We start from the raw sequence: 51,850 nt of genomic DNA, 5'->3' as shown, positions 1-51,850 counted from the left end.
CACCCCCCCCCCCACCCCCCCCCCCCCCCCCCCCCCCCCCCCCCCCCCGGGGGGGGGGGGGGCGCCCCGCCCCCCCCGCCCCCCCCGGCCGTTCGCGTGTCTCCGGCCCGTCCCACCGTGCTTCTCCCGCCGCACCCCGTCCCACCAAAGGCCCGCAGGGGCGGTTCCCCGCCCCGGCGGCAGCCCGGGGCCCGCAAGGGGCAGATGACAGTCCCTGCCGCTTCTGAGAAATACTGGGGAGAGCGGCACCAGCCGCCGCCGGGGAGAACCCCGAAGAGGACAGCCGGAGAGGGTGCTGACGTGCACAACACTGGGGCCGGCGGCCCCGAGGAGACTGCCGGAGCCGACCGCACGGACGGCGGGGACCAGGCCTTTCTCGCGCTGGAACGGGAGTTGGCGGTCTTCCTGCGCCGCGCCCGGGCCTCCTCCGGCGAGATGGCCCGCGCGGTGCACCCCGACCTCGAACCGGCCGCCTACGGCCTGCTCGTCCGGCTGGAGGACGCCGGAGCGCAGCGGGCCACCGATCTCGCGGGCTACTTCGGCGTCGGCAAGGCGACGATGAGCCGTCAGCTGCGGGCCCTGGAGGAGCTCGGACTGGTCGTCCGGGAGCCGGACCCCGCCGACGGCCGGGCCTCCCTCGTGGCGCTCACCGACGAGGGCCGCACCCGCTTCTCCGCCGTCCGCAAGGCCCGCCGTGCGCGGTACGTCCGGAAACTCGCCACCTGGGACAGCGGCGAGATCGCGGAACTGGCCCGGTTGCTCAACCGTCTGAACGTGGAAAGCGAAACCGACGAGTAACCACCGACGGGCAACTACCGGGGAGCGCCCCCGCAGTTCCGAAAGGGAGCTCACCATGACGACGGAGACCTCCGCCGAGCGCGAGGCCCTGCCCCAGCCCTTCGACACCGCGTGCCTGAAGGACCCCTACCCCCTGTACGCGCGCCTCCGCGCCGAGCACCCCGTGCACCGCATCGCCCTCCCCGACGGGTCGCCGGTCTGGCTCGTCACCCGCGAGGCGGACGTCCGGGCCGGTCTCGCCGACCCCAGGCTGTCGGTGAACAAGGACGATTCCGGGGAGGGGTACAAGGGCTTCTCGCTGCCCCCGGCGCTGGACGCCAATCTCCTCAACATCGACCCCGACCACCACCTCCGCCTGCGCCGGCTGATCTCCAAGGGCTTCACACCCCGGTCCGTCGAGGCCCTGCGCGAGCGCGTCCGGGCCACCGCCGACCGGCTCGCCGACGGCCTGGCGCAGCGCATCGAGAAGGACGGCTCGGCCGACATCGTCGCCGACTACTCCCTGCCGTTGCCACTGGCCGTCATCGGCGACCTCCTCGGCGTGCCCGAGGCGGACCGTCGGCCGTTCGCGGACCGCACCGCCGAGATGTTCACCCCGGAGCACCCCCGCCAGATCCCCGAGGCGGTCGACTTCCTCCACCGCTATCTGATCGATCTCGTCGCGCTGCGCCGCGCCGAGCCCGACGGCAATCTGCTCTCCGAGCTGATCGCCGTCCGTGACGACGGCGACCGGCTGAGCGAGGACGAACTCGTCTCCCTGGCTTTCCTGATCCTCCTGGGGGGCAGCGAGAACGCGCAGCACCTCATCAGCGCCGGCTTGCTGACCCTCTTCGAGCACCCCGAGCAACTCGAAGCCCTCCGCGCCGACCCCGGCCTGCTGCCCGGGGCGGTGGAGGAGATCCACCGCTTCGCCATGCCGCAGCAGATGGCCATCCGGCGCTTCCCGCTGGAGACGATGGACGTCGGCGGCGTGGACATTCCGTCCGGCGACACGGTGCTGCTGTGCCTGGCCTCCGCCAACCGCGACCCCGACCGCTACCCGGATCCGGACCGTTTCGACATCCGGCGCGAGGACACCGGTCACCTCTCCCTCGGGCACGGCATCCACTACTGCCTCGGGGCGCCCCTGGCCCGCATGGAGATCGGCATCGCCCTCGACACCCTGCTGCGCCGCTTCCCGGACCTGGCGTTGGCGGGCCCGGCGGACGAACTGCCGTGGCGGACCTCGTTCCGGTCCCGCGCGCTCGTCTCCCTGCCGGTCAAGGCCTGACGCCCCCTTCGCACACACCGCACGGAGGCCCGGCAGCCCTCTAGCAGGGCCGCCGGGCCTCCGGCCTGCCCAGCGCAGCCCGGCCGGCCATCGCAACCTCCGGCCTGCCGTCAGACCCCACGGCTTGCCGTCAGAGCTCCGCGAACACCACTGACGCGTCGTCCCGTGCCTTCCCCCGCGGGTACGCCTCGCCCTCCGGGTCGGCGGCCTCCGCCTCCCGTACCGCGGTGACCAGCGCCCGGGTTCCCGCCCCGCGCAGCACCGAGAGGCACGCCGCCCAGTCGCCCCTGCGGAAGACCTCGGTCCAGCGGGCCGCGCCGTCCGTCAGCGCGGCGACGGACCGCACGTCCGCCCGCGGCGTGCTGCCGGTCACGGCCAGCCGGGCCACCTCCGGGTCGGCGGCGGCGGTGAAGAACCCGCCCGTGGCGTTGCGCAGGGACTCGACGGCGCGGCCGTACTCGGCACGCGCCGCCGCCCGTTCCGCCGAACCGCGCGGCAGGGAGCGCGCGGTGGCCCCCAGCTCCCGGACGGAGTCCGGGAGCCGGTGGAGGCGGTCGTCGAGGACCGGCGTGACGGTGCCGTCCGCCGCCTCGAGCAACAGCACGGAGTCCGACAGCACCAGATGCTCCACGACGGCGTCGTCCCAGCGCACAGCCACGACGGTGGCCTGCGGCGTGCGGACGTGAGAAAGGTCACACACCCCGGAGTGAGCGTCCGCGGCGCGCCTGATGGCGTCCGCGAGGCAGGACGTCAGCGTCATATCCCGCCGCGAACCGGACAGTTCGAGCAGGGCGCCGCCGAGGCGGGCGGTGAACCACGGAACACCGTGCGTGCATCCGGCCTCGTCCGCCGGTGGGGTCACCCCGTCCAGCAGGACGAGCGCACCGCCTCGGCCCGACGCTGGTAGGGCCACCGATGCGTAGTCCTCGTTGGGGTGTTGGGGATCCCCGGGTTCGGTGGTGACGTCGATGCGCATGCGGCCAGTCTGCCGGACGTCCGAATGCTTTCGGCCAAACGGCTCTGACCTGCGCGGGAACCGCCCCGGCCGGTGTCCCGGCTGCCGGGATTCCACCGGATTCGACGGGCTCCGGCGCGCTGCGGGCGGGCATCTTGCCAGGCCCCCGCGGTCTTTTCCAACCGGCGCGCGCGGAACGCGTTAGACAGGGTGTCGAGGGAGTTGTTCCTCAACTCAGTCGTGATGTTCACTCGTTCGGGTGGCCAGCCGGGCGATGAATGCCTCGCCCACACCGGTACTGGAATGGTCGATTTCGTACCTGGGGGTGGGGGTGGACGCCCGTCGCGCTCCGCGCGCAGCAGGTCAGCCAGTGAACTGTCGTCACCTCGGCCATGGGCGGACGAGTACAGATTGCGAGCACCGGTGCAGAAGATGTGGCCTCGGGGCAGAGATCGTGGACCGAAGGGCACGGAGGGCGGCGGGGCGAACCCCACGCCGCAGCGCACCGCGCGGGTCCGTAACCGCCTGGTCGCGTCGGTGGCCGTCGTGGGCGTCGCCGTCATTGCGGCGGCCGCCCCCGGTGTCGCCGGCCCGTCACACGACCTGACGGAGTCCCAGCGGCTCGTCACCCTGTCGGAACTGAACGGGCAGGCCGTCGCGCTCGCCCATTCCCTGGCCGACGAGCGGGACGTGATGACGGAGTTCGTCGCGGCCCGCCGCAGCAACGCCTCCGGCGCCGCGGCCGTCTCCGAGACCCGCCGCGCCCGGGTCGACCGGCAGGTGGCGGAGATCCGTCCCGACGCCCCGGCCGACCTGCGGCGCGTCCTGGACGCCCTGCCCGAGCTGCGCCAGGAGGCGCTCTCCGGCCGGGGCGACGCGCTGCACACCTTCACCGCGTACAGCGAGACCGTCCAGGCGCTGCACGGGGTCTCCACCGATCTGGCCCGCCGGACACCGCCGCGCGCCACCGACGGCTCCACCGAGGCGCTGCCCGCCCTCGGCCGCGCCGTCGAACAGGCCTCGGCCACCCGCGCGCTGCTCCTCGGCGCGCTCTCCGGCGGCGGCAGCCAGCCGCAGCTCACCGCCGCCGGCCAGCGCGCCCGGGTGCAGGAGCAGGCGGCGCTCGCCGAGTTCGACCAGACGGCCCCCGAGGCCGCGGCCGACCGCTACACCAGCACCGTCAACGGCACCGAGGTCGGCACCGCCGAGGCCTACCTGGCCCGGCTCACCGACCAGCCGCGGCTCTCCGCGCAGGACGTCCGGCTCAACCGCAACCGGGTCGACGCCGCCCTGTCCGCCCGGGTCGACCGGATGCGGGCCGCGGAGTCCGCGCTCACCTCCACCGGGACCACCCAGCTCGCCCAGCTGCGCGACGACGACGTCTCCGCGCTGGAGATGCGGATCGCGCTGGGCGTGGTCTGCCTGCTGCTCGCGGTCGGCATCAGCATGTCGGCGGCCCGCTCCATGACCCGGCCGCTGTCCGCGCTGCGGCGCGGCGCCCGCCGGGTCGCGGCCGACCCGCTCGCGGAGGAGCCGGTGCGCTACACCGGCCGCAACGACGAGTTCGCCGAGGTCGTCGCGGCCGTCAACGAGCTGCGGGAGGCCGCGGCCCGGCAGCACGCCCGGTCCGAGCAGCTCGGCGACGACCGCACCCGGCTGGTCGCCGAACGGCAGCGCCTCGCCGACCAGCGGGAGGAACTGCTCGGCAAGCAGAAGGAGCTCACCGAGCTGCTCGCCGGCGTCCAGGACCGGATCCACGGCAGCCACGTCAACCTCGCGCTGCGCACCCTCGGCCTGGTCGAGCGGCAGCTCGGAGTGATCGAGGGGCTGGAGGACCGGGAGCAGGAGCCGGAGCGGCTGGACACCCTCTTCAAGCTCGACCACCTGGCCACCCGGATGCGGCGCTACAGCGAGAACCTGCTGGTCCTCGCCGGCTCCGAGTACGGCAACGGGCACAGCGGACCGGTGCCGCTGCTGGACGTGCTGCGGGCCGCCATCAGCGAGATCGAGCGCTACGAGCGGGTGCAGATCCAGTCCCTCCCGCCGCACGCCCGGATCGCGGGCTTCGCCGCCGACGCCGTCAGCCACCTCGTCGCGGAACTGCTGGAGAACGCCACGGCGTTCTCCCCGCCGGACGCCGACGTCCAGCTCTCCGGCTGGCTGCTGGAGAGCGGTGAGGTCATGCTCTCCGTCCAGGACGAGGGCATCGGGATGACCGAGGAGCGGCTGGCTGAGCTGAACGCCCGGCTCGCCGACCCGCATCCGCACGACGCCGCCGGTGTCACCGGCGAGGACCACGCGCTCGGGCTGGGGCTCTACGTGGTGGCCCGGCTCGCGGCCCGGCACGGCGCCCGGGTGGAGCTGCGCGACCAGAAGCAGGGCGGGGTGGCGGCCGTGGTCGTCCTCCCCAAGTCGATACTCCCGACCCGTCCCGCGCCGACCGCCGCCGGCGGTTCCGCGTCCGGGAAGCCGGGCGCTACCCCCGCGGTGAGCCTGCCGGGCTCGGTCGCGGAGGCCAACTCCAACGCGCTGCCGCACCGTACGGCCGTCCTGCCCGCGGCGCGGTCCGCGGCGGACGCCGGGCCGCAGGAGCCCGCGGCCCCGGCGGCGCCCGGCGGCACCGTTCCGGAGTCGGCCGCGGAAGCCCCGTCCGGCCCGGACCCGGACGGCGCCCCGACGGGCGAGACCCCGCTGCCGGACCCGCTCATCGTGTCCCCGGCGACGCCGCAGCCGTCGGAGACCGAGCGGCCGGCGCAGGAGGACGCCCGGGAGCCCGGTGTCCCGTCGCTGGCCCTGACCTCCGAAGACCCGCTGGTGGCGGCGGCCGAACGGGCCGTCGCGGAGGCGCAGTCGGTGCCGGAGCCGGAGCCGGCCGACGGGACCGCCCCGTACGCCGCCGGGTCCGAGGAGCACGCCCGCACCGCGGACGAGGGGACGACCGGACGGCTCGACCAGCCGACCCAGCCGCTCCGGGTGCCGCAGCAGGCCGACCCGGCGAGCGCCGCACAGCCGGCGGACACACCGGCGGCCGGCGACGCGAGCGGTGACTCCGGCCCGCGGGCGGCCCAGTGGGAGCGGGTCGACGGCCCGGCCGGGGCGACCCCGGCCGCGGAGCCGGCACAGGACGCCGCGGAGCCTGCGCAGCAGCCGTCCGCGGAGGGGGAAGAGCCCGGTCAGCGGGCACCGAAGTGGGAACGCGTCACGGACAAGGGGCTGCCCAAGCGGACGCCCCGGACCGTGGCGCCCACGGGACCCAAGCGGGAGCGCAAGGGTTCCGTCGACGCCGATGCCCTGCGCCGCAGGCTCGGCGGGTTCCAGCAGGGCAGTCGCGACGGCCGACGCGACGCCGAGGCCGAGACCGTGGAACGAACCGGACAGCACCAGACGGGGGCACAGGACGACGGTGGCACAGTCGAGGAGGCACGCGGTTGAACGCGTATACCAAGGCCGGCCCGGAGCACCGGGCGCCGGGTCACGGCGGGAGCAACGAGGCCCGTAACCTGCACTGGCTGCTGAGCAACCTGGTCGACGAGGTGCCCGGCGTCCACGCGGTCGCGGTCGTCTCGTCCGACGGTCTGCTGCTGCTCGCCTCCGACCCGGGGCTCGCGGCGCAGCGGACGGGCGAGCAGCAGGAAGGCCCCCGGGGATCGAGTGCCGACCTCGCCACCATCGTGTCCGGGCTCGGCGCCCTCACCACCGGCGCCGCCCGGCTGATGGACGCCGGCAACGTGAAGCAGACCATGGTCGCGATGGACGAGGGCAGCCTCTTCGTCATGTCGATCAGCGACGGTTCGCTGCTCGGTGTGCACGCCACCCCGGACTGCGACATGAGCGTCGTCGCCTACCACATGGCCCTGTTCGTCGGCCGTGCCGGCCACGTGCTCACCCCCGAACTCCGCAGCGAACTGCGCAAGTCCATGGAGAGGGACCAGTGACCTCCTCACCCAAGCTGCCCACCCGAAGCGGGGACCGCAAACCCGCCCGCGTACGCCCCTACTCGCTGACCGGTGGCCGCACCCGGTTCGGCCACGTGCTGCTCGTCGAGACCTTCGTGGCGGCCCTCGACGCCCCCGAGGAGCGGCGGGAACTCACCTCCGGCGGGTGGGCCGACCGCGTCATGCCGGAAATGCGGATGATCGTCGAGCTGTGCCGCCGCATGCGGTCGGTCGCCGAGATCTCCGCGCTGCTGAGCATGCCGCTGGGCGTGGTCCGCGTACTGCTCAGCGACTTGGCCGACCAGGGAAAGATCCGCGTCTACGGCTCCGGGAACGACACCGGCCGGCCCGACCGCGCGCTGCTCGAAAGGGTGCTCAGTGGACTTCGAAGGCTCTGACGCCACCACCATGACCACGGGCGGGGCCACCGAAGAAGGCCTGCAGAGCTGGCAGACGGACCACACCCGGGCCCCCATCGCCACCAAGATCGTGGTGGCCGGCGGCTTCGGCGTCGGCAAGACGACCTTCGTCGGCTCGGTCTCGGAGATCACTCCGCTCACCACCGAGGCGGTGATGACGCAGGCCAGTGAGGACATCGACGACCTCGCCGCGACCCCGGACAAGGGCACGACGACGGTCGCCATGGACTTCGGCCGCATCACGCTCGACCAGGACCTGGTGCTCTATCTCTTCGGCACCCCCGGCCAGCAGCGCTTCTGGTTCATGTGGGACGACCTGGTGCGCGGCGCGATCGGTGCCGTCGTGCTGGCCGACACCCGCAGGCTGGACGACTCCTTCCCGGCCCTCGACTACTTCGAGAGCTGTGGGTTCCCGTACGTCGTCGCGGTCAACCACTTCGAGGGCACGCCCGAGTACGAAGTGGCGGATGTGCGCGAGGCGTTGTCCGTTCCGGCGCACGTGCCGGTGGTGATCATGGACGCGCGGAAGCGGATCACCGTCGTCGAATCGCTGTTGCAGCTGGTGGGCCACGCGCTTGACGTCACTGCTCAGTGACGTAGCCTCGGCCCCGCTGTTCCGGAACGCAGCGTTCCTTTTATGTGTTGAGAGAGAGTCCAGCCATGCGGAAGATACTCGTCGTGGGGGCCGGCCAGTCCGGTCTCCAACTCGCCTTGGGCCTGCAGTCGCAGGGGTACGAGGTCACCCTGATGTCGAACCGCACGGCGGACGAGATACGCACCGGTCGCGTGATGTCCACCCAGTGCATGTTCCACACCGCGCTCCAGCACGAGCGCGACCTCCAGATCAACTTCTGGGAGAGCCAGGCCCCGCGGATCGAGGGGCTCGGCGTCTCCGTGGCCAACCCCGAGCCGCCGGCCGCGGGCGAGAGCCGCGGGCGGATCATCGACTGGCTGGGTTCGCTCGACGGCTACGCGCAGTCCGTCGACCAGCGGGTGAAGATGGCCGGCTGGATGGAGACCTTCGCGCAGCGCGGCGGCCAGCTGGTCATCCACGGCGCCGCCGTCTCCGACCTCGACTTCTTCTCCCGCCGCTACGACCTGGTGCTGGTCACCGCCGGCAAGGGCGAGCTGGTCTCGATGTTCGGCCGCGACGCCGCCCGTTCCCCGTACGACACCCCGCAGCGCGCGCTGGCCGTCTCCTACGTGCACGGTCTGGGCCCGCGCCCGGAGCACCCGGAGACCGACGCCGTCCGCTGCAACCTGGTGCCGGGCGTCGGTGAGCTGTTCATCATGCCCACCTACACCACCTCCGGCCGGGCCGACATCCTCTTCTGGGAGGGCATCCCCGGCGGGCCGCTCGACGCGTTCCAGGGCGTCAAGGACCCCAACGAGCACCTGGCGCTGACCCTGGAGCTGATGGAGAAGTTCACTCCCTGGGAGTACGCCCGCGCCACCAAGGCCGAGCTGACGGACGCCAACGGCACGCTCGCGGGACGGTACGCCCCCACCGTGCGCAACCCGGTCGGCCGGCTGCCCGGCGGCGGGCTCGCGCTGGGCGTGGCCGACGTGGTCGTCGCCAACGACCCGATCACCGGCCAGGGTTCCAACTCGGCGTCGAAGTGCGCCGCCGCCTACCTGGCGAGCATCGTCGAGCACGGCGACAAGCCGTTCGACGAGGAGTGGATGCAGGCCACCTTCGACCGCTACTGGGCCACCGCCCAGCACGTCACCAAGTGGACCAACGCGATGCTGGCCCCGCCGCCGGAGCACATCCTGAACCTGATCGGCGCCGCCGGCCAGCTCCAGCCGGTCGCCGACCGCTTCGCCAACGGCTTCAACAACCCGGCCGACTTCGAGAACTTCTTCTACGAGCCGGAGAAGACGGCGGCGTACCTGGGGTCGGTCGCGGGAGCCTGACGGCCCCGGCCGGCGGGCCGGCGACGGGCCGGTACCGCCGCCTTCGGACGGCCCGCCACCGGGCGTCCCGTGTCCCCCTCACGGTGACGCGGGGCGCCCGGTGGCCCGTCCGGGCGGGGATCCGGACCGGGCTCCCGACCGGCAGCGCGCGGCACGCACGGAGCACCCGGAACCGTCCGGGACGGCCCGCCGCGGATCACACCGCCCGTTGCCCCGGGGCCCCGGAGTATCCCGTGTCGTCCCCGTCCGCCGCGCCCTCGGGGAGCTCCGGCGGGACGTAGCGCGCCAGCGACGGCTCGTGGTCGTCCGGCCGGACCACCCCCAGCAGGGGGTTGGCCGCCAGCGGCGAGACCTTCACGTCCGTGCCCGGCCGCGGGGCGTGCACCACCATGCCCTCGCCGACGTACAGGGCCACATGCGTCGCCTCCGGGAAGTACACCACCAGGTCACCGGGCCGGACGTCCCGCAGCGGCACCCGCCGCAGCCGCTGCCACTGCTCCTGGCTGGTCCGCGGGATGGACCGGCCCGCCCGGGTCCACGCCTGCTGGGTGAGCCCGGAGCAGTCGAAGGAGTCCGGCCCCACCGCGCCCCAGGCGTACGGCCGGCCGATCTGTTCGACCGCGTAGCGCACGGCCCGGTCGCCCGCCCGGGACGGCGCTCGCTCCGTGTCCAGCGCGCCCGACCCCATCAGGGCCCGCTGGGCGGTGCCGGTGTCCTCCTGCTCCAGCCGGCCCAGCTCCGCCAGCTGCTCCGCGGACAGCGAGGCGAGCATCCGCTCCACCTCGTCGAGCCGGCGCTGCGCCGTGTCCCGCTGCTCCACCCTGCGCCGCGCCAGCGTCTGCTGCCGCTCCAGCGCGGTCCGGGCCTCGCGCGCCAGGCCGGCGAGCCGGCGCTCTCCCCGGGCCAGCCGGACCAGTGCTTCGGCGCGTTCGTCCGCGGCCCGCTGGAGGAGGTGGCTCTCGTCGAGGAAGGTCTGCGGCCGGCGGCTCAGCAGCAGCCGGAGATAGGGGGAGAGCTCGGCGGTGGCCCCCTGGTACTGGTCCCTGACCAGGCGGTTCGCGTTGCCCTGCCCCTTGGTCAGCTCGGTCCGGGCGATGGCCAGCCGGCCGTTGAGCCGGATGACCTCGGCCCGCTGCTTCCGGAACCGTTCCGCGGTGGCGTTGTACGCCTCGCCGGCCTCCTCGGCCTTCCGGTAGTAGGTCTGAAGCTGCGTCAGCAGCTCCCGGACGGGCGGGTCGGCGGGAGCGGCGCCTGCGAGCGGCGGCGGAGCCGACACCGCGAGCGCGGTTCCGGCGACCACCGCCGCCGTACGGACCGACCGTGCGAACCGTCCTGACACGGACTCACCTCCGGTGCATCAGAGAGCTGGGCAGGTTGCCCGGTCTTCTGACACTATTTCAGAGATGGTCGTATTGTCGGGATCTATGGTCGGGGCCGGGCCAAGCGGCCACGCATGGACCACCCCGCGACCCCCGGTGCGCCCCCGGCGTCCGGTCCCGGCGGTTCCGTGCCGGCCGGTCCGCGACCGCGGCCGGTGTCACCGGCCGGGCTTCGACCACGGCCACTTCGGGCCGCCCGCCGGCCGGCCCTCCGGCGCGTACGCGTACTTCCACCCGCGCTGGATCCCCAGCCTGGAGTGCCCGGCCGGGACCCGCAGATAGACATGGACCGTCGGCTCGCCGCCCTCCGGACCGGGCACCGGAACCTCGTACACCTTGGGCGGATGGCCGGTGATCCCCAGGAGCACCGGCAGGACCCTGCCGTCCAGCGGGCCGCCGACAAAGAGTGTGTCCTCGCTTCTCACCGCACCATCTTCACCCGGTGCGCCGGGCGGCGCCCGCCCGGGCCCGCCGTCAGCCGGCGTGCCCGGTACCGCCCGCCGGGGGGCCGCCGTCCAGCAGGTGGGCGGCCTCGCGCACCAGGGGTACGACCCGCCGGGCCAGGGACCCCGCCGGTCCGTCGGCCCGCTCCAGCGCCAGCGCGGCCACCGTCACCCGCGCGGTCTGCGGGTCGCCGGCCGCGGTGGCGGTGAGCAGCGCGACGAAGTGGTCGACCAGCCAGTCGCGCAGCTCGCCGGCGGTCGGCCGGCGGCCCCGGGGCGCCCCGGCGGTCTCGTCCAGCCAGATCAGGGAGGCCGCCTCCACCGCGGTGATCCAGGTGCGGACCATCATCCGCAGCCGCGGCCCGGGGTCCGGCGCGCCCATGTGCAGCAGGATCTGCTCGGCCGCCGCCCGCCGGACCTCGTCGACGATCGCGCCGGTGCGGGAGGTCTCGGCGACGCTGCCGCCCTGCAGCAGAGCCGTGAAGCCCGCGTCGTGCTCGTCGACGAAGGCCAGATAGCGGTCGAGGGCGCGGCACATCCGGACGGTCAGCGGGCCGGTCTGCGGCTCGGCGAAGCACTGCTCCAGCTCGTCGGCCGCACTGCGCAGCGCGGCCTCGTACAACTGCTGCTTGCCGCCCGGGAAGTACCGGTAGACCAGCGGCCGGGAGACCTCCGCGGCGTGGGCGACGTCGTCCAGCGAGACGTCCTCCGGGGCGTGGCGGGCGAAGAGTTCCAGCGCCGCGGTGAGCAGCTGGGCGCGGCGCTGCTCGACGCTCATCCTGCGGTACGCGACGTCGTGCCCTCCGCCGCGGGAGCGGGTCGGCCGTGCCGTGGGGGCGGTTCCGCTGCCTGTCATGTCCCGCAGGGTAACCGCCGTGCCACCGGGGGAGCAGGGTGCGTGGACGGCGCGGAGGCGGCGGTGCGCCGGCCCGGTCCCTGCGGAACGGGCGGCGGGCCCGGCGCGATCCATGGGCCAATACACCGACAGGCCCTACGCCAGCAGCCCGGAGCTGCGCCACAGCCGGCGGCCCACGCCCTGCAGCACGCCGATGTCGTCGAGGAAGTCGGTCAGCCGCCGGGCCCCGGTCCGCATCACCTCGCGGCGATGGCCGCTGGCCTTCACCTGCGCCACGGCCTCCCGCCGGTCCAGCCCGGCATCGGTGTAGACCTGCGGATTGACGAAGGCGAGCGAGAACACCCGGGCGGCCTCGCCCGAGCTGATCCGGGTCAGCTCGGCCTCCCACCGCGGGCAGGACGCCATCTGGCGGCGCAGCTCCTCGCGCGCGTAGCGGACGTGCCGGGCCTCCTCCACCACGTGGATGCGGGTGACGCCGCGGATCAGCGGCTGGATCCGCTCGTCCGGGAAGGTCAGCCGCTGCATGTAGTCGAGAATCTCCTCGCCGAGCAGGGTGGCGGCGAACGAACCGGGCGTCGTGGAGACCGTCTTGAGGATCCGGGCGAGGTTGTGGTGCAGCCGGGACACGGGGTAGACGGGCGTGCCGCCCTTGCGGATCAGCCGCGCGAACATCATCGAGTGCCGGCACTCGTCGGCGATCTCGGTGAGCGCGTAGCGCACGTGGGCGCTGGTGACGGGCTTGTCGTAGATGTGCCGGACGAGCAGCTGCATCAGGATGATCTCGAACCAGATGCCGAGCGAGGCGAGCGACGCGGCCTCGTGCCGGGCCAGCTCCCTGCGCTGCTCCTCGGACATCCGGCGCCACAGCGGGGTGTCGTAGAGCGAGACGAGCTCCGGCGGCCAGAACCACTTGTCGTCCTCGAACGGGGCGTCCCAGTCGAGTTCGGTGTCCGGGTCGAAGGAGTGCTTCGCGGAGGAGTCGAGCAGCCGCTGGGCGACCTGCTCCCGGTCGCGGAGCGGTCCGAGCGCGTCCCGGAGGGCGGAGGGCCGGGCCGCGGCGCTGTCCGGTGTCGTCATCATCGCTGGAACACCTCGCTGATCGGCGCTTCGGGCCCGGGGAAGGGCCACGGGCACGCCCGGAGCTCGGTCACCAAATCCCCTGTGGCATCAGAGAGTTGATCGCTACGGGCGTGGCGGAACGAGCTTCCGGAGTGATGCCCTCCGAAAGCTTCCCCCTTATGAGACTGCTTGTCAGCAAGACCGTCAATCCCTTGCGCCCGACTTGTTGACCGTTGGGTAACCGGCGTGTGAGCCTGCCAACCATCCGCCCCTGTACGGGTGTCGTGAAGGCAAGGAGGCGTCCATGACGACGCATGAGCTCTACGCGCAGAATCCCGGGGATGGTCAATGGCAGGTGCCCGCGTCCGGCGCGGCCCGCTTCAACTGGGACTACGACGACGGCCGCGACCGGCTCCTGGCCCTCTACCAGAAGGGCAAGGACAAACAGTGGGACGGCGCCAAACGGATCGACTGGGACCTGGAGGTCGACCCGTACGATCCGCTCGGCACCCCCGACGAGGCCATGGCCCTGTACGGCACCCGCTACTGGGACCGGATGACCGAGCGCGACCGCAGCGAGCTGCGACGGCACTACGCCTCCTGGCAGTTCAGCCAGTTCCTCCACGGTGAACAGGGCGCGATGATCTGCGCGGCGCGGATCGTGGAGTCCGTCCCCGACCTCGACGCGAAGTTCTACTCCGCGACCCAGACCATGGACGAGGCCCGGCACGCCGAGATCTACGGCCGCTTCCTGCACGAGAAGGTCGGGATGCTCTACCCGATCAACGACAACCTCCAGGCCCTGCTCGGCGACACCCTCCGGGACTCCCGCTGGGACATGCCGTACCTGGGCATGCAGGTGCTCATCGAGGGCCTCGCCCTGGCCGCCTTCGGCATGATCCGGGACACCACCGACAAGCCGCTGCCGCAGCAGATCCTCGCCTACGTCATGCAGGACGAGGCCCGCCACGTGGCCTTCGGACGGATGGCGCTGCGCGACCACTACCGGCAGCTCAGCGACGCCGAACTCCGGGAACGCGAGGAGTTCGTGATCGAGGGCTGCTATCTGATGCGCGACCGGCTGCGCGGCACGGAGGTGCTGGAGAACTTCGGCGTCCCGCCGCAGGAGGCCGCCGAGTTCACCGAGCAGTCCGAATTCCTGCACCTCTTCCGGAAGCTGCTCTTCAGCCGGATCGTGCCCTGCGTCAAGGACATCGGCCTGTGGGGCGAACGGCTCCAGCGGGCCTACCTCGACATGGGCGTGTTCGACCTGGGCGACTCCAGCCTCGATCTGCTGATGGCCCAGGACGAGGAGCTGGCCGACCGGCTCGACGCGGAGCGGTTCGCCGCGGAGGAGGAGGCCCGCGCGAAGGAGGTGACGGACGCCATCGCCGCGGGGGCCACCGCGGCGGACGGCTGATCCAGGGGCCGAGGAGGGGGGGGCCGGTCCCCGGGAGCCGACGGGTGCCCGCCGCGGCCGGTGGCTCAGTCCAGCGCGGCCCGCATCACCTCCCGGGCGATCGGGGCCGCGCTGCCGCCGCCGCTGATGTCCGCCCGGTCCGCCTCCGCGTCCTCGATGACGACCGCCACGGCGACCGCCGGTTTCGCCGCGCCCTCGGCGCGGGCCCAGGAGATGAACCACGCATAGGGCGTACCGGAGTTGTCGACCCCGTGCTGTGCGGTGCCCGTCTTGCCGCCGACCTCGGCGCCGTCGATGGCGGCGCGGGTGCCGGTTCCGTCGGTGACCACCGCGACCATCAGCTCCCGGAGCCGGTCCGCGGTGTCCCGGCTCATCGCCCGACGGTAGGTCTGGGGGCGGTGCGTGGAGACCGTCCGGCCGTTCGCGGCGGTCACCTTCCGGACCAGCGCCGGGCGCCGGATCACCCCGCGGTTGGCCACCGCCGCCGCGACCATGGCCATCTCCAGCGGTGTCGCCCGGGTGTCGAACTGCCCGATCGAGGAGAGCGCGAGCTGGGCCCGGTCCATCGAGGTGTCGAAGGTGCTCTCCGCCACCCGCACCGGGATCCGCAGACCACTGTCGTTGAAGCCGAAGCTCTCCGCGGCGTCCACCATGCCGCGCAGCCCCACGTCCACCCCGAGGCGCGCGAACACGGTGTTGCAGGACACCTCGAAGGCGTGCAGCAGGGTGGCGTTCTCGCAGCCGGAGGCCTCGTTGGTGAGCCGGGTGGAGGAGTTCGGCAGCCGGTACGGGTCCGCGGTGTCCGTGGGGTCCCCCACCTCGTCGACCACGCCCGCATCCAGCGCCGCCGCCGCGGTCACCACCTTGAACGTGGAACCCGGCGGATAGGTCTGCCGCAGGGCCCGGTTGAGCATGGGTCGGCTCGGGCTCGTGTTCAGCCGCTGCCAGGCCGCGGTCGCGGACGCGCCGGTGCCCGCCAGCGCCCCCGGGTCGTACGACGGCGAGCTGACCAGGGCGAGGATCCGGCCGGTGGCCGGCTCCAGCGCGACCACCGCGCCCCGCCGGCCGCTCAGCCCCTGGTGGGCGGCGCGCTGCACGCCGGCTTCGAGGGTGGTGTGCACATCGCCGCCGGGCTGCCGCTTCCGGATGAGGTCGTTCCACAGTGGCACCCGGGCCAGCCGGGAGTCGGTGCCGGAGAGGAGGTCGTCCTCGGTGCCCTCCAGCAGCGAGGTGCCGTACGTCTGCGAGGCGTAGCCGGTGACCGGGGCGTAGAGCGGGCCGTCGGAGTACCGGCGCTCGTAGCGCAGGCGTTCATGGGTGTCCACCGAGCCGGTGACGGGGGTGCCGCCGACGAGGATGTCGCCCCGCGGCCGGTCGTACCGCGCGATGGCGAGACGGCGGTTGGCCTCGTTGTGGTCGTAGTCGTCCGCCTCCAGGACCTGCACCCGGGAGGCGTTGAGGAGCAGCGCGACCAGGAGCAGCAGGCTGAAGGCGGCGACATGCCGGGTGCAGCGGATCACGGCCGGCCCTCCCCGGGGTTCTCCGGGGCGTCGGGCGCCACGGAGGCGATGACACCGGTGTCGGCGGTCGTCGGGCGGGGCCGCCGGGCGGCGTTGCTGAGCACGATGAGCAGCGCCACGATGATCCAGTTGGTGACGACGGACGAGCCGCCCTGCGCGAGGAACGGCATCGCCATGCCGGTGAGCGGGATCAGCCCGGTCACCCCGCCCGCGATGACGAACACCTGGAGCGCGACGATCGCGGCGAGGCCGACCGCGAGCAGCCGTCCGAACGGATCGCGCAGCGCGAGCGCCGCCCGGTAGCCGCGGGCCACCAGGAGGGCGTAGAGCAGAAAGACCGCGGTGAGTCCCCAGAGCCCCAGCTCCTCGCCCACGGTGGCGAGGATGAAGTCGGACTTGGCGGCGAAGCTGATGAGTATCGAGTGCCCCTGCCCGAGGCCGGTGCCCAGCATCCCGCCCGCGGCGAAGGCGAACAGCGACTCGGCGAGCTGACCGGTGCCGCGGCCGGCCTCGATGCTGGCGAAGGGGTCCAGCCAGGCCTCGACGCGGCTGTGCACATGCGGTTCCAGGGAGCCGACGACGAACGCGCCCACCGCCGCCAACAGCAGTCCCACGGCGATCCAGCCGGTCCGGCCGGTGGCCACGTACAGCATGATCACGAACAGTCCGAAGAACAGCAATGAGGTGCCCAGGTCGCGTTCGAGGACCAGGACGCAGACGCTGACCAGCCAGATCGCCACGACCGGCCCCAGCACCCGGCCGGTGGGCAGCTGGAGTTTCCGGATGCGGCGGCCGGTGTACGCCAGGGCGTGCCGGTTCGCGGCGAGATAGGTGGCGAAGAAGACCGCGAGCAGGATCTTGGCGAACTCGCCGGGCTGGAACGACAGGCCCCCGATCCGGACCCAGATCTTGGCGCCGTTGGTGTCGGGGAAGAAGATCGGCACGGTCATCAGGACCAGCGCCGTGGCCACGCTCAGATAGGCGTAGCGCTGGAGTACCCGGTAGTCCCGCAGCAGCAGGACGACGGCGATGAAGAAGCCGACGCCGAGTGCGGACCAGACGAGCTGGGTGGGGGCGGCGTGGTTCTCCGGGGTCTCCAGGTCGAGCCGGTAGATGAAGACCAGGCCGAGGCCGTTGAGCAGAATGCCGATCGGCAGCAACAGCGGGTCGGCGAAGGGAGCCCGTAACCGGACGGTCAGATGGGCGACCAGGGCGAGAAGGCCCAGCCCCGCGCCGTAACCGGCCGCGCCCCGCGGCACGGAGTCGTGCCGGGCCAGTCCGACCTCGATGTAGCCGAGGACGGGGATGAGCACGGCGCCGACCAGCAGGGCGAGTTCGACCCCCCGCCGCTGGGGGAGGCGCAGGGCCGGCGGGGGCGCGTCCGCTCTCGTTGCGGTCATGCCAGGAAACGTACCAAGCGGTAACGCCCAAGTCCGGCATGCCTGCCTTGTGTGGCTGTGCGGATGAGGGGAGTCCGGTTGCTCAGGGGATGCCGGCGGGGCCTCGTCGGGCGGTTCGCCGCAATGCGGTGCCCTCCCGGCGCGGAGACGCCGGGAGGCCGCGGTCGGCGCTCCGGTGGCGGGACGTCAGCACCAGGCCGGGGCGGGGCCGATGTTCTCGATGTAGCGCGCGGAGGCCCAGGCCCACTTGCCGTTCTCCAGCAGGTACCAGCGGGGGTTGCCGGCCACGTGGTCGCTGTTGGCCTTGCAGCTGATCCGGACGACCGTGCCGTGGGGGAGCTGTCCGACGATCCGGGCGTGGAGGCTCGGGGCGTCCCGCAGGATCAGGCCGGACCGGGCGGTGACCCGGCCCCGGTGGGGGGCGCGGTGGTCCCGGCCGTCGGAGCGCTGGTCGCCGTCGTCGAAGCGGCTGTCGGAACGGCTGTCGGAGCGGGGGTCGCCGCTGGGGTCGCCGCCGTCCGGGCGGAAGCCTTCGCTGTCGGAGCGCGGGTCCGTGCCGTCGGGGGAGTCGGCCACGGCGGGGCCGATGGCGGTGAGGGTGGCGAGGGTGCCGGTGGCGGCGGCGACGGCGAGCCTGCGGAGCTTCGACTGCGGCATCGTGGTCCTCCTCGGCGAGGGGTGTCCGGCGTGGCGGTTCCGGCAGGGGCGGTGTCCGGCAGGGAATCAGGAGGGGCGCCGGGCGCCGGGTGCCGGCGCGACGGGCCGGGCGTGCGCCCGGGACGGGCCTCACCCCGGTCTCTCCGGCGGAGACCCGGACCGGGGGTGAAGGGCGAAGAGCGGCCAACCCGCAGGTACAACGCTAAATCGGACACCTGTTGTGCGCAACTTGTCACGATGGGTGATTATTGCTGGTGGGGAGCGCTTCGGAAGTGCTTCGGGAGTGCTTCAGGGGGGCGGTTCAGGGATGCGGGCAGGCCGGCGTCCGTCAGGGGGTGGAATTCTCCAGGAGGCCGGCTTTGCGCTGGAGTGAGCCGAGCACGCTCGCCGGGTCGCCGTTCCGTTCCACGGTGCTCCCGATCGACGTTTTGAGTGCGCGCACCGTCGCTCCCCACGACCTCTTGCCGACCGGATAGAACTTCGCTCCGGGCAACTGGTCCAGGAACGGGCGGACTTTCCGCTGGGCGGGGTCCGAACGCATGGTGTCGGAGGCGGAGTTGGTCACCGGCAGCAGGTCGTACTGGCCGGTGAACTTCAGCACGTTCTTCTCCTCGTAGACGAAGTCGAGGAATTCTCCGATTTCCTTGCGGTGGCCGTTCCGCTGGAAAGCCATGATCCAGTCGGCGACCCCTGTCGTCGCCTTGGACGGGCCCTTCTTTCCCGGCAGCGGAGCCGTGCCGTACCGGATGCCGTTCTCCTGGGCGAGCTGCATCAGCGTCGGATGGCCGTTGACCATGGCGACGTCGCCCCGGGTGAAGGCGTCGAACGCGGCCCGCCGGTCCGTGCGGGACGGGGACTTGTTGGTGAGTCCGGCGCCGACGAGTTCGTCCCGCAGCCAGGTGAACGTCTCGATGTTCTCCGGGGAGTCGATGGTGTAGCTGCCGACCCCGTCGGTGTAGCCGCCCCCGCCGCTGAGCATCCAGTTCAACGTCTCCGCCTGCGCTTCCTCCGTGCCCAGCGGCAGCGCGTACGGCACCTGCACGCCGGCCCGCCGCAGCGCGGCGGCGTCCGACCGAAGCTCCTCCCAGGTCTCCGGCGGGTCCTGGATTCCCGCCTTCGCCAGCAGGTCCTTGTTGTAGAAGAGCACCCGGGTGCTGGCGACGAACGGCATTCCGTACTGGATCCGGCGCACCTGTCCCGCTTCGGCGAGAGCGGGGAGGAATGCGGCCTGAGTGGGAATGGAGAGCAGCTGGTCCGCCGGGTAGAGCTTGCCCTGGGCCGCGTAGTCGGCGTACGAGCCGGTCTGTGCGATGTCGGGGGCCTTGCCCGCTTTCACCAGGGCGTCGACCTTCTGGTCGATCGTGTTCCAGTCGTACACGTCGACGTCCACGGTGATGCCGGGGTGCTGGAACTCGAATTCCCCGGCCAGCTGGTCCCAGTAGCGCTTCGAACTGTTGCCGGGACGGTCCCCGTAGTCGGCCGCCACCAGTTTGAGCGTCACGTCGCCGGATCCGACGGAACTTCCGCCGCATGCCGTCAGCGTGCACAGCAGGGACGTCGCGACCCCTGCCGCGACAAAACCTGAGAATCGCCGCCGCACTGCCTTTACCGCCCTCTGTTGTGCATGCCCGCTCTGCAGCGCCGAATTGACCGTCGGAAAGGCCCGGCGCGAAAGCCGAGTCTCTCCCGCGGTCACCGGGAGGTCCACCGTCCACCGGTCTCGCTTCGGTATCGACGGCGGCCCCGCGCCCCGCGTGATGGCGCCATGTCCGGACTCCTCCCGCGCACTCCTCCCGCGCACTCCGCCCGCCGCGGACCGGTGCCGCGGCGGGCGCCGTGTGCCGGCTGCCGCGGCCTCCCGGCGAAGGGGCGCGGCCCCGCAGGAACAGGCGCCCGACAGACCGGCTTTCGCACGGATGTCCATTCTCGCGACAACCCTCCGAATTGCCCCTGAGCGGTGGTAATCATGTGTCGAGGGGGAGGAGCGGGGGATGTCCGATGAATTCCCGGTGGGAAGCCTGCTGGCCGGGCTCGGCTTGGAGGAGCGGGGGGAGCTGCTGACGCTCGGCACCGGCCGCCAGTACGGCGCGGGCAGCGTACTGATGCGCCAGGAGGAGACCGCCCACGACGTGTACATCGTCCTGGACGGCTATGTGAAGGTGACCGCGATCACCGCGGAGGAACAGCTGGCACTGCTCGCCGTCCGGTCCCGGGGAGACCTGGTCGGCGAGATCGGTGTCATCGACGGCAGCCCCCGCACGGCGACCGCCACGGCCGCCGGCGCCGTGGTCTGCCGCTGCATCGGGGGTGAGGCGTTCCGCGCCTTCCTGGCCCGGCACCCGGCGGTGTACGACGCCGTGACGCGCAGCGTCACCGCCAAGTTCCGCTCGGCCATACGGCGGCGGCTGGAGTACGTCGACGGCTCGGTCCGCGCCCGGCTGGCCCGGGTGCTGCTCGAACTCGTCACCCACTGGGGCATCCCCGCCCCGGAGGGGATCATGATCGCGGTCGGCCTCAACCAGGCGGAGATCGCCGCGCTGGTGGGCGCGACGGAACGGTCGGTGAACGAGACGTTCGCCGAATTCCGGGCCGAGGGCACCATTTCCGTCGGCTACCGCAGGATCGTCATCCGCGATGTCGAGGCACTGCACAAGGCGGCGCTCGGGATGCCCTGAGGGGGCGGGGGCTCACGCCCCCGCCCCGCCAGCCGGCCGGGCCGCCGCGAGCCGGCTCGGCGACGGGCGCCGGTCGCCCGGCAACTCATCGTGCCCCGGGGCCCGTTCGTCGGGAAGCGGCCGGGCCGCCGAATCCCGCTCCACCTCGGTGTGCGGGAATCCGGGCTCCGGCACCGTGAGCGGATGACACAAGGCCCCGTCGGGCAACCCCCCGACGCAACCCTGGAAGTCCCGCACGACGTCCGCCGCTTGTGCGTCGCGGTGGGTGTGCCGGACGGGACGGACGACGTGCTCCCGCTGCTGCGGGACGCCTGCGCGGTACCCGGACTGGACCGGGCGCTGTGGGAGGTCACCTCCGAGGGCGGTGTGCTCGGAGTGTGGCCGCCCGGAATCGACGAACCGGCCGCGCTGGCCACCTTCCTCGGGCGGCTCCGCGACCGCCTGGCGGCGCACAACGCGGCAGCCCGCCATGGACCCGCGGAAAGCTCGGGAACCACGGACGAGCCGTGGTCTGCGGACGCCTCGGAACCCGCGGACGCCTCGGACGACTCGGGGCCCACGGACGACTCTGGGCCGGACGGCTCGGCGCCTGCGGGCCACGTGCGGGCCGCGGTCCCCTCGGAACCTGTGCGCCGCGCGGGACCCGCGATGCCCCCCGGACCTGCGGCCGGACCCCCTGCGCACCCGGCCACCGCGGACCACCGGGTCCGCACACTCCCCGGTGCCCCCCACCGCCTTCGGCTCCGGATCGCCGTCGCCGAAGGGCTCACCCGGCTCGGCGAAGCCGGCTTCGGCGGAGGGGCGGTGGTCGCCGTCCGCCGCGCCTGCTCCGGTGCCTGGCTGGAGAGCCGGCTCGCCGTGCGGCCGGACACCGACCTCGTCGTGGTGGTCGCCGAGCCACTCGCCCACGACCTCTCCGTCTCCCGGACCGACGTCTCCACCGCCGGCCTCCATCTCTCCACCGCCGGCGCCCCTGTCTCCACCGCCGACGACCCGGGCCCCACCGCGTCCGGCACGGCCCACGACGCCACCGTGTCCCGTCCCGATGCCGCCCCCGGCCCCACCGCGTCCCGCCCCGATGCCGTACCCGCGGATCCCCACCGCGCCGACTGCTCCGCCCTGCCCCGGCACGGCTCCTTCACCGACGGCCGGTGGACCTGGTGCGAACTGTTCGACACCCGCGGCCCGAACCCCGTCCTGGCTCGGGGTCCGCTTCCCCCGGCTCCCGTAGAAACGAGGCCATCGGCTGAAAGGAGTCCCGCGATGCGCATTGCGTTCCTCGGCAAGTGCGGGGCCGGCAAGTCCTCACTGATCAATGCCCTGTTCGGCCTGGATCTCGAAACGGGGCGGTTCCAGGCCACCACCCTGGACCTGCACCACGTCCCCGCCGTGCTCCGCACCACCGGGCACGGCGCCCTTCCCGTCGACGTCGTCGACACCCCCGGCTACGCCGAGAGCCAGGAGACGGAGGAGGCGTACCGGGAGCTGTACACCGCCCTGCTGCCCCGGCTCGACCACGCGGTCTGGGTCGTCCAGGCCCACCCGCGGGCCTTCCGCCCCGACCAGGAGGCGCTGCGGGCCCTCGCCCACACCCTCGGACCGCACACCGGCGTCACGGTCGCCATCACCCGGGCCGACACCATCGGCCCCGGCGACTGGGACCACGCCGCCCGCCGGCCCTCGCCCGGCCAGCGCGTCGCGCTGACCCAGCAGGTCGGCAACGTCTACGGGAAGCTCGCGCCCTACCTGCCCGCCCTCACCGAGGGCGACATCATCCCGTGTTCCACGACCGAGCAGTACGGCCTGGACACGCTCACCGAACACATCCGCGTCGGCCTCATGGCCGCTTCCACCACGGAGCGCTGACCATCATGGACAAGGACAAGACCTTCCTGAACGGCATGTTCGGGCTCACCCAGACCGGCAAGGCCCCCGACGCCCTCCGCCGCATCCTCGGCGACGAGAACACCGACAAGCTCACCCGGCTCGTCGCCGAGGAGCGCGCCGCCAACCCGCCCCGGGTCGCCGTCATCGGCAAGGCGGGCGTCGGCAAGACCACCACCATCAACAACCTGTTCTCCGCCGAGTTCAAGGTCAGCCACGCCCTGCGCGGCACCTCGGAGGCGCAGCTCAAGGAGTTCGCCCTGCGCGGCGGCGGTGCCCTGCACATCCTCGACATGCCGGGGCTCGGCGAGGGCATCGAAGAGGACCGGATCTTCGAGGGCATCTACCGCGAGCACCTGCCCCAGGCCGACGTCGTGCTCTACGTCCTGGAGGCCACCGAACGGCTCCTCGGCGAGGACCAGCGGATCTTCAACGACGTCATCCTGCCGATCCTCAACGACGGCCGGCGCCGCCGCCTGGTCATCGGCCTCAACAAGGTCGACCTCATCGGCCCCGGCAGCTGGGACGCCACCCTCAACTTCCCCGACGTCGAGCAGGAGAAGTCCATCGACGGCCGGTGCCGCGACATCGCGCGCAAACTCGCCCGCCAGGTCCCGGGACTGCGCGCCGGAAACATCGCCCACTACTCCGCAGAGCGCCGCTACCGGCTCGACGACCTGCTGATCACCCTCATCAAGTCCGCCGGGAAGGCCGCCTGGAAACTGCCCGTCGACACCGCCGACCCCTTCGAACTGGCCGCCCCCGAGGTCCAGGAGTACGTCGCCCGGCGGCGCGCCGAGGGCCACGGCTCCGGAAAGGCATGACCGCGGTGACCCTCTCCAACCGCCAGCAGGCCGAGATCCACCGCCTCCTGGAACGCGAATCCCAGACCTCCCTCGCCGCGATCCTGCGCTCCGTGTCGGCGTTCCTGGAATGGCTGGCCGACGTGCTGGACGCGGGCAGCGAACTCCTCAGGCGCGTACGGGCCTACGCCCACGACATCTGGCAGCGGGTACGCCGCCTCTTCATCTGAGAACCCGGGAAAGGAAACGACCACCGTGGCCACACTCACCAGCGCCCAGCGGGCCAGACTCGAATCCATGCTCGACCAGCTGTCGCGCAGCAAACTGGAACAGGTCCTCGCGAACGTCGACGCCTTCCTGAGGTGGCTGCGCGACGCCGCCCGGAGCCTGTGGGAGTCGCTCAAGAACACCATCGGCTCGATATGGGACAGCATCGTCGACTGGTTCCGGTACTGACCGGCCGCATGATGCTCTCCGGCGAACGGCGGCTCTGCGCGGGCGTGGACATCGTCGCGTGGAGCCGCCGCACCCGCGCCCCGGAGCGGGAGGCGCTGCAACGGCTGCTGCACCTCCTGCTCCGGGCCACCGCGATCGACGGCGGAACGGACTTCCGGAAGTGGCGGCTCCAGGCCGCCGGCGACGGGGCGTTCATCGTCCTCCCCGCCGGGATCGACGAGGCCCGGACGATCGCCGCGTTCGTCCGGGTCCTCGGCGCCGGCCTGCGCCACCACAACGCGACGGCGCCGGACGCCGCCCGGATGCGGGCCCGGCTCAGCCTCGGCCAGGGCATGCTCCGCGAACAGCCGCTCGGCTACTCCACCAACGTGGCCATCGAGGTGCCGCGCATGCTCGACAGCGACGCCCTGCGCGGCGCCGTCGACGCCTACCCCGCGGCCGGGCTGGCCGTCATCGTCTCCGACGACCTCTACCGGGACGTCGTCGCCCACGATCTGCACGGCACCTCCTCGGCGGCGTTCTGGCGCGTCGACGTGCAGGTCAAGAACTTCCGCGCGCCCGCCTGGGTGGCCGTCGACGACCGCACCGGCGGCCCGGCCGACCCCGCCCGCACCCTCGGCGTACCGCCCCGGCGCGAACCGGTCGCCCCGCCGCTGCCGCTGTTCGTGCCCGGCTGGACCTCCCGCACCGGAGCCCCGCCGGACCGGGCCCTGCGGGCCGACACCGTCGACGCGGTCCTCGACGACTGGCGCCGGCGCGTCGCCGGACCGGTCCTGCCCGCCGAGATCCGCATGGGCTTCGAGGAGATGAACGGCACCCTCCGGGCCGCGGCCGAACTCCTTGGCGCGGGCCACCCCGAGGCCGCCCTGCGGCGTCTGGCCCCCGCCCTGGAACAGGCGCCCCACAGCGGGCCGCTGGTCGTCGGAGCGGCCAGGATCCTGCTCTACGGAGGTTCCGGTCACGCGCCCCGGGTCCGCGAACTCCTCGACTGGGCCCTGGTGCACGCCGCACCCACCCTGGAGGACACCGTCGAACCCCTGCTGATGCGGGCCGAATCGGCGTACGACAGCGGCGACGCCCTCACCGCGGAACAGGACCTCCGCCACGTCCTCGCCGCCCTCCCCGCCCCGGCGACCGAACCGGGCCCGCTCGCCCTGCTCCGCCTCGGCGACTGCCAGGAGTGCCTGGGACGCACCGCGGAGGCCGAGAAGACCTGGACCGAACTCCTCGTCCTGCGGCCCCTCAACCCCGATGTCCTGCTGCGCCTGGGCCACCTGGCCCTCACGGCCCGCGCACCGCACCGCGCGGACCGGCTGTTCGGCAAGGGCGCCGAGGCCCTGCGCCAGGCCCCCGGCACCGCCATGGCCGCGGACCCGGCAGGCCTGCGGCACGGCCTGGCCATGGGCCGCTACAGCGCGGCCCTGGCCTTCGGGGACCGGGACGCCGCGGCCCGGCACCTGACGGAAGCCGCCGAAGCCGCCCCCGACGACCCCTTCACCGCCGCGGAACAGGCCTTCGACGCCCACGACCGGGGCGACCCCGCCCGCGCCCACCCCGCCCTGCTGAGGGCCCTGACCACCGCGGTCCGGGCCCCGCGCGGCGACATCGTCCTGGACCGCCTCCGGGACCGCGGCCTGATCACCCAGGAGATCTGGACCCGCTCCCGCGCGGCCCACAGCGAGGCCCACGGGGGAGCCGGCTCGGGGCCGGGAGCGGGAACGGCTGACGCGGACGGCTGACGACGAGGGCTGATGTCGAGGGCTGAGGCGGAGGCCGGGCCGAGGGCTGACACCGACGGGCGCGGTGGCGCGCACCGGCGCACCGGCCTTGTCCCGCGCACCGGCCTTGTGGCACCTGCTCGACAGACCGTGTGGCCCCTGCCGAAAGGCCGTGCGCCGCGCACCCGTACCGGCCGCGTGTGTCAGCCCTCCACCCGCCTCCCGCGGCGGTAGCCTCGCCCCGAAGCCCTGCCCGTGCCCGTCGCCAGGGGGATGCGTTCCGTGCAGCAGTCGTTCTTCGTGCTCTTCCTCGGCCGGCTGCTGGGCAAGAAGTGGTGGCGCACCTTCCACGTCCGGGCCGCCCTCGGCATGTCCCTGGCCACCGCGCTCGTCCTGCTGGCGGGCTCGGCCCTGGTCGTCCCCGCCGAACACGGCGCCCCGGGCGCCAACATCACCTCGTACCCCAAGGCCGTCTGGTGGTCCATCGAGACCGCGACCACCGTCGGGTACGGGGACCTGTACCCGGTGACGGCCTGGGGACGGGTCATCGCCGCGGTCGTCATGCTGGCCGGCATCACCACCTTCGGCATGGTCACCGCGGCGATCGCCACCTGGTTCGTCGGCAAGGCCCAACAGGACGCCCACCGCCTCGGCACCGAGGTCCGCCAGTACACCCACGAGGGCGAGGAGGCCCTGGACACCGAACTCCGCGCCCTCCACACCCGCTTCGACCACATGGAACGCCTCCTGACGAACCACGGCGACCGCTGAGCATCCCGGCGCACGACGCCCCGTCGCTGCCGCATCCTGTGGAAACCGACGGGGCACTGTGCACCGGGTGCACCTCGGCGAACCCCACCCGAGTGCGCGCAACGACGCGACCGGGCGGGACGCGGCCGACGCACGTCGGTTCACTCAGCGGCGGTGCGGGGCAGACTGGCGCGGTCGAGCAGTTCGTGAAGGCGTTCGGTGGAGAGGCCCGCGTTGGCCGCCGCCCCTTCCGCGGTCTCGGGGCGGTCCAGAAGCGTCGCGATCAGGTCGAGAGGCAGCAGCGGGTTGGCGGCGGCGGCTCGGCGAACCTTGGCGTCGGCGTCGGCGATCAGGTGGACGGGCGGCCGGTCCAAGGTGGCGTCGGCGGCAGCCAGTTCGCGTACGTCCGGGTCCTCGTGGTCGAGGAGATGGTGCAGGCCGGTGCGGGGCAGCTGAGGCAACGTCAGGAGATACGGGCGCTGCCGTGGAGTGGCCAGGAAGGCGTCGAGGACGGTTTCGGCCGGCGCGAGCGGGTGGTTGTAGGCGAGCAGGTATCGCACCTGTGGGTCGGGGTCGTCGGCCAGACGCTGCACCAGGTCCGGAGGAAGCCCGGGACAGGTCGCGGCGACCCGGCGGAGCAGGGGAGAGGCGGAAACGGCACATGCGCTGTACCAGCCGGTGTCCGGCTCCACCCGCAGCTCGTCGACCGGGCCGATCTCCTCGGCGGTGCGACCGACGACCCCGTCAAGGGCCTGACGCTGCGCCCAAGTGCGTGGCAGAGGATGCACCCGGGCCCGGGTCCGCACGGTGTCGTCCGCATCCTTGCCGAGTTCCTCCAGCAGGGAGGGATCGAGATCGGCCCGGGCGGCCACGCGCTCGCGTACGCGGGGATCGGGATGGCCCGCAAGGCGCGCGACGACGTCAGCCGGCGTGTGGCGGTTGTCGGCCAGGGACCACAGGTCACGTCCGTCGGCGAGGCACGCGGCGGCCACCTTGCGGGAGACGGCGTAGTTGACGAGCAGGAGCGACCGGTGGTGGCAGTCGGTGTCCGGCAGCTCGGCCTCCATGGCTGCCGGAATCAGGATCCGACTGTGCTTGCGCGCGGCGTCGCGTACGGCAGGGTCCGGATCGGTCAGCAGGGCACGGCGTTGCCCGGGCGTGAGCCAGAGCCAGCCGCCGGCTGCCTGCACCCGTAGTACGGGGTTCCTGTGAGCCCACATCTCACGGTGGAAGGACATCGGTATCTGCCCGGAGAACGCCAGCTCCTGCGCGACCTCGGGAGCGGTGACCAGCTGATCGTGACCGTCGTCGTCCTGCCCGGTCAGCAGCGTTTCGATGACATCGGCGGGGAGCGCTTCGACCCGCCCCAGCCGCGGGCGGGGGCCAGCGGCGAGGTCGGCGCGGACGAAACCGTCGGGGTCGCCGACCAGCCGTCCCCGCTGCGCCGAGGTGGCATGGCGATTGCGAGCGAAGGCCCGCCGAACCGCCCGCGCCGGATGCCCGATCACCGCATCGACCACATCCGCGGGAAGAGCCCGCTCCTGGCACAGCACCGTCCAGGCGGGGCGCGCAGCCGGATGCAGCAGGCGCAACAGGACGTCCGATGGCGCGGCCGGATTGGCGGCGACGCCGCGAAGCCACAGCTCAGCAAGAGGGGAGGGCATCGAAAGATCATCGCAGCGATCACCCTCCCTATGATGTGCAAGCTTGGCGCGCCCAACTGCGGCCCGCCGGCTGGCCCAGGACGTTGTGGCCGCAACCGTCGGGGATGTTGCCGAACAGGGTGCCGACCAAGACCGAACCGCACGCTCGGCAACCTCGGTCGCGTCGACGCTGCTCGTATCGCTCGTCCGGCCTGCCTCTGCATGCGCATGACGCGCCATGGTGCTCAGCATGGATCGAGATGTGTTGTGTCTCCTTCATAGGGGTGAATGACCATGCCGACGTTTGTCTCGCTGCTGAACTGGACCGATCAGGGGATCCGGGGCTACAAGGACACCCCGCAGCGCGCCGAGGCCTTCGCCGCGGCGGCACAGAAGCTGGGGGTGAAAGTCCTGAACCTTTACTGGACCGTCGGTCCGTACGACCTCGTGGCAGTGGTGGAGGCGCCCGATGACGAGACCGCCACTGCGGTGTTCTTGCAGGTCGCCGGGCTGGGCAATGTCCGTTCCACCACCCTGCGGGCCTTCGGCCGGGAGGAGATGGACCGCATCATCGCTAAAGCCACTGGCTGAGGCTTTGCAGATCGAGGACCCGTTTCGCGCATACGAGTGCCCCGCCCACGGTGGACGCTCCGAAGCCCCCGGACACCGTCCCGGGCTTTGCCATGCCGCGGTGACCTGCGCCGATGACCCCGCCTTCCTGCCCACGCACTAGTCCATGGACGCCAACATACGGCGGCACATACGCGAAGACCCCGTCTCAGCGAAAGCGCTGATGGCGGGGTCTTTGGGCACCTCGTACAAGGTGCCCCCGGCAGGATTCGAACCTGCGCACACGGCTCCGGAGGCCGATGCAATGCATAGGGTTGCCCCAGGTCAGCGGACCGATTGGTCGCCTGAAGGGACTGCCCGTCCACAGGCGGTCCACGGGCTCGCTGGGCTAGCGGGCGGCCTTCGGGTAGGCCTACCAGCCTGCACCATATGCTGCGCCGAGCAGTGAACCGGCGGTCGTGCACCACCCCACAGAGTGGCAGCTCGCGGGCTGAAGTCGTAGGGGCGCCTTCGTGCTGTCAGTGCACCGCTAGATGCTGGGCAGGTGAAGAGACCGAAGATTGACCACGCTACTGCGACGCTCGAACTGCGTGCATCTGGTGTCGAACCTGTGCAGGAGTACCCAGGTAGAACGTCGATTCCCTTCCTCGTTCGTTGCCTGAAGCCGGGATGCGAAGGACGCGATAAGCCGTTCCGAACATACCTAAGCTCCGTCCGAGCATTAGCGAAGAAGGGAAGAGTCGCATGCACGCGCTGTCTAAAGCGAGAGCGTGCCAATCAGCGCAGATCAGAAATGATCAAGCTTGGGCATGTCCTACCCATGGTCGAGGTCGTCGACGCCAGAACCACAACACGGGCTTGGTGTCTGCGTTGTTGGACAGTCTGTGACCCTGGACCTCGACTCGACAACATTAAGCATGGTCAGGGAGGCTGTGAGCGCTGCGGTGGCAAGAAGCGGCATCCCGAAGAATACGCCAGACAGCTGGCACGAGAGTGGGGGTACCTTCCTGACCCGGCGATCCCGTACCGGAACGATGCCACGAAATGGCCCGGACACTGTATCGCCAAGGGGCATCGTTGCTCACCAGTGCTCAACAGTAGGTTTCGCAGTGGGCCGTGCGAGGAATGCGCAGAAAACGGCTTCAAACCCACGAGGCCAGCACTGTTGTATCTAGTCGCGTCACCCCGGCTGGCTGCCGCCAAGATCGGGATATGCGAGGACAGTCCCAAGAACACGAGGCTCGCTGATCACCGCCGGTCTGGTTGGAACGTAGTTGAGACGATGCGGTTCGCAGTCGGCGCTGCGGCTCGTGCTGTCGAGAACGAGGTTGTGCGGTATTGGCGTCGCTCGGGTTTCCCTGTGGTCCTGGACAATGGGATCGCCTACATCGGCTACACCGAGACGGCCCCGCTGTCCGAGGTCTCCGTAGTGGAAATCTGGACAATGGTGTGCGCGTCGGCAGGACGAGAGATGCCATAGCTCAACGGCCTGAATAGAGATGAGGCAGACGTCTATCAGACTCCATAGCAACCGACCATTGCTCCGGTCGAAGCGGGCGACGGCGGAGTCAGGACCGTGGGCGCTGGCCTCAGGTGCCGGGTTCGGGTCGAACACGTGCACGGATTTCGACACGGAAGTTCCTAAGTGCACCTCTTAGGCCGGCCACGGGGAGGGGGGCACCTGAGGGCTGGCGGCTGATATGCACGCATGGCACTCAATGGGCAGGATGCGGCACTTCAACGAGCTGTCCGCGAGACGAGCGTGACAACCATAACGAGCCACTACGTCGAATTTCAGCCACGCGCAGTGCGAGAGGTTGATCCACTTTTCACACAGTGCACGTTGTGGGAACATGTCAGCTGCACATGCATCCCAGGGGGGAGGAATAGTGTCTGTCTCGCTGTTTCCCGGAGTAGGGGCTGGAACGCTTCTTGAGTCGACGCTTCTCGCGGAGACTCGGTCGATCCGCATCGGGGCGATTCATCGTCTCGACTATTCCGAGGCGATCGTTCTGACGCACGACAAGTGGAAGTTCGAGGCTGGCGGTATCCCGCAGTACACCTTCCTCCTGGCCACGGCGCGAGACATCGATGGGGATTCCCATGATGATGACGAAGTGCTGCTGCTGCGCGTAGATGGAACTGCGCCGCTCGCGATGGAATCGGATTTGCATGCAGTCCGAGAGGAAGCGTTGCGGGCCGCATTGTCGAGCAATGGCGACGCGTCTCCCTCTGTGGTCCTGGATATTAACCTCGATCCCTTCACCAAGAACCGAGTCTCGTTCACTGGCCTCAGGTGTCGAATCTTGGGCACCTTTTATGAGACCGACATCGACGGTCGTAAGCGACTCGACTTCGGTGCCGACGTCGACAATTTCTATGCCACGTCGACGTATCGAGTCCTGAAGCCGATCGGTGATGGTCTTTCTGAAATCGCCTCGTATCTGAAGCCCTCCGAGAAAGATGTGGAACGTGTGCGAATTGGCGCCGTGCGCTACTCGGCCACGCGTCGGCGGGCTAAGGTCGCAAAACAAGACGACTCAGCCGTGACGGTCAATATCCACGACTTCATCGGCACGAAGACTGGCTTGCTTGGAATGACCCGCATGGGCAAGTCCAACACCGCGAAAATTATCATTGCCCGGACTTTTGTTGTGTCTGAGCGGCGTCGGTCTAATGGTGAAGGGCCGATTGGTCAGCTGATCTTCGACCCACAGGGTGAGTACGCGAACCCCAACACTCAGGACGGGACAGAGATTGCGGCGATTGGTGAGAAGCACGTCCGCATCTTCAAGTTTGGGGCGGATGGCACGCAGCCGCATGTACGACCACTGGGTATCAACTTCTTCGACCCGGAACAAGCCGGCGCCGTACAGGGGCTGATCGCCGACAAGCTGCGTTCCGACGGATCGGCTGGCTATATCAACGACTTCGCGGTGACTAGGTTCACGGATGTCCAGGGAAACTTCAGTGAGACCACGCGTGCGCAACGAGGGCGTTTGATTCTTTACGCCTCGCTAATTCGCGCCGGATTCACGCTGCCCAAGCATAACGCCGGAACTGCCTACCCCTTCTCCGTCCTCATCGGCATGAGGGAACCGCTGCGGAAGGCGGTAGAGCAGAAGAAGAACAAGAAATTCTTCACTCCGGCAGGTAAAACGACGGTTTCCGTAAAGGGAGGCGACATCCGGGACGTAGTCGATGCGATCATCGAGTTGCGTAAGGATGGCGATACTGAAGCCGAAAACTTCTGTGATGATGTGCGGTGGACGTCTACAGAGCCGATTTATACAGGCCAAACCGGTCAGTCCGGCAACGTCCGAGGATGGCGAAACCTGCTGGATCTGAACGACTTTCATAACGAGGCGACTCAGGCTGATCCCGCTGAGGAAATCTACGATGAGCTGACCAAGGGAAGGGTCGTCATCGTTGACCTTCATGTTGGGTCTCCGCCAATCGTTAAGACGTTGTCCGAGAACATCACCCGTAGGCTTCTGGCGAAGCAGACGACTGCGTTCACTTCCGGAGATGTTCCGCCTTCGATTCAGGTGATGCTGGAGGAAGCGCATAACCTGTTTTCGTCGGACAAATATAAGGACGACGCAGATGTGTGGGTAAAGCTCGCGAAGGAAGCAGCCAAGCTGAATATCGGCATGACCTATGCAACTCAAGAAGTTTCAGGAGTGGCGCACCAGGTAAAGGCCAACACTGCGAACTGGGTCGTGGCGCATCTGAACAACACCAAGGAGTTGCAGGAGTTGTCGAAGTTCTATGACTTCGGCGCCTTTGCTCCGGCCATCCTCTCTTCGGAAGACCGAGGGTACGTGCGATTGAAGACATTGTCTTCTCCGTACATCGTGCCGGTTCAAATCGACAAGTATGACATCGACCTGGTGAACGAGGCTAGGGCGGCGGCTGGCGACTCTCCTCTGGCTCCAAAGAATTAGAAGCGGAAGTGCCATGGGCTACGAAACTGTGAATGGTTCCCCAGAGCGGGCCTCACGTGTAGGTCACACAACTGCAGCACTCCGTGCCCTTGCTGATAGGGCAAGCTTCTATGTCCCCGCGGATAAAGTGGGAGACGTCAAATGGCTTGTGCCGAAAATCAAGCGTGCTGGGGCGTTCCCGTCACCTGTCATACCGGAACACCTCACATCGGCGATTGCCATCGATGGGTCTCGGATCACTGAGCGAGTTCGCGATGGTCTTCCGTCTGTCGTGTACGGCTACGCGCAAGCTGCTGCGGCCTACGTTGACTTGGGGGTCATGGAGTTTCAAAGGTCTGCTCGCTTCGTTGACCCCGTTGCGATTGAGAAGGCTGTCAACACAGCTCTGGTCTCACTCGACCTACCCGTTGCTGGCGCTTACAGCCGAGAAGGGGTCGGCATCAGCACGTCTTGGAGGGAAAACCTCGACCACATTTTTAGAAGTAAGAAGGTAGAGGTCAACCGGCTTAACCAGTCTCTCCTAGATCTCCTGTTTCTGCTTCACGGACAGCCAGGTAAACCGGCGGCTACAGTCCCGGTTAACTGCCCATCCAGCGAATGCAGTGCCAAGGACGTTGCAGTCTCCTTCCGAGGGGGAAGCTGTCCTTCGTGCAAGGAGCCCCTGTATCCGACTGACGTACTTCGAATTCATGAAGAAGTCACGGAGGAGGGGGCGAACGAATCAGCCCTCGGTCGACTGATGTCTGTGCTGGAGCTGCTCGTTCTCGTCGGGCTGACTAGCCTCCTCTGGGAGCAATCCCGGAATGAGCTACTGCGTTCCACGCTATTCATCGTGGATGGCCCCTTGGCCATGTATGGACCGCCAGCGAAACTTCGCGGACGCGCCCAGGAGTATTTCCAGGCGATGACTTCAACAACTCCGGGACACGGACCGTATATCTGCGGTCTGGAAAAGACCGGAGCGATGGTCGACTACGCTCGCCAGCTCGCTCGTCATGATGTACTGGAGCCTGGTGACTTGCTTGTTTGTGATCAGGAAGTAGTCAAGGTCATAACGAACACGGAAAATCCGGCTGCCTACGGAAAAGAGACGTACTGGGGGCGGAAGTTCGCCTACCGGGCAAAGGATGGTCGTATCGTCGTACCGACCGTCATGCCTGAACTGGGTGCTGCGTACGACGCGGCTGGGGGGCAGCCCGGTCCTGATGGCTACCCAACCCTGCCTGCCATTTTGGACGTCATCGATCGGACAGGGTCCTCCATGTATCAGGATGGAATTATTCCTGTCGCTGTGGCACACGGTAAGGCTGCGTTCCCGATTGGTGTCGGCACCGACGTGTTGAGGCTGGTGGCGGAGCACAAGCTAGGCTTGGGAAGCGCGTCGACACCGAACCCGTAGCAACGAAGTGGGAGGGGCTGCATGAGCTCGGTTAGTGCTTCAGGTGACTCCGAGATCCGGTCCAGCGGACGTAGCTCGCAGCCGCATAATGCCCGCCTTGCAGCGATTCCGAGCGCACCGCGGAGCATCCCTGGCCGGCCAATGGCCAACCTGGAAGTAGGCCAGCTCACGCATCCCCTTGCGATGGGTAGGTACCAGACGCCACTTCGGTATCCAGGCGCCAAGACTGGCTTGTCAAGCCTCATTAGCGAGTTGATTGAGGCCGCGAAGAAGTCTTCCCAGACCAGGAAAGTGGACCTGCTCGTCGAGCCATTTGCCGGAGGAGCATCTACATCCCTGCGGCTTGTTGGCGCTGGAGTTGTCAACCGCATTCTTCTGGCTGACGCGGACCCATTGGTAGCAGCATTTTGGCAAGTTGCGGCTTCCGATGCGGAGAATCTCGTAGACAGGATGGCGGAAGAATACTCGCTCTACGTCAGCAAGGGCGGGGTGACTGCCCTGGATCGTTGGGACTTCTGGCGCTCGTGGATTCCCTCGCCTGGCATGACGGAATCGACTGCGCGCTTCGAGACAGCCATGAAGTGCCTATTCCTGAATCGCACTACCTTTTCGGGAATCTTGCACGGAAGTGCTGGACCTATCGGAGGACGTCGACAGGAGTCTAAGTACTCAATAGGTTGCCGCTATAACGTCGATGCATTGGCTGAGCGTATCCGTTATGTCGGCTCTCTGTATGATGCGAATCGTCTGGTCGACGTGTGGTGCAAAGATTGGAAAGACACTCTAGCTGACGTACCAGAATGGTATGCCGATCTAATTCCTGATCGAGTCTTGGCTTATCTGGACCCCCCCTACTTGGAAAAGTCGCAGAAGCTGTACCAGACTTCGTTTGAGCCGCAAGGATACCCGAATGCGCCTGTAGCAGATTTGCAATGGGATGACAATCTTCTGCACTATCGTTTGGCGGATTACCTGAACCATCGCATGCAGTTTAGGTGGATTTTGTCGTACGATGCCAAGCCGGAATTGCTCACGGATTCTGGACTGTATGCAGCGAATCGGATGAGCCCCAATGCGAGTGATAGGGAAATCCTCGGGGTCAGGAACTGGAATATTGCAAAACGTGTAGTTACGCTGCGATACACGGCCTCGGCGCGCCAAGGTCGGGGGGCAGCCGAGGAAATCCTCATCACTACTCTTCCGCCCGCTACCGTTCCACTGAATGATGACTTCAGGTCTGTCGACAGCATACTCAAAAACGAGACTGATAGTCCGAGCTAACGCTTCCGACGAAAGGTCGGTGGAGCGGCTTTGGGCTGGAGCTGCTTTGGCGCGAGTGATCATGGCCCCATAAGCTTCCGGCGCGTCGGGCAGTCTGTGGACCTGCCCGCTAAAGCACGACGTTGGGGCCATGATCTGCGAGGCTCGCGCCAAAGTGGCTGCCTAAAGCCGTGGAGCCGACCGCCCCAGCCACGACGTGCCCCTTCTCTGGCGCCAGGTGGCTGACTCTGTGCGCGCGGCCCGGGCGCCGGCCGGGCTGGAGCGGGGCGGAGACAGGAGCGCAGGCCCGGCCGTGGGCCGGGCCGCGCGCGGGGAGCGGAGCGAGCCGCCTTGAAACCCGTAAAGAAGGTTGTTACTCAGTAGTGGATGTGATGCGCCACAGGGGCGCGTCGTACTGCTCCGGGCGGCTGTTGATGAGCAGTTGGCGCAGGTCCTCGCGTAGGGAGCCGTTGAGGTTCAAGGCCTCGGTGACGCGGCGGAATGTCGTGTGGGTAACTCCGCGGTTCTGCGCCTCCGCTTCGAACTGGTCGAGCTCGGATAGTACGGTCTCCGGCACGAGCTGCACCGGTGGCTGGTCCTTGAGCCAGGCGGCCTTGTTGCGCTCGTAGTCGATTTCCGAGTAGCCGCAGATCTCACGGCTGTGTGCCTCTGCCTCGTCCAGGGTGGCGGTCGTCAGGATGGCGCGGGCCAGCTGGTTGCGGTTCAGCGCTTCGTCCAGGTCGACCTCGTGGACAGCTGGGCCTTCGTCGGTGAGGGGAACGGGGAGCCCGGCGTCTCGCATCTCGCATGTGCCGCGTACGCCACGGGCTGTCGCTGCGAGCATTCCGGTTGCCTCGGACGGATGCCACTCCAGGACTGAGCTGACCGGCTCGACGTCCTTCGCGGTGAAGGTGTGGACGATTGGGCCGAGCATGTTGCGTATGTCATGAAGGGGCAGTTCACCGTCCAGACCTGGGCCTGCCACCAGGAGGCGGATCGTTGCGTTCACCTGGCAGCACGCAGCGAGCATGATGGCGTCGGCAAGTGGGCTCTTCAGCGTCGGCTCGTCGCCGCGGGCGAGGATGTCTCCGCCTACGTCCAAGAGGTCGATCGACTCGGGCGACAAGTGGTCAACCAAGTCTTCGAGTTGGTGTGTGACGCCCTCGACCCCGTGGCGCGGGTCGATCAGCGCGAGCGTGTGCGGGAGCTCTGCCGCGAGTCGGGGGAGGGTGGAGCCTGCCGGAGCGATCGGGCGGGCCTCGGCCGGCACTGCCCGGACTGCTGGGGTGAGCGGCTTGAGGCCAGTGAAGTTGTCTGGGCCTCGGGGGCCCGGAACTGGGTCGATCAGGAGGCGGTCCCACGCGTACGTGAGGATCACCACCTGGTCCTCGTCGCCGTAGAGGGCGGCGTGAAGCATTGCGGCGGCGACTGCGTCGCCCCCTCCTCCTGCTGCGACGATCAACCGCGTCATGCGGTTCAGCCTACGGGGTACGGGGTTGACTACTCACCCTATAGTGGCTAGAGGTCATAGCCACTTGTGTCGAGAATCGGCCTCAGGCCGGTAGCGGGGTTCCCCACTACTCACCTGGAGCCCACGTTGGGTGAGGAGGACTGATGCCGCAGATCGAGGAGGCTCAGCCGAAGTATCTCCAGATCGCGCACTACATCCGTGATCAGATTCTTCGAGGTGACCTGCGACCGGGCGACGAGGTGCCGTCCGAACGGCAGTTGGCGGCAGACTGGAAGGTCTCCCGGCCCACGGCCGCACGGTCGTTGGAGGCGCTGAGTCATCAAGGGCTCGTCGAGAAGCGCCAGGGATCGGGCACGTACGTGCGGAGCCTGGAAGTGAACCGGCGAGCACGGGAGTTGTACGGGCGGGCCCGGCAGACGGGGAAGATCTACACGCCCGGCGAGTACGCGGTGATCACCTCGACCGGTTGGATGGAGGTGCCGGCTCACGTTGCTGAAGGGCTGGGCCTGGTCAAGGACCGTCGGGCTGTGCACCGGCGGCGCGTGACCAACAACCAGGACGGGCCGATCACGCTGTCCACCTCGTGGTTCGCTCCGGATGTCGGCCACCGTGCGCCGAAGCTGCTTGAGCCGGAGCGCATCCAAGAGGGCACGCTCATGTACGTCGAGAACATGACCGGGCGGCAGGGCAGTTACGCGGAAGATCGCATGTGTGCCCGGGGTGCCACGGAGGAGGAGGCTGTTGACCTTCAACTGGAGCCCGGCTCGGCCGTCCTGATCGTCCACCACGTCGTCTTCGACCTCCAGGACCGGCCGTTGGAGTTCGCCGAAGCCACGTACCCGCCGCATCGTTGGGCTTTCGAGCAGGGCTACCCGCTCACCTGATGGCGCGGTGAGGTCCCGCGAGTTGTGGCGAACGGGTTGCGGAGCGAAGTGGCTAATGCCACTATCCAGGAAGTGGCTAAGGCCACTTAATTCGGAAGGGGGCACGGGTGACGAGTCGGCGGCCGGACGAGGACGCGCACTTAACTTGCCGGGGTTGTCGCGGGCGCGGTTGGAAGCGCGTTGGCTCCCGTACGGCTGTGGCGCTCTCCACGGCCAACGATCGCCACCGTGTCACATCGAAACGGCGCTGCCTCGACTGTGACGGCGGCGGCAAGGAGTGAGCGCGGATGGCCTACATGATCGACCGCTTTCCTTCTGAGGAATGGCCGCGACTCGGTGCCATGACTTTGCACCCCGTCGCGGAGTCCGTGCCTCGGGCCCGGTACTGGTTCCGGAAGTTCCTCGCCCCGTACAACCCGGCCTGCTCGATCGACGACTGCGCGTTGATGATCTCGGAGCTGGTGACCAACGCGATTCTCTATGGGCGGGCGGATGAGTCCTGGGTGGTGCGCGTCGAGTGGTTTCGGGTGGCGACGTCGCTTCGGATCGAGGTGCACAACCCGGGATTCCCTGCGAATGTCCAGATGCGGCGGCCAGAGGCCGACGACGCCCACGGTCGCGGCCTGCTGTTGGTCGACTCCATCGCTGAGTCGTGGCACTCCGGGCCCAGCCGCTTCGGGGGGACGATGGTCTCCTGCGACGTGGCCGGCGCCTGGGCGTCCAGCGAGGGCTTCACTCCGCTCCTGTTCTGACGCTCCAGAAGGGTTCGGTCGTCCCGTCCTCGACCTACTACCGCGTGTGGCAGGAAGCTCGGCTCCTCGCGCTTCCGCCGGCCGTCGCGGCCTCGCCGCTCGCGAGTCGGCCGTACGACCTGAGGCACTCGGCGCTGTCGACGTGGCTCAATGCCGGTGTCGACCCAACCGAGGTGGCCGAGCGCGCCGGCAACAGTGTGGAGGTCCTGCTGACCCGCTACGCCAAGTGCCTCGACGGACGGCAGGACGTCGCCAACCGGCGTATCGAGGACCTGCTTCGCGAATACGAGTGAGCCACGCTGCACTCCACCGAGGCCCCGGGCATCTTGTCCGGGGCCTCTCTCGTTTTGAGCCCTACCTGCTGCGATGCTTCGAGTGGAGATCAGACGAGGGGGGGCTCGTGGAGCTGAAGGTCACGCGCTGGAAGCGGTACGGACATGATCGCCTGTACGCGAACCTGCCGGATGGCACTGCTGTCGGCTGGGCGGACGTGAGGGCGGGGGACATCACGGTCTTGGTCGCCGAGTATCGCGACGATGTGATCGCCGTGTTGACACACCACTTACGGGACAGCCCTGAGCCGGTCTTGCCACAGGAGGCGCCTGATGAAGCCCGCCCGATGCTGGCTCCTCTGACGCCGGCAGACGACCTGTCCATCAACCGTCCCGGGGAATCCCTCCGTGATCTGCTCGCCGAGTCCGGCCCAGGCGTCATCGAGCGAGTCGTCTCATTACTGCTGCGGCGCCCCACTGAGTGGGACTCGTGGCGTAAGGGTCTGGCAGGGGAGAGGAGAGTGGGAGCCGAGCTGGACCGCTTGGCGCGGCGCGGGTGGCGGGTCCTGCATTCCATCCCGTTGGCCAACAATGTGGACGTCGATCATTTGCTGATCGGGCCTGGCGGGGTGTTCAGCATCAATACGAAGCACCACCACAACAAGGCCGTATGGGTCGGCGACGATGCCGTAAAAGTCGATCACGGAAAGCCGGCGCCGTACGCACGTAAGAGCCGAGCCGAGGCCAAGCGAGTCGTCCGGGTGCTTGAGCACTACTGCGACTTTCCCGTGCCGGTCGAGCCAGTACTTGTCTTTGTCGGCGTCACCGACCTCAAGGTGGTTGCCACGCAACTCGACGTCCGGGTGTACCAGGAGCGCCAAGTCTCGGCACTGGCCCCGCTCTCAGGCATGCTGACCGCCGAGCAGGTAGAGCAGGTGTACAGCGTCGCTCGCCATCGCCAGGCCTGGAGCAAGGCTTGAGTCCGTGCCCCGCATCGTGTTGCCGGGCGCTCCCCTCGCTACTGTGGGCTCCCGTCCTTTTACGGACGTCACCTGCGGCGATGCCTCAAGATCCCGTCCACGCCTCGTCCACAGACCCCGGCATACGGCCGCTTCGGCCCGCACACGCCTGCACATATGCGAAGACCCCGGCCTCAGCGTTTCCGCTGGTGACGGGGTCTTTGGGCACCTAATCCACGGTGCCCCCGGCAGGATTCGAACCTGCGCACACGGCTCCGGAGGCCGTTGCTCTATCCCCTGAGCTACGGGGGCGTTGTCGCTGCTGCTCGCGGCGACGAACAGAACACTACCAGCTCCGATGGGGTGCTCATGAACGGGTTTCTGCAGGTGCTCGCCGCCATCAGTGGAGTTCGGTGGCGAGCGCGCTGCGCGCCCCTCGATTCCGGAGGAAGCTGTGCTGCCCCGATGGCTGGGCCCAGGACTGGCCCCGAGCCCCTTGGCCCCCTCGGGCCCCATCCCGCTCGCTGGTCTGCCGGAGTCGAGGTCGACCGAGCCCGGGGCGTGCCGAGTCGGGACGTCGAGGCTCGGGGCACGTCCCCGGGGGTGGATGGCTCAGTCGTGGGCGGAAGTGGCGCAAAGGGGCGTCAACCCTCGTGTGCGGGTCCCTCGCAGGGGGTGGAAGTGGGCAAAACCCGGACGCAGTCGGAGGGGCGGACCTACTCTCGGGTTTGTGCCTGGCTCCTCCGGCCGGGTCCTTGTGGTCGACGACAACAAGGTCATCCGGCAGCTGATCAGGGTCAATCTCGAGCTTGAGGGGTTCGAGGTCGTGACCGCGGCCGATGGTGCCGAGTGCCTGGAGATTGTGCACCGCGTGCGCCCCGATGTGATCACCCTCGATGTCGTCATGCCTCGGCTCGACGGCATGCGTACCGCCTCCCGACTGCGTTCCGATCCCACGACCCGCGACATCCCGCTGGCGATCGTCAGTGCCTGCGCGCAGCAGGAGGTGGATCGTGGGCAGACCCTGGGTGTGGAAGCGTTCCTGGCGAAACCTTTCGAGCCCGCTGAGCTCGTGCAAGTGGTGCGAAGACTTGTCGACAGCAGACGGAGCTCCGGCCCCGACGGCGGCATGTCCGGCTCCAGTGGCACGGGCAACGGGCCCGAGCCCGCTGTACGCCCCGCCGGCTGACCCGGTCTCTCCTCCCCGGACGTCTGCTGATCCGGCGCGTCCGTGTGTGCCGGTGGAGGTCTCCGTGGGAGTCGACACCCTGGTCGGCGGGCGGACTCCGCGGCCGGAAGGCAGGCGTGCGCGGGCGCGTGGCCCGGTCACGGCGTCGGACGGCGAGGCCCTCGGGCGAATCCGGTTCGCGGACCCACCCCCCTCCTCCCATACGCTGGTGCCGTGACACCCGCCGAGCTCTCCCGCACCGTGCTCCGCACCGTGCGTTGTGCCGTCGAGGCCGGTGAGCTGCGAGTGACCGTACCGACGCGTGCGGTGGTCCGCCGCCCGCCCCGCCCCGGCTGCGGGGACTACGCCACCAACATCGCCCTCCAGCTCGCCGGGAGCGCGGGGCACACGCCGCGCCGGGTCGCCGAGATCCTGCGCCCGAGGCTCGCCCAGGCGTCAGGGGTTGCTCGCGTCGAGATCGCCGACCCGGGCTTCCTCAACATCACGCTGGATTCCGCTTCGCACTCCGGGCTCGTGCGGCAGGTGCTCGGCCAGGCTGATGCGTACGGATACGGGGACGCGCTGGCCGGGCGGACCGTCGTGCTCGCCTTTCGTCATGAGACCCGCGCCGCCGTCACCGCGGACGCCGTCGCTCGCATCATGCGCACCCAGGGGGCGGACATCACCCTCCGTTGTGAGCCCGGGGCAGGACAGTCCCGCGCTTCCGGCGGCGATCCGGACTGGGCGGGGCTCGGTGTCAACGTTCCCTCTCGCCTGTCGGCCGCCGCGGACGCCCCTGAGAGCTTCGGCGACGAGGCGTCCGTCAACGTCGACGGGTCCCGGCCGGCCCGGCCCGGGACGGGTTCCGCATCTGCCGCCGGAGCCGCCTCCTCCGCCGTCGTCAGGTCCTCATCTGCCTCCGCCCCCTCCGCCTCCGTCATCCGGCCCGTGCCCGTCGCCCTGTCCGCGGACGAGCTGCTGCGCACCCTCGGTCCCGACGCCGCGCGCTGGGCGCTGTTGCGTCCCGCGGCCCACGATCACGTCCGGGTCGATGCTCAGGAGCTCCTGGCTCAGCGTGAGGTGAACCCGCTCTTCCGCATCCGGTACGCCCACGCCCGCACGTGCGCGCTGCTCCGTAACGCTGCCGACCTGGGCGTTCCCGGCGAAGCCGGCACCCTCCACCCCGCCGTGGACGACCTGCCCGCCATCGACGACCTGGCCGCCCCCGACGACTTGGCCACCCCCGATGACCTGGGCAGCCCGGACGCCCTGCCCGTCGTCGACGATCTCCTCGGGGCCATCGGTGAGTACCCCGCCGTTCTGGCCTCCGCTGCCCGGCTGCGTGCCCCCGACCGGGTCGCGCGGCATCTGGAAGCGACCGCTGACGCCTTCTTCCGCTTTCACGACACCTGCCCCGTACTGCCCCGCGGTGACGAGAAACCCGAGGCCGCCCACCGGGCCCGCGTCGCCCTCGCCCAGGCGGCCGGGACGGTGCTCGCCGGCGGCCTGCACCTGCTCGGCATCACCGCACCCGCACATCTCTGAGGAGTTCAGAGCCCCCGTGAACGCATCTCCCGTGAGCGCAGTTCCTGTGCACACAGCCCCCGTGAACACAGCTCCTGTGCACACAGCTCCTGTGCACGCATCCCCCGCGTTCGAACGAAGCGAGGCCCCCATGAACAGGCGGGACCGCATGTCCACCCTGTACACCCCCACCGCCCACGCCCCCACCGCGCCCCTCGCCGGCACCCGCGCCCACGGACTGGAGGCCCGCGCATGAGCCGTTCCGCACACCCCGCCGGCCCGCGGTACGCCGACGTCATCCCCGAGGGGCACTACAGCGCTCCGCCCGCCGACCTCAACGCCCTCGACCGGCGCGTCTGGGCCCGGACCGTCGGGCGGGACGCCGACGGGGTCGCGACCGTCGGCGGCCTCGATGTGCAGCGGCTCGCCGAGGAGTTCGGCACCCCCGCCTACTTCCTCGACGAGGAGGACTTCCGCGCCCGCTGCCGTGCCTGGCGCGAGGCGTTCGGGGACGGTGCCGACGTGTTCTACGCCGGCAAGGCGTTCCTCTCCCGCGCCGTCGTGCGGTGGCTGCACGAGGAGGGGCTGAATCTCGACGTCTGCTCCGGCGGCGAACTGGCCACCGCGCTCGCGGCCGGAATGCCCGCCGAACGCATTGCGCTGCACGGGAACAACAAGTCGACCGAGGAAATCGAGCGCGCCGTCCGGGAAGGCGTCGGCCGTATCGTCCTCGATTCCTTCCAGGAGATCGTGCGGGTCGCGCACATCGCGGAGAAGCTCGGAAAGCGCCAGCGGGTGCAGATCCGGGTGACTGTGGGCGTCGAGGCGCACACCCATGAATTCATCGCGACCGCGCACGAGGACCAGAAGTTCGGTCTCCCGCTCGCCGGGGGCCAGGCCGCCGAGGCGGTGAGCCGTGCGCTGCGGCTCGAGCACCTCGAGCTCGTCGGCATCCACTCCCACATCGGATCGCAGATCTTCGACACCTCCGGCTTCGAGGTGGCGGCCCACCGGGTCGTCGGGCTGCTGAAGCAGGTCCGCGACGAGCACGGGGTCGAGCTGCCCGAGATCGACCTCGGCGGCGGCCTCGGCATCGCCTACACCGCCGACGACGACCCCCGCGAGCCGCGCGAAATCGCGAAGGCGCTCAGCGAGATCGTCACCCGGGAGTGCGAAGGCGCCGGGCTCGCCGTGCCGCGGATCTCCGTGGAGCCCGGCCGGGCGATCGTCGGCCCCACCGCCTTCACGCTGTACGAGGTGGGCACGGTCAAGCCGCTGCAGGGGCTGCGGACCTACGTCAGCGTGGACGGCGGCATGTCCGACAACATCCGTACCGCGCTGTACGACGCGGAGTACTCGGTGGCCCTGGTGTCCCGGACCTCCGACGCCGAGCCGATGCTCTCCCGCGTCGTGGGCAAGCACTGCGAGTCCGGCGACATCGTGGTCCGCGACGCCTTCCTCCCCGCCGACCTGGCGCCGGGCGACCTGATCGCGGTGCCGGCGACGGGGGCGTACTGCCGCTCCATGGCGAGCAACTACAACCATGCGCTGCGCCCGCCGGTGGTCGCGGTCAAGGACGGCGAGGCGCGGGTGATCGTCCGGCGGGAGACGGAGGAGGACCTGCTCCGTCTCGACGTCGGGTAGGCCGCCGGCGGAGGGCCGCGGGCCGTCACAGGCCCCGGCCCGGACCCGGTCCGACGTCTGCACGGATCCCCGGCCACCGGGTCCGCCGGCGGGCGGAGGAGGACCGGAGGTCGGCCGCACAACGGGCGGCGGAGATAATTGAGGAGCCGTTCTCAGCATTACGAGAACGGCATCTCGAATTCTGGAACGGGGATGGAAAGCCCCGTCCGGTGAGTGAGACTGGTGCAACACCACGATGGATGAGAAACGAGGTCGGATGATGCGTACGCGTCCGCTGAAAGTGGCGCTGCTGGGCTGTGGAGTGGTCGGCTCAGAGGTGGCGCGCATCATGACGACGCACGCGGACGATCTCGCCGCCCGGGTCGGTGCGCCCGTCGAGCTGGCCGGAATCGCCGTGCGCCGTCCCGGCCGGGTCCGGGACGGCGTTCCGGAGGAGCTGATCACCACGGACGCGATGGCGCTGGTCAAACGCGGCGACATCGACGTGGTCATCGAGGTCATCGGCGGGATCGAGCCCGCCCGGGGCCTGATCACGACGGCCTTCGAGCACGGCGCCAGCGTGGTCAGCGCCAACAAGGCGCTGCTCGCCGAGGAGGGCGCGGCCCTGCACGCCGCCGCCGAACAGCGCGGCACCGACCTCTACTACGAGGCGGCCGTCGCCGGCGCCATCCCGCTGGTGCGCCCGCTGCGCGAATCCATGGCCGGCGACAAGGTCAACCGCGTCCTGGGCATCGTCAACGGCACCACGAACTTCATCCTCGACAAGATGGACACCAGCGGCGCCGGGTACAGCGAGGCGCTCGACGAGGCGACCGCGCTGGGCTACGCCGAGGCCGACCCGACCGCCGACGTCGAGGGCTTCGACGCCGCCGCCAAGGCCGCCATCCTGGCCGGTATCGCCTTCCACACCCGCGTCACCATCGAGGACGTGCACCGCGAGGGCATCACCGAGGTCACCGCGGCCGACATCGCGTCCGCCAAGCGCATGGGCTGCACGGTCAAGCTGCTGGCCATCTGCGAGCGGGCGGCCGACGGCCGGTCGGTCACCGCGCGCGTGCACCCGGCGATGATCCCGCTCAGCCACCCGCTGGCCTCCGTCCGGGAGGCGTACAACGCGGTCTTCATCGAGGCGGACGCCGCCGGGCAGCTGATGTTCTACGGTCCCGGTGCGGGCGGCTCGCCGACGGCGTCGGCGGTCCTGGGCGACCTGGTCGCCGTCTGCCGGAACAAGGTGAACGAGGCGACCGGGCCGGGCGAGTCCGCCTACACGCAGCTGCCGGTCAGCCCGATGGGCGAGGTCGTCACGCGCTATCACATCAGCCTCGACGTCGCCGACAAGTCCGGCGTCCTGGCTCAGGTCGCCACCGTCTTCGCCGAGCACGGCGTGTCCATCGATACGGTCCGCCAGCAGGGCAAGGACGGCGAGGCATCGCTCGTGGTCGTCACCCACCGGGCACCCGACGCCGCCCTCTCGGCGACCGTCGAGGCGCTGCGCCGGCTTCAGACCGTGCGCGGCGTCGCGAGCATCATGCGGGTTGAAGGAGAGTAAGGAACATGTCTGCAATCGTCGACCGGCCCACCGGCACTCATCAGTGGCGCGGCATCATCGAGGAGTACCGCGACCGGCTGCCCGTGACCGCTGACACGCCGGTCGTCACCCTCCGCGAGGGCGGCACGCCGCTCGTTCCCGCGCAGGTGCTCTCCGAGCGCACCGGCTGCGAGGTCCACCTCAAGGTCGAGGGCGCCAACCCCACCGGGTCCTTCAAGGACCGCGGCATGACGATGGCCATCACCCGGGCGAAGGAGGAGGGCGCGAAGGCCGTCATCTGCGCCTCCACCGGCAACACCTCCGCCTCGGCCGCCGCGTACGCCGTCCGGGCGGGGATGGTCTGCGCCGTCCTGGTTCCGCAGGGCAAGATCGCGATGGGCAAGATGGGCCAGGCCCTGGTGTACGGCTCGCGCATCCTGCAGGTCGAGGGCAACTTCGACGACTGCCTGAACCTGGCCCGCGGGCTCTCCGAGAAGTACCCGGTGGCGCTGGTCAACTCGGTCAACCCGTACCGGATCGAGGGCCAGAAGACCGCCTCCTTCGAGGTCGTCGACGCGCTCGGGGACGCCCCCGACATCCATGTGCTGCCGGTCGGCAACGCGGGCAACATCACCGCGTACTGGCGGGGCTACCGCGAGTACGCGGACGACGGCGTCTCCTCCCGCCGCCCGCGGATGTGGGGCTTCCAGGCCTCCGGCGCGGCCCCGATCGTCCGCGGCGAGCCGGTGCTCGACCCGCAGACCATCGCCACCGCGATCCGGATCGGCAACCCGGCCTCCTGGTCGTACGCGGAGGCGGCGCGGGACGAGTCCGGCGGCCTCATCGACGCGGTGACCGACCGTCAGATCCTGGCGGCCTACCGGCTGCTGGCCTCGCAGGAGGGCGTCTTCGTCGAGCCCGCCTCGGCCGCGAGCGTCGCGGGCCTGCTGAAGGCCGCCGAGGAGGGCAAGGTCGACCCCGGCCAGCGGATCGTCTGCACGGTCACCGGCAACGGCCTCAAGGACCCGGACTGGGCCGTGGCGGGCGCGCCGCAGCCGGTCACCGTCCCGGTGGACGCGGACGCGGCCGCCGAGCGGCTCGGCCTGGCCTGACCTCGGCCGACGCGCCGTACGGCGTTTTCCTCCGGGTGCCGCCCGGTCCCGGTGACCGGCCCGGCAGCCCGGGGGAAACGCCCGGTCCGGCCCCCTTCTCCCCGGGACATCCGGGGAGAAACGCCTCAAGGAAGCACAGGCTGGGGTGCGACACGCATCGTGCGCCTCCTGTGCGCCCTATGTCGCGGCAGAACCTTCCTTCGATAGGCTGGTAGTCGAAACCCCGCCCCGCCGCAGCTTGCCCGCGATGATGCGCGGCCGCCGGGCCCCTGGCGGGGGGCCTCCGGGATTCCTCACGGCGAGACCCGGGGAGGAAGTCCGGGGAGAATTCCCACGTTCCACACAAGGAGAGTCATCGACCGATGGCCGGTCCCGCTTTCCGCGCCGCCGCCGTACGGGTGCGCGTCCCCGCCACCAGCGCCAACCTCGGTCCGGGCTTCGACGCCCTCGGGCTGAGTCTGGGGCTCTACGACGACGTGGTCGTCCGGGTCGCCGACTCCGGTCTGCACATCGACATCGCCGGTGAGGGCGCCGAGACCCTGCCGCGGGACGAGAGTCATCTGCTCGTCCGGTCCCTGCGCACCGCGTTCGACCTGCTCGGCGGGCAGCCGCGCGGGCTGGAGGTCGTCTGCGCCAACCGCATTCCGCACGGCCGCGGCCTGGGCTCCTCCTCCGCCGCCATCTGCGCGGGCATCGTCGCCGCCCGCGCCGTGACCATAGGCGGCGCCGAGCGCCTCGACGACACCGCGCTGCTGGAGCTGGCCACCGAGATCGAGGGGCACCCGGACAACGTCGCGGCGTGTCTGCTGGGCGGGTTCACCCTGGCGTGGACCGACGCCGGTGCCGCCCGCGCGATCCGGATGACCCCTGCGGAATCCATCGTTCCGGTGGTCTTCGTGCCGTCGAAGCCGGTGCTCACCGAGACCGCCCGCGGCCTGCTGCCGCGCACCGTCCCGCATGTGGACGCGGCCACCAACGCGGGCCGTGCCGCGCTGCTCGTCGAGGCGCTCACCCGGCGCCCCGAACTGCTGCTGCCGGCCACCGAGGACCGGCTCCACCAGGAGTACCGCTCCCCGGCGATGCCGGAGAGCGTGGCCCTGGTCGGGCGGCTGCGGGCGGACGGCGTCCCCGCGGTCATCTCCGGCGCGGGCCCGACGGTGCTCGCGCTCGCCGACAGCAGCACCGCCGACAAGGTGGCGCAGCTGGCGGGCGAGGGCTGGGCGGCCAATCCGCTCACCCTCGACGCGGCGGGGGCGAGTGTCCTGCCGCTCTCCGGACGGGGCGGACACCCGGACGGCACCAGAACGCCCGACGGCACCGGCGAGGGCCGTATTCCCGGGTGAACACACGCTTGCCGGTCTTGAGTGAGGGGGAATGTTTTTGGATCCGGTAGTGTTAACCTCAAGTCTGCACCCGGCACCATTCAGGTGCGGTGCTCCGTGTCCCCCTTCGGGACCACCCTTCTTCCGGGAGCCTCCCAAACTGCCAGAGCAGCCTGCCTGAGCAGATTCGAGCACGCTCCGGAGTCGGCGCAATGCGCCGGAATTATCAATTGATCTCTCCGCCGTACCGGCGGACCACCGCCCCGGCCGGTCCGCAACCCAAGGACCGCAGCCGGACAGCACAACCGGTCGCCGAGCCAGACAGGCCGACGCCCGCTCCAGGGAAGGACCCTTCGTGAGCGACACCACCGATCTGATGGGCGTGACTGCCGACAACTCCGTCGGCGCTGCCTCCGCGCCCGCCACGGACGCTCCTGCCGCGCCTGCCACCGGTGCTGCCCCCAAGCGTCGCCGCTCCGGCACCGGCCTCGACGGCATGGTCCTGGCCGAGCTGCAGCAGGTCGCCTCCGGCCTCGGCATCAAGGGCACCGCGCGGATGCGCAAGAGCCAGCTGATCGAGGTCATCAAGGAGAAGCAGGCCGGGGGCTCCTCGGCCCCCGCCAAGGGCGACACCGCTGCCTCCGCCGCGGCCTCGGGCGAGACCAAGCCCAAGCGCCGTGCCACCTCCAAGGCCCGTACGGGCGAGGCGGAGCAGAGCGCCGACGCGCCGGCCGCGAAGGCCGTGGCCCAGCAGCAGATCGACATCCCGGGCCAGCCCGCCAGCGATGAGCAGCAGCAGCCGGCCGGCGAGCGCCGCCGGCGCCGCGCCACCGCGCAGGCGGGCAGCCCCGACGCCGCCGAGGGCGGCACCGACACCAAGGTCGAGGCCCGCACCGAGGCGAAGACCGACGCCAAGGCCGAGAACGCCGCCGACGCCGCCGAGGGCCGCTCCAAGGGCGGCGACCGCCAGGACCGCGGTCAGGGCGGCCAGGGCCAGAAGGGCGACCGCCGCGAGCGGGGCCAGCGCGACCGCCGCGGCAAGGGCGGCGACGACAACCAGGGCGGCGGCAACCGCCAGCAGCGGGACAACCGCGGCGGCGGTGGCGGCGGTCAGCAGGACGACGACGACTTCGAGGGCGGCCGGCGCGGGCGCCGCGGCCGGTACCGCGACCGCCGTGGCCGCCGCGGCCGCGACGACTTCGGCAACGAGCCGCAGGTCTCCGAGGACGACGTCCTGATCCCCGTCGCGGGAATCCTCGACATCCTCGACAACTACGCGTTCATCCGCACCTCCGGCTACCTCCCGGGCCCGAACGACGTGTACGTCTCGCTCGCCCAGGTCCGCAAGAACGGCCTGCGCAAGGGCGACCACGTCACCGGCGCGGTCCGGCAGCCGAAGGAGGGCGAGCGCCGCGAGAAGTTCAACGCGCTGGTCCGGCTGGACTCCGTCAACGGCATGGCGCCCGAAACCGGCCGCGGCCGCCCGGAGTTCAACAAGCTGACGCCGCTGTACCCGCAGGAGCGGCTGCGCCTGGAGAACGAGCCGGGCGCGCTCACCACGCGGATCATCGACATGGTCGCGCCGATCGGCAAGGGCCAGCGTGGTCTCATCGTCTCGCCGCCGAAGGCCGGCAAGACCATGATCATGCAGTCGATCGCCAACGCGATCACGCACAACAACCCCGAGTGCCACCTGATGGTCGTCCTGGTCGACGAGCGTCCGGAAGAGGTCACCGACATGCAGCGGTCGGTCAAGGGCGAGGTCATCTCCTCGACCTTCGACCGTCCGGCCGAGGACCACACCACCGTCGCGGAGCTCGCCATCGAGCGCGCCAAGCGCCTGGTGGAGCTGGGCCACGACGTGGTCGTGCTGCTGGACTCCATCACCCGTCTGGGCCGTGCGTACAACCTCGCGGCCCCCGCCTCCGGCCGCATCCTGTCCGGTGGTGTCGACTCGACCGCGCTCTACCCGCCGAAGCGCTTCTTCGGTGCCGCGCGGAACATCGAGGACGGCGGCTCGCTGACCATCCTGGCCACCGCGCTGGTCGAGACCGGCTCGCGGATGGACGAGGTGATCTTCGAGGAGTTCAAGGGCACCGGCAACATGGAGCTCAAGCTCGACCGGAAGCTCGCCGACAAGCGCATCTTCCCGGCCGTCGACGTGGATGCCTCCGGCACCCGCAAGGAGGAGATCCTCCTCGGCAGCGAGGAGCTGGGCGTGGTCTGGAAGCTGCGCCGGGTGCTGCACGCGCTCGACTCGCAGCAGGCCATCGAGCTGCTCCTGGACAAGATGAAGCAGACCAAGAGCAACGCGGAGTTCCTGCTCCAGATTCAGAAGACGACGCCGGGCATGAACAACGGCAACGACTGAGTCACCGGCTGACGGCGGCTCATCCGCCGGCCACCTCCGGGGCCCTCCCTCACCACGCGGTGACGGAGGGCCCCGGTGCGTGCCGGGACGCCCGTGGCGGGACTGTTGAGCTGCGGTCGGGGCGCCGGGGCGGGACGTGACATCAGGGCCCCGGGGCGGCCGCGAGCGGCCGCGGGGCCATCTCCCGCCGCGGCAGCCCGCGTTGACCGATCGAGCGCGTCACCCAGGCGCCTGCGTCCTTCCCCGGGCCGATGGCTGTCGCCCCGCCGTGGTGCGTTTCCGCGACGACGGCCGTCCTCCGCGTCGGCAAGAGGGTCCCGGAGAGACGTTCGCCACATCCGTCAAGATCGGATCTGGCCGGAAACCGCCCCTTTTCTCCGGTCGAAACCGCAGGTGAGACCGGCGTGCGCCACCGGTCGTCCGCCCTCCGTGTGCCCTCGCGCGCTTAGAGGCTCCTTAACGCCCCCGTGCCACCCTGCTGGGTGAGCCGTCGTCCTGACAGATGACGACTTTCCACGCCTGACCGTCTCGGCAGGGGGTAGCAGGACGGCCGAACAGCATTGCGAGGACTGAGGAACAGATGGCCGACGAAGGTACGACAGCATCCGGTTCGGGACCTGGCCGAATACGGCCCACCGGGCAGCGGCGGAAGGTGCACGGCACCCGCCGGAAGGTCCTGACGGTCGTCGCCTGGTCGGCAGCCGGCGCGGTGGTGCTCTCCGGCGCGGGTCTCGGCTACGCCTACTTCCAGCTCAACGGGAACCTCAAGGGCGTGGACATCAACTCCGCGCTGGGCACCGACCGTCCGAAGAACGCCGACGACGGCTCGACGGACATCCTGCTCATGGGCTCGGACTCCCGCCAGGGCACCAACGGCAAGTACGGGGACGACGGCGGCGGCGCCCGCGCGGACACCGCGATGGTGCTGCACGTCTACAAGGGGCACAAGAAGGCCAGCGTCGTCAGCATCCCGCGCGACACCATCGTCAGCCGCCCCGAGTGCCGGAAGACCGGCGGAGGGACCTCGCCGGCCGCCGAGCGCGCCATGTTCAACGAGTCGTACCAGATCGGTGGTCCCGCCTGCTCGGTGAAGACCGTCGAGAAGCTGTCCGGCATCCGCATGGACCACTACCTCGAGGTCGACTTCACCGGCTTCAAGAAGCTCATCGACAAGCTCGGCGGCGTGCCCGTCACCACCGGTGAGGCGATTCAGGACAAGAGCAGCCGGCTCGATCTGCAGCCCGGCAGGCACACCCTCGACGGAGAGCAGGCCCTGGGGCTGGTCCGCACCCGGCACGCCGTCGGCGACGGCAGTGACCTGGGCCGGATCCAGCTCCAGCAGGCCTTCGTCAAGGCACTGATCAACCAGGTGGAGAACGTCGACCTGTTCGGCAGCCCGTCCAAGCTCTACGGCCTGGCGGACACCGCGACCCGGACCGTCACCACCGACTCCTCCCTCGCCTCCGTCGACGACCTCCTCGGCTTCGCCAAGGGCCTCCAGGGCATCGGTCCGAAGGACATGAGCATGGTGACGATGCCGGTCACCTACGACCCGGCCGACCCCAACCGCGTCATTCCGCTGGAGAAGAAGGGCAAGCAGGTCTGGGAAGCCCTGCGCAAGGACCGCCCGATACCGAAGTCGGCGACCAAGGGCGCGGCCGGTGACTCGGCGGACGCCTCCGAGGTCGTCACGAGCTCCTGACGCCCGCC

41 protein-coding genes, 1 tRNA gene and 1 pseudogene are annotated in these 51,850 nt (G+C 70.1%); 31 read left to right on the top strand and 12 right to left on the bottom strand.

From position 1 onward, the window contains the following. The first annotated feature begins 300 nt into the window (after positions 1 to 300). Together ACFYYR_RS13810 and ACFYYR_RS13805 are read left to right on the top strand one after the other, a co-directional pair. Positions 301 to 798 (top strand): MarR family winged helix-turn-helix transcriptional regulator, encoded by a 498-nt coding sequence (locus ACFYYR_RS13810; RefSeq protein WP_388851330.1) that lies wholly within the window; start codon positions 301 to 303, stop codon positions 796 to 798. Between the two features lie 55 nt (positions 799 to 853). Then, the gene (locus ACFYYR_RS13805; protein WP_388851327.1) at positions 854 to 2,068 is read left to right on the top strand and encodes a cytochrome P450; all 1,215 of its coding nucleotides are present in this window, start codon (positions 854 to 856) and stop codon (positions 2,066 to 2,068) included. A 130-nt stretch (positions 2,069 to 2,198) separates the two neighbouring features. On the opposite strand, the gene ACFYYR_RS13800 is transcribed toward ACFYYR_RS13805, so the two are convergent. After that, positions 2,199 to 3,044, bottom strand: coding sequence for a hypothetical protein (locus ACFYYR_RS13800; RefSeq protein WP_388851324.1), 846 nt, complete (start codon positions 3,042 to 3,044; stop codon positions 2,199 to 2,201). Positions 3,045 to 3,560: 516 nt separating this feature from the next. Between ACFYYR_RS13800 and ACFYYR_RS13795 the strand changes: the two genes are divergently transcribed. The 5 genes from ACFYYR_RS13795 to ACFYYR_RS13775 all read left to right on the top strand — a co-directional run bounded on the left by ACFYYR_RS13795 (position 3,561) and on the right by ACFYYR_RS13775 (position 9,294). Continuing rightward, complete coding sequence (locus ACFYYR_RS13795; RefSeq protein ID WP_388851321.1) at positions 3,561 to 6,455, top strand: nitrate- and nitrite sensing domain-containing protein; 2,895 nt, start codon at positions 3,561 to 3,563, stop codon at positions 6,453 to 6,455. Further along, positions 6,452 to 6,958 carry a roadblock/LC7 domain-containing protein gene (locus ACFYYR_RS13790; RefSeq protein ID WP_388851318.1) on the top strand — a complete coding sequence of 169 codons (507 nt, stop codon included), beginning with the start codon at positions 6,452 to 6,454 and terminating at the stop codon, positions 6,956 to 6,958. The genes ACFYYR_RS13795 and ACFYYR_RS13790 overlap by 4 nt, the downstream gene beginning before the upstream one ends. Then, positions 6,955 to 7,356 carry a DUF742 domain-containing protein gene (locus tag ACFYYR_RS13785; RefSeq protein ID WP_388851315.1) on the top strand — a complete coding sequence of 134 codons (402 nt, stop codon included), beginning with the start codon at positions 6,955 to 6,957 and terminating at the stop codon, positions 7,354 to 7,356. The genes ACFYYR_RS13790 and ACFYYR_RS13785 overlap by 4 nt, the downstream gene beginning before the upstream one ends. A gap of 10 nt (positions 7,357 to 7,366) precedes the next feature. After that, positions 7,367 to 7,972: an ATP/GTP-binding protein gene (locus ACFYYR_RS13780; protein ID WP_388851415.1), complete on the top strand. Its 606-nt coding sequence runs from the start codon at positions 7,367 to 7,369 to the stop codon at positions 7,970 to 7,972. A 65-nt stretch (positions 7,973 to 8,037) separates the two neighbouring features. Then, positions 8,038 to 9,294 carry a styrene monooxygenase/indole monooxygenase family protein gene (locus ACFYYR_RS13775; RefSeq protein WP_388851312.1) on the top strand — a complete coding sequence of 419 codons (1,257 nt, stop codon included), beginning with the start codon at positions 8,038 to 8,040 and terminating at the stop codon, positions 9,292 to 9,294. A 196-nt stretch (positions 9,295 to 9,490) separates the two neighbouring features. Here ACFYYR_RS13775 and ACFYYR_RS13770 read toward each other — a convergent pair whose 3' ends face one another. From ACFYYR_RS13770 to ACFYYR_RS13755, 4 genes are all read right to left on the bottom strand, one after another. After that, positions 9,491 to 10,633 carry an NlpC/P60 family protein gene (locus ACFYYR_RS13770; protein ID WP_388851309.1) on the bottom strand — a complete coding sequence of 381 codons (1,143 nt, stop codon included), beginning with the start codon at positions 10,631 to 10,633 and terminating at the stop codon, positions 9,491 to 9,493. A gap of 198 nt (positions 10,634 to 10,831) precedes the next feature. After that, a complete protein-coding gene (locus ACFYYR_RS13765; protein ID WP_388851306.1) occupies positions 10,832 to 11,098 on the bottom strand; it encodes a hypothetical protein in 267 nt (88 codons plus the stop codon). A gap of 49 nt (positions 11,099 to 11,147) precedes the next feature. Continuing rightward, a complete protein-coding gene (locus ACFYYR_RS13760; protein ID WP_388851303.1) occupies positions 11,148 to 11,972 on the bottom strand; it encodes a TetR/AcrR family transcriptional regulator in 825 nt (274 codons plus the stop codon). A 135-nt stretch (positions 11,973 to 12,107) separates the two neighbouring features. Beyond that, a complete protein-coding gene (locus ACFYYR_RS13755) occupies positions 12,108 to 13,052 on the bottom strand; it encodes a diiron oxygenase (protein ID WP_388851300.1) in 945 nt (314 codons plus the stop codon). 283 nt (positions 13,053 to 13,335) lie between these two features. Between ACFYYR_RS13755 and ACFYYR_RS13750 the strand changes: the two genes are divergently transcribed. Continuing rightward, on the top strand, positions 13,336 to 14,451 hold the full coding sequence (locus tag ACFYYR_RS13750; RefSeq protein WP_388851297.1) for a ferritin-like domain-containing protein: 1,116 nt from the start codon (positions 13,336 to 13,338) through the stop codon (positions 14,449 to 14,451). A gap of 65 nt (positions 14,452 to 14,516) precedes the next feature. Here the strand turns inward: ACFYYR_RS13750 and ACFYYR_RS13745 are convergent, their stop codons facing one another. The 4 genes from ACFYYR_RS13745 to ACFYYR_RS13730 all read right to left on the bottom strand — a co-directional run bounded on the left by ACFYYR_RS13745 (position 14,517) and on the right by ACFYYR_RS13730 (position 19,529). Then, a complete protein-coding gene (locus ACFYYR_RS13745; protein ID WP_388851294.1) occupies positions 14,517 to 15,971 on the bottom strand; it encodes a penicillin-binding transpeptidase domain-containing protein in 1,455 nt (484 codons plus the stop codon). After that, positions 15,968 to 17,371, bottom strand: coding sequence for an FtsW/RodA/SpoVE family cell cycle protein (locus ACFYYR_RS13740; protein WP_388851291.1), 1,404 nt, complete (start codon positions 17,369 to 17,371; stop codon positions 15,968 to 15,970). Before ACFYYR_RS13740 ends, ACFYYR_RS13745 begins: the two co-directional genes overlap by 4 nt. A 186-nt stretch (positions 17,372 to 17,557) precedes the next feature. Then, positions 17,558 to 18,028 carry an SH3 domain-containing protein gene (locus ACFYYR_RS13735; RefSeq protein WP_388851288.1) on the bottom strand — a complete coding sequence of 157 codons (471 nt, stop codon included), beginning with the start codon at positions 18,026 to 18,028 and terminating at the stop codon, positions 17,558 to 17,560. 328 nt (positions 18,029 to 18,356) lie between these two features. Further along, positions 18,357 to 19,529 (bottom strand): extracellular solute-binding protein, encoded by a 1,173-nt coding sequence (locus ACFYYR_RS13730; RefSeq protein WP_388851285.1) that lies wholly within the window; start codon positions 19,527 to 19,529, stop codon positions 18,357 to 18,359. 490 nt (positions 19,530 to 20,019) lie between these two features. Here ACFYYR_RS13730 and ACFYYR_RS13725 point away from each other — a divergent pair, with 490 nt between their 5' ends. The 7 genes from ACFYYR_RS13725 to ACFYYR_RS13695 all read left to right on the top strand — a co-directional run bounded on the left by ACFYYR_RS13725 (position 20,020) and on the right by ACFYYR_RS13695 (position 26,335). Beyond that, entirely contained in the window at positions 20,020 to 20,703 is a 684-nt protein-coding gene (locus tag ACFYYR_RS13725) for a Crp/Fnr family transcriptional regulator (protein ID WP_388851282.1), read from the top strand. A 183-nt stretch (positions 20,704 to 20,886) separates the two neighbouring features. Next, positions 20,887 to 22,569, top strand: coding sequence for a GTPase (locus tag ACFYYR_RS13720; RefSeq protein ID WP_388851279.1), 1,683 nt, complete (start codon positions 20,887 to 20,889; stop codon positions 22,567 to 22,569). A 5-nt stretch (positions 22,570 to 22,574) separates the two neighbouring features. Continuing rightward, positions 22,575 to 23,411 carry a GTPase family protein gene (locus tag ACFYYR_RS13715; RefSeq protein ID WP_388851276.1) on the top strand — a complete coding sequence of 279 codons (837 nt, stop codon included), beginning with the start codon at positions 22,575 to 22,577 and terminating at the stop codon, positions 23,409 to 23,411. Beyond that, positions 23,408 to 23,620 (top strand): hypothetical protein, encoded by a 213-nt coding sequence (locus tag ACFYYR_RS13710; protein ID WP_351509958.1) that lies wholly within the window; start codon positions 23,408 to 23,410, stop codon positions 23,618 to 23,620. The genes ACFYYR_RS13715 and ACFYYR_RS13710 overlap by 4 nt, the downstream gene beginning before the upstream one ends. 25 nt (positions 23,621 to 23,645) lie before the next feature. Then, entirely contained in the window at positions 23,646 to 23,846 is a 201-nt protein-coding gene (locus tag ACFYYR_RS13705) for a hypothetical protein (protein ID WP_388851272.1), read from the top strand. Continuing rightward, positions 23,813 to 25,585, top strand: a complete 1,773-nt coding sequence (locus tag ACFYYR_RS13700; RefSeq protein ID WP_388851269.1) for a hypothetical protein — start codon at positions 23,813 to 23,815, stop codon at positions 25,583 to 25,585. Before ACFYYR_RS13705 ends, ACFYYR_RS13700 begins: the two co-directional genes overlap by 34 nt. 252 nt (positions 25,586 to 25,837) lie before the next feature. Continuing rightward, entirely contained in the window at positions 25,838 to 26,335 is a 498-nt protein-coding gene (locus ACFYYR_RS13695) for a potassium channel family protein (protein WP_388851412.1), read from the top strand. Between the two features lie 140 nt (positions 26,336 to 26,475). Here ACFYYR_RS13695 and ACFYYR_RS13690 read toward each other — a convergent pair whose 3' ends face one another. Next, on the bottom strand, positions 26,476 to 27,978 hold the full coding sequence (locus ACFYYR_RS13690; RefSeq protein ID WP_388851266.1) for a hypothetical protein: 1,503 nt from the start codon (positions 27,976 to 27,978) through the stop codon (positions 26,476 to 26,478). A gap of 273 nt (positions 27,979 to 28,251) precedes the next feature. Here ACFYYR_RS13690 and ACFYYR_RS13685 point away from each other — a divergent pair, with 273 nt between their 5' ends. The 4 genes from ACFYYR_RS13685 (at position 28,252) to ACFYYR_RS13670 (ending at position 35,154) form a co-directional block, all read left to right on the top strand. Continuing rightward, positions 28,252 to 28,548: a GYD domain-containing protein gene (locus ACFYYR_RS13685; RefSeq protein ID WP_388851263.1), complete on the top strand. Its 297-nt coding sequence runs from the start codon at positions 28,252 to 28,254 to the stop codon at positions 28,546 to 28,548. Between the two features lie 1,868 nt (positions 28,549 to 30,416). Further along, the gene (locus tag ACFYYR_RS13680; protein ID WP_388851260.1) at positions 30,417 to 32,474 is read left to right on the top strand and encodes a helicase HerA domain-containing protein; all 2,058 of its coding nucleotides are present in this window, start codon (positions 30,417 to 30,419) and stop codon (positions 32,472 to 32,474) included. A 13-nt stretch (positions 32,475 to 32,487) separates the two neighbouring features. Continuing rightward, the gene (locus ACFYYR_RS13675; RefSeq protein ID WP_388851257.1) at positions 32,488 to 33,873 is read left to right on the top strand and encodes a hypothetical protein; all 1,386 of its coding nucleotides are present in this window, start codon (positions 32,488 to 32,490) and stop codon (positions 33,871 to 33,873) included. A gap of 141 nt (positions 33,874 to 34,014) precedes the next feature. Continuing rightward, the gene (locus ACFYYR_RS13670; protein ID WP_388851254.1) at positions 34,015 to 35,154 is read left to right on the top strand and encodes a DNA adenine methylase; all 1,140 of its coding nucleotides are present in this window, start codon (positions 34,015 to 34,017) and stop codon (positions 35,152 to 35,154) included. Positions 35,155 to 35,506: 352 nt separating this feature from the next. Here the strand turns inward: ACFYYR_RS13670 and ACFYYR_RS13665 are convergent, their stop codons facing one another. Next, positions 35,507 to 36,604: a DUF1152 domain-containing protein gene (locus ACFYYR_RS13665; RefSeq protein ID WP_388851251.1), complete on the bottom strand. Its 1,098-nt coding sequence runs from the start codon at positions 36,602 to 36,604 to the stop codon at positions 35,507 to 35,509. A gap of 143 nt (positions 36,605 to 36,747) precedes the next feature. Between ACFYYR_RS13665 and ACFYYR_RS13660 the strand changes: the two genes are divergently transcribed. From ACFYYR_RS13660 to ACFYYR_RS13645, 4 genes and pseudogenes are all read left to right on the top strand, one after another. Continuing rightward, positions 36,748 to 37,488, top strand: a complete 741-nt coding sequence (locus tag ACFYYR_RS13660) for a GntR family transcriptional regulator (protein ID WP_388851249.1) — start codon at positions 36,748 to 36,750, stop codon at positions 37,486 to 37,488. A gap of 287 nt (positions 37,489 to 37,775) precedes the next feature. After that, a complete protein-coding gene (locus ACFYYR_RS13655) occupies positions 37,776 to 38,240 on the top strand; it encodes an ATP-binding protein (RefSeq protein WP_388851246.1) in 465 nt (154 codons plus the stop codon). An 8-nt stretch (positions 38,241 to 38,248) separates the two neighbouring features. Beyond that, positions 38,249 to 38,533 (top strand): annotated as a pseudogene (locus ACFYYR_RS13650) (site-specific integrase); the annotation flags it as partial. Positions 38,534 to 38,640: 107 nt separating this feature from the next. Further along, on the top strand, positions 38,641 to 39,492 hold the full coding sequence (locus tag ACFYYR_RS13645; RefSeq protein WP_388851243.1) for a nuclease-related domain-containing protein: 852 nt from the start codon (positions 38,641 to 38,643) through the stop codon (positions 39,490 to 39,492). A 219-nt stretch (positions 39,493 to 39,711) separates the two neighbouring features. Here ACFYYR_RS13645 and ACFYYR_RS13640 read toward each other — a convergent pair. Further along, positions 39,712 to 39,783: transfer RNA gene (locus ACFYYR_RS13640), tRNA-Arg, on the bottom strand. 418 nt (positions 39,784 to 40,201) lie between these two features. Here ACFYYR_RS13640 and ACFYYR_RS13635 point away from each other — a divergent pair. The 8 genes from ACFYYR_RS13635 (at position 40,202) to ACFYYR_RS13600 (ending at position 51,842) form a co-directional block, all read left to right on the top strand. Then, entirely contained in the window at positions 40,202 to 40,660 is a 459-nt protein-coding gene (locus ACFYYR_RS13635) for a response regulator (protein ID WP_388851240.1), read from the top strand. Positions 40,661 to 40,873: 213 nt separating this feature from the next. Then, positions 40,874 to 42,184, top strand: coding sequence for an ArgS-related anticodon-binding protein NrtL (gene nrtL / locus ACFYYR_RS13630; RefSeq protein WP_388851237.1), 1,311 nt, complete (start codon positions 40,874 to 40,876; stop codon positions 42,182 to 42,184). 231 nt (positions 42,185 to 42,415) lie between these two features. Further along, positions 42,416 to 43,807 (top strand): diaminopimelate decarboxylase, encoded by a 1,392-nt coding sequence (gene lysA, locus ACFYYR_RS13625; protein WP_388851233.1) that lies wholly within the window; start codon positions 42,416 to 42,418, stop codon positions 43,805 to 43,807. A gap of 256 nt (positions 43,808 to 44,063) precedes the next feature. After that, the gene (locus tag ACFYYR_RS13620) at positions 44,064 to 45,356 is read left to right on the top strand and encodes a homoserine dehydrogenase (protein ID WP_388851230.1); all 1,293 of its coding nucleotides are present in this window, start codon (positions 44,064 to 44,066) and stop codon (positions 45,354 to 45,356) included. 5 nt (positions 45,357 to 45,361) lie between these two features. Beyond that, positions 45,362 to 46,447 (top strand): threonine synthase, encoded by a 1,086-nt coding sequence (gene thrC / locus ACFYYR_RS13615; protein WP_388851227.1) that lies wholly within the window; start codon positions 45,362 to 45,364, stop codon positions 46,445 to 46,447. A gap of 362 nt (positions 46,448 to 46,809) precedes the next feature. Beyond that, positions 46,810 to 47,790, top strand: coding sequence for a homoserine kinase (gene thrB / locus ACFYYR_RS13610; protein WP_388851224.1), 981 nt, complete (start codon positions 46,810 to 46,812; stop codon positions 47,788 to 47,790). 334 nt (positions 47,791 to 48,124) lie between these two features. Then, positions 48,125 to 50,140, top strand: a complete 2,016-nt coding sequence (rho, locus tag ACFYYR_RS13605) for a transcription termination factor Rho (protein ID WP_388851221.1) — start codon at positions 48,125 to 48,127, stop codon at positions 50,138 to 50,140. 580 nt (positions 50,141 to 50,720) lie between these two features. Then, positions 50,721 to 51,842, top strand: a complete 1,122-nt coding sequence (locus tag ACFYYR_RS13600; protein ID WP_388851218.1) for an LCP family protein — start codon at positions 50,721 to 50,723, stop codon at positions 51,840 to 51,842. Positions 51,843 to 51,850: the final 8 nt, after the last annotated feature.

It is taken from the genome of Streptomyces sp. NPDC001922 (genome assembly GCF_042891165.1).
In the GTDB taxonomy this organism is placed as follows: domain Bacteria; phylum Actinomycetota; class Actinomycetes; order Streptomycetales; family Streptomycetaceae; genus Streptomyces.
Note: the sequence above shows the minus strand (reverse complement) of the source record. Positions and strands in the feature narration are given on the sequence as shown.

Coding starts and splice junctions, on each gene's coding strand:
- ACFYYR_RS13805 (WP_388851327.1), top strand. CDS start 854: ATGACGACGGAGACCTCCGCCGAGCGCGAGGCCCTGCCCCAGCCCTTC.
- ACFYYR_RS13800 (WP_388851324.1), bottom strand. CDS start 3,044: ATGCGCATCGACGTCACCACCGAACCCGGGGATCCCCAACACCCCAAC.
- ACFYYR_RS13780 (WP_388851415.1), top strand. CDS start 7,367: ATGACCACGGGCGGGGCCACCGAAGAAGGCCTGCAGAGCTGGCAGACG.
- ACFYYR_RS13775 (WP_388851312.1), top strand. CDS start 8,038: ATGCGGAAGATACTCGTCGTGGGGGCCGGCCAGTCCGGTCTCCAACTC.
- ACFYYR_RS13760 (WP_388851303.1), bottom strand. CDS start 11,972: ATGACAGGCAGCGGAACCGCCCCCACGGCACGGCCGACCCGCTCCCGC.
- ACFYYR_RS13755 (WP_388851300.1), bottom strand. CDS start 13,052: ATGATGACGACACCGGACAGCGCCGCGGCCCGGCCCTCCGCCCTCCGG.
- ACFYYR_RS13750 (WP_388851297.1), top strand. CDS start 13,336: ATGACGACGCATGAGCTCTACGCGCAGAATCCCGGGGATGGTCAATGG.
- ACFYYR_RS13740 (WP_388851291.1), bottom strand. CDS start 17,371: ATGACCGCAACGAGAGCGGACGCGCCCCCGCCGGCCCTGCGCCTCCCC.
- ACFYYR_RS13735 (WP_388851288.1), bottom strand. CDS start 18,028: ATGCCGCAGTCGAAGCTCCGCAGGCTCGCCGTCGCCGCCGCCACCGGC.
- ACFYYR_RS13725 (WP_388851282.1), top strand. CDS start 20,020: ATGTCCGATGAATTCCCGGTGGGAAGCCTGCTGGCCGGGCTCGGCTTG.
- ACFYYR_RS13720 (WP_388851279.1), top strand. CDS start 20,887: ATGACACAAGGCCCCGTCGGGCAACCCCCCGACGCAACCCTGGAAGTC.
- ACFYYR_RS13715 (WP_388851276.1), top strand. CDS start 22,575: ATGGACAAGGACAAGACCTTCCTGAACGGCATGTTCGGGCTCACCCAG.
- ACFYYR_RS13710 (WP_351509958.1), top strand. CDS start 23,408: ATGACCGCGGTGACCCTCTCCAACCGCCAGCAGGCCGAGATCCACCGC.
- ACFYYR_RS13700 (WP_388851269.1), top strand. CDS start 23,813: ATGGGACAGCATCGTCGACTGGTTCCGGTACTGACCGGCCGCATGATG.
- ACFYYR_RS13695 (WP_388851412.1), top strand. CDS start 25,838: ATGCGTTCCGTGCAGCAGTCGTTCTTCGTGCTCTTCCTCGGCCGGCTG.
- ACFYYR_RS13690 (WP_388851266.1), bottom strand. CDS start 27,978: ATGCCCTCCCCTCTTGCTGAGCTGTGGCTTCGCGGCGTCGCCGCCAAT.
- ACFYYR_RS13685 (WP_388851263.1), top strand. CDS start 28,252: ATGCCGACGTTTGTCTCGCTGCTGAACTGGACCGATCAGGGGATCCGG.
- ACFYYR_RS13675 (WP_388851257.1), top strand. CDS start 32,488: ATGGGCTACGAAACTGTGAATGGTTCCCCAGAGCGGGCCTCACGTGTA.
- ACFYYR_RS13670 (WP_388851254.1), top strand. CDS start 34,015: ATGGCCAACCTGGAAGTAGGCCAGCTCACGCATCCCCTTGCGATGGGT.
- ACFYYR_RS13665 (WP_388851251.1), bottom strand. CDS start 36,604: ATGACGCGGTTGATCGTCGCAGCAGGAGGAGGGGGCGACGCAGTCGCC.
- ACFYYR_RS13660 (WP_388851249.1), top strand. CDS start 36,748: ATGCCGCAGATCGAGGAGGCTCAGCCGAAGTATCTCCAGATCGCGCAC.
- ACFYYR_RS13655 (WP_388851246.1), top strand. CDS start 37,776: ATGGCCTACATGATCGACCGCTTTCCTTCTGAGGAATGGCCGCGACTC.
- lysA (WP_388851233.1), top strand. CDS start 42,416: ATGAGCCGTTCCGCACACCCCGCCGGCCCGCGGTACGCCGACGTCATC.
- ACFYYR_RS13620 (WP_388851230.1), top strand. CDS start 44,064: ATGATGCGTACGCGTCCGCTGAAAGTGGCGCTGCTGGGCTGTGGAGTG.
- thrC (WP_388851227.1), top strand. CDS start 45,362: ATGTCTGCAATCGTCGACCGGCCCACCGGCACTCATCAGTGGCGCGGC.
- thrB (WP_388851224.1), top strand. CDS start 46,810: ATGGCCGGTCCCGCTTTCCGCGCCGCCGCCGTACGGGTGCGCGTCCCC.
- ACFYYR_RS13600 (WP_388851218.1), top strand. CDS start 50,721: ATGGCCGACGAAGGTACGACAGCATCCGGTTCGGGACCTGGCCGAATA.